56 protein-coding genes (1 of these 56 running past the window's edge) are annotated in these 57,671 nt (G+C 32.0%); 6 read left to right on the plus strand and 50 right to left on the minus strand.

The genetic code is table 11. The annotated features are described in order from the left end of the window. Positions 1-432: 432 nt before the first annotated feature. The 8 genes from DW006_RS08345 to DW006_RS08380 form a co-directional block, all read right to left on the minus strand. Entirely contained in the window at positions 433-849 is a 417-nt protein-coding gene (locus DW006_RS08345) for a hypothetical protein (protein WP_117999863.1), read from the minus strand. Between the two features lie 84 nt (positions 850-933). Then, positions 934-1,545, minus strand: coding sequence for a hypothetical protein (locus DW006_RS08350; RefSeq protein WP_117999864.1), 612 nt, complete (start codon positions 1,543-1,545; stop codon positions 934-936). A 100-nt stretch (positions 1,546-1,645) separates the two neighbouring features. Beyond that, on the minus strand, positions 1,646-2,008 hold the full coding sequence (locus DW006_RS08355) for a leucine-rich repeat domain-containing protein (protein WP_117999865.1): 363 nt from the start codon (positions 2,006-2,008) through the stop codon (positions 1,646-1,648). Positions 2,009-2,024: 16 nt separating this feature from the next. Then, positions 2,025-2,681, minus strand: coding sequence for a hypothetical protein (locus DW006_RS08360; protein ID WP_117999866.1), 657 nt, complete (start codon positions 2,679-2,681; stop codon positions 2,025-2,027). 53 nt (positions 2,682-2,734) lie between these two features. Continuing rightward, a complete protein-coding gene (locus DW006_RS08365) occupies positions 2,735-3,778 on the minus strand; it encodes a WYL domain-containing protein (protein WP_117999867.1) in 1,044 nt (347 codons plus the stop codon). A 126-nt stretch (positions 3,779-3,904) separates the two neighbouring features. Further along, complete coding sequence (locus DW006_RS08370) at positions 3,905-4,363, minus strand: dual specificity protein phosphatase family protein (protein ID WP_117999868.1); 459 nt, start codon at positions 4,361-4,363, stop codon at positions 3,905-3,907. Positions 4,364-4,412: 49 nt separating this feature from the next. Beyond that, on the minus strand, positions 4,413-5,132 hold the full coding sequence (locus tag DW006_RS08375; RefSeq protein WP_117999869.1) for a metallophosphoesterase: 720 nt from the start codon (positions 5,130-5,132) through the stop codon (positions 4,413-4,415). A 502-nt stretch (positions 5,133-5,634) separates the two neighbouring features. Next, on the minus strand, positions 5,635-5,958 hold the full coding sequence (locus DW006_RS08380) for a helix-turn-helix transcriptional regulator (protein WP_117999870.1): 324 nt from the start codon (positions 5,956-5,958) through the stop codon (positions 5,635-5,637). A 1,189-nt stretch (positions 5,959-7,147) separates the two neighbouring features. Here DW006_RS08380 and DW006_RS08390 point away from each other — a divergent pair. Together DW006_RS08390 and DW006_RS08395 are read left to right on the plus strand one after the other, a co-directional pair. Beyond that, complete coding sequence (locus DW006_RS08390) at positions 7,148-7,531, plus strand: hypothetical protein (RefSeq protein WP_117999872.1); 384 nt, start codon at positions 7,148-7,150, stop codon at positions 7,529-7,531. Further along, positions 7,518-7,784, plus strand: coding sequence for a hypothetical protein (locus tag DW006_RS08395; RefSeq protein ID WP_117999873.1), 267 nt, complete (start codon positions 7,518-7,520; stop codon positions 7,782-7,784). The genes DW006_RS08390 and DW006_RS08395 overlap by 14 nt, the downstream gene beginning before the upstream one ends. Positions 7,785-7,870: 86 nt before the next feature. Here the strand turns inward: DW006_RS08395 and DW006_RS08400 are convergent, their stop codons facing one another. The 19 genes from DW006_RS08400 to DW006_RS08490 form a co-directional block, all read right to left on the minus strand. After that, on the minus strand, positions 7,871-8,140 hold the full coding sequence (locus DW006_RS08400; RefSeq protein ID WP_117999874.1) for a hypothetical protein: 270 nt from the start codon (positions 8,138-8,140) through the stop codon (positions 7,871-7,873). A gap of 122 nt (positions 8,141-8,262) precedes the next feature. Continuing rightward, positions 8,263-9,348 (minus strand): hypothetical protein, encoded by a 1,086-nt coding sequence (locus DW006_RS08405; RefSeq protein ID WP_117999875.1) that lies wholly within the window; start codon positions 9,346-9,348, stop codon positions 8,263-8,265. Between the two features lie 299 nt (positions 9,349-9,647). Beyond that, positions 9,648-9,821, minus strand: a complete 174-nt coding sequence (locus tag DW006_RS12050; protein ID WP_158561098.1) for a hypothetical protein — start codon at positions 9,819-9,821, stop codon at positions 9,648-9,650. A 518-nt stretch (positions 9,822-10,339) separates the two neighbouring features. Continuing rightward, entirely contained in the window at positions 10,340-11,359 is a 1,020-nt protein-coding gene (locus tag DW006_RS08415; RefSeq protein WP_117999876.1) for a retron St85 family RNA-directed DNA polymerase, read from the minus strand. A 261-nt stretch (positions 11,360-11,620) separates the two neighbouring features. Next, a complete protein-coding gene (locus DW006_RS08420; protein WP_117999877.1) occupies positions 11,621-11,905 on the minus strand; it encodes a hypothetical protein in 285 nt (94 codons plus the stop codon). A gap of 2 nt (positions 11,906-11,907) precedes the next feature. Next, on the minus strand, positions 11,908-12,801 hold the full coding sequence (locus DW006_RS08425; protein WP_117999878.1) for a hypothetical protein: 894 nt from the start codon (positions 12,799-12,801) through the stop codon (positions 11,908-11,910). Positions 12,802-12,863: 62 nt separating this feature from the next. Beyond that, positions 12,864-13,544: a hypothetical protein gene (locus DW006_RS08430; RefSeq protein WP_117999879.1), complete on the minus strand. Its 681-nt coding sequence runs from the start codon at positions 13,542-13,544 to the stop codon at positions 12,864-12,866. Between the two features lies 1 nt (position 13,545). Next, positions 13,546-13,947, minus strand: a complete 402-nt coding sequence (locus DW006_RS08435; protein ID WP_117999880.1) for an ATPase — start codon at positions 13,945-13,947, stop codon at positions 13,546-13,548. Further along, on the minus strand, positions 13,937-14,389 hold the full coding sequence (locus DW006_RS08440) for a DUF4869 domain-containing protein (protein ID WP_117999881.1): 453 nt from the start codon (positions 14,387-14,389) through the stop codon (positions 13,937-13,939). The genes DW006_RS08435 and DW006_RS08440 overlap by 11 nt, the downstream gene beginning before the upstream one ends. A gap of 48 nt (positions 14,390-14,437) precedes the next feature. Further along, positions 14,438-17,467, minus strand: a complete 3,030-nt coding sequence (locus DW006_RS08445; RefSeq protein ID WP_117999882.1) for an SIR2 family protein — start codon at positions 17,465-17,467, stop codon at positions 14,438-14,440. A 79-nt stretch (positions 17,468-17,546) separates the two neighbouring features. Then, positions 17,547-18,140 (minus strand): hypothetical protein, encoded by a 594-nt coding sequence (locus DW006_RS08450; RefSeq protein ID WP_243002605.1) that lies wholly within the window; start codon positions 18,138-18,140, stop codon positions 17,547-17,549. A 100-nt stretch (positions 18,141-18,240) separates the two neighbouring features. Then, a complete protein-coding gene (locus DW006_RS08455; protein WP_117999884.1) occupies positions 18,241-19,737 on the minus strand; it encodes a DUF3800 domain-containing protein in 1,497 nt (498 codons plus the stop codon). A 13-nt stretch (positions 19,738-19,750) separates the two neighbouring features. Next, positions 19,751-23,197, minus strand: coding sequence for an HsdR family type I site-specific deoxyribonuclease (locus tag DW006_RS08460; protein ID WP_117999885.1), 3,447 nt, complete (start codon positions 23,195-23,197; stop codon positions 19,751-19,753). A 3-nt stretch (positions 23,198-23,200) separates the two neighbouring features. Beyond that, a complete protein-coding gene (locus DW006_RS08465) occupies positions 23,201-24,328 on the minus strand; it encodes a restriction endonuclease subunit S (protein WP_117999886.1) in 1,128 nt (375 codons plus the stop codon). Next, on the minus strand, positions 24,315-25,922 hold the full coding sequence (locus DW006_RS08470; RefSeq protein WP_117999887.1) for an N-6 DNA methylase: 1,608 nt from the start codon (positions 25,920-25,922) through the stop codon (positions 24,315-24,317). The genes DW006_RS08465 and DW006_RS08470 overlap by 14 nt, the downstream gene beginning before the upstream one ends. Before the next feature lies 1 nt (position 25,923). Continuing rightward, positions 25,924-26,145 (minus strand): helix-turn-helix transcriptional regulator, encoded by a 222-nt coding sequence (locus tag DW006_RS08475; RefSeq protein WP_117999888.1) that lies wholly within the window; start codon positions 26,143-26,145, stop codon positions 25,924-25,926. A gap of 66 nt (positions 26,146-26,211) precedes the next feature. Next, positions 26,212-26,403 carry a hypothetical protein gene (locus tag DW006_RS08480; RefSeq protein WP_117999889.1) on the minus strand — a complete coding sequence of 64 codons (192 nt, stop codon included), beginning with the start codon at positions 26,401-26,403 and terminating at the stop codon, positions 26,212-26,214. Positions 26,404-26,701: 298 nt separating this feature from the next. Further along, positions 26,702-28,012: a reverse transcriptase domain-containing protein gene (locus DW006_RS08485; protein WP_117999890.1), complete on the minus strand. Its 1,311-nt coding sequence runs from the start codon at positions 28,010-28,012 to the stop codon at positions 26,702-26,704. Further along, positions 28,013-28,573 carry an SLATT domain-containing protein gene (locus DW006_RS08490; protein ID WP_029066840.1) on the minus strand — a complete coding sequence of 187 codons (561 nt, stop codon included), beginning with the start codon at positions 28,571-28,573 and terminating at the stop codon, positions 28,013-28,015. 368 nt (positions 28,574-28,941) lie between these two features. Between DW006_RS08490 and DW006_RS08495 the strand changes: the two genes are divergently transcribed. Then, the gene (locus DW006_RS08495; protein ID WP_117999892.1) at positions 28,942-29,235 is read left to right on the plus strand and encodes a helix-turn-helix domain-containing protein; all 294 of its coding nucleotides are present in this window, start codon (positions 28,942-28,944) and stop codon (positions 29,233-29,235) included. 144 nt (positions 29,236-29,379) lie between these two features. Here the strand turns inward: DW006_RS08495 and DW006_RS08500 are convergent, their stop codons facing one another. From DW006_RS08500 to DW006_RS08525, 6 genes are all read right to left on the minus strand, one after another. Beyond that, complete coding sequence (locus tag DW006_RS08500) at positions 29,380-30,045, minus strand: hypothetical protein (protein ID WP_117999893.1); 666 nt, start codon at positions 30,043-30,045, stop codon at positions 29,380-29,382. A 55-nt stretch (positions 30,046-30,100) separates the two neighbouring features. Next, positions 30,101-30,988, minus strand: coding sequence for an ABC transporter ATP-binding protein (locus DW006_RS08505; protein ID WP_117999894.1), 888 nt, complete (start codon positions 30,986-30,988; stop codon positions 30,101-30,103). A 14-nt stretch (positions 30,989-31,002) separates the two neighbouring features. Further along, on the minus strand, positions 31,003-32,961 hold the full coding sequence (locus DW006_RS08510) for a hypothetical protein (RefSeq protein ID WP_117999895.1): 1,959 nt from the start codon (positions 32,959-32,961) through the stop codon (positions 31,003-31,005). 83 nt (positions 32,962-33,044) lie between these two features. Then, the gene (locus DW006_RS08515) at positions 33,045-34,343 is read right to left on the minus strand and encodes a hypothetical protein (RefSeq protein WP_117999896.1); all 1,299 of its coding nucleotides are present in this window, start codon (positions 34,341-34,343) and stop codon (positions 33,045-33,047) included. 16 nt (positions 34,344-34,359) lie between these two features. Beyond that, entirely contained in the window at positions 34,360-36,066 is a 1,707-nt protein-coding gene (locus tag DW006_RS08520; protein ID WP_117999897.1) for a hypothetical protein, read from the minus strand. Positions 36,067-36,133: 67 nt separating this feature from the next. Beyond that, positions 36,134-36,535, minus strand: a complete 402-nt coding sequence (locus DW006_RS08525) for a hypothetical protein (protein WP_117999898.1) — start codon at positions 36,533-36,535, stop codon at positions 36,134-36,136. Positions 36,536-36,690: 155 nt separating this feature from the next. Between DW006_RS08525 and DW006_RS08530 the strand changes: the two genes are divergently transcribed. Then, positions 36,691-37,050: a PadR family transcriptional regulator gene (locus DW006_RS08530; protein WP_117999899.1), complete on the plus strand. Its 360-nt coding sequence runs from the start codon at positions 36,691-36,693 to the stop codon at positions 37,048-37,050. Continuing rightward, on the plus strand, positions 37,043-37,417 hold the full coding sequence (locus DW006_RS08535) for a DUF6120 family protein (protein WP_117999900.1): 375 nt from the start codon (positions 37,043-37,045) through the stop codon (positions 37,415-37,417). The genes DW006_RS08530 and DW006_RS08535 overlap by 8 nt, the downstream gene beginning before the upstream one ends. Before the next feature lie 463 nt (positions 37,418-37,880). Here DW006_RS08535 and DW006_RS12055 read toward each other — a convergent pair whose 3' ends face one another. From DW006_RS12055 to DW006_RS08595, 13 genes are all read right to left on the minus strand, one after another. Next, positions 37,881-38,054 (minus strand): hypothetical protein, encoded by a 174-nt coding sequence (locus tag DW006_RS12055; RefSeq protein WP_158561099.1) that lies wholly within the window; start codon positions 38,052-38,054, stop codon positions 37,881-37,883. Positions 38,055-38,063: 9 nt separating this feature from the next. After that, entirely contained in the window at positions 38,064-38,663 is a 600-nt protein-coding gene (locus tag DW006_RS08540; protein WP_117999901.1) for a DUF6338 family protein, read from the minus strand. Between the two features lie 360 nt (positions 38,664-39,023). Next, positions 39,024-39,401, minus strand: a complete 378-nt coding sequence (locus DW006_RS08545; protein ID WP_147337644.1) for a hypothetical protein — start codon at positions 39,399-39,401, stop codon at positions 39,024-39,026. Between the two features lie 8 nt (positions 39,402-39,409). Continuing rightward, positions 39,410-39,607, minus strand: a complete 198-nt coding sequence (locus tag DW006_RS08550) for a GIY-YIG nuclease family protein (protein ID WP_117999903.1) — start codon at positions 39,605-39,607, stop codon at positions 39,410-39,412. Between the two features lie 15 nt (positions 39,608-39,622). Then, complete coding sequence (locus tag DW006_RS08555; protein ID WP_117999904.1) at positions 39,623-40,348, minus strand: DNA methyltransferase; 726 nt, start codon at positions 40,346-40,348, stop codon at positions 39,623-39,625. 11 nt (positions 40,349-40,359) lie between these two features. Then, positions 40,360-41,664 (minus strand): type II restriction endonuclease, encoded by a 1,305-nt coding sequence (locus tag DW006_RS08560; RefSeq protein ID WP_117999905.1) that lies wholly within the window; start codon positions 41,662-41,664, stop codon positions 40,360-40,362. Continuing rightward, positions 41,657-42,490, minus strand: a complete 834-nt coding sequence (locus tag DW006_RS08565) for a DNA adenine methylase (protein ID WP_117999906.1) — start codon at positions 42,488-42,490, stop codon at positions 41,657-41,659. The genes DW006_RS08560 and DW006_RS08565 overlap by 8 nt, the downstream gene beginning before the upstream one ends. A gap of 90 nt (positions 42,491-42,580) precedes the next feature. Further along, positions 42,581-43,855, minus strand: a complete 1,275-nt coding sequence (locus tag DW006_RS08570) for a plasmid recombination protein (protein WP_117999907.1) — start codon at positions 43,853-43,855, stop codon at positions 42,581-42,583. Positions 43,856-44,173: 318 nt separating this feature from the next. Further along, positions 44,174-44,419 (minus strand): complexin-2, encoded by a 246-nt coding sequence (locus DW006_RS08575; RefSeq protein WP_117999908.1) that lies wholly within the window; start codon positions 44,417-44,419, stop codon positions 44,174-44,176. Positions 44,420-44,786: 367 nt separating this feature from the next. Continuing rightward, the gene (locus DW006_RS08580; protein WP_117999909.1) at positions 44,787-46,136 is read right to left on the minus strand and encodes a virulence-associated E family protein; all 1,350 of its coding nucleotides are present in this window, start codon (positions 46,134-46,136) and stop codon (positions 44,787-44,789) included. A 142-nt stretch (positions 46,137-46,278) separates the two neighbouring features. Beyond that, positions 46,279-46,611 carry a hypothetical protein gene (locus tag DW006_RS08585; protein WP_117999910.1) on the minus strand — a complete coding sequence of 111 codons (333 nt, stop codon included), beginning with the start codon at positions 46,609-46,611 and terminating at the stop codon, positions 46,279-46,281. Then, on the minus strand, positions 46,595-47,686 hold the full coding sequence (locus tag DW006_RS08590; protein WP_117999911.1) for a site-specific integrase: 1,092 nt from the start codon (positions 47,684-47,686) through the stop codon (positions 46,595-46,597). The genes DW006_RS08585 and DW006_RS08590 overlap by 17 nt, the downstream gene beginning before the upstream one ends. Then, a complete protein-coding gene (locus tag DW006_RS08595) occupies positions 47,687-47,884 on the minus strand; it encodes a LysR family transcriptional regulator (protein WP_117999912.1) in 198 nt (65 codons plus the stop codon). A gap of 214 nt (positions 47,885-48,098) precedes the next feature. Here DW006_RS08595 and DW006_RS08600 point away from each other — a divergent pair, with 214 nt between their 5' ends. Next, entirely contained in the window at positions 48,099-48,710 is a 612-nt protein-coding gene (locus DW006_RS08600) for a helix-turn-helix transcriptional regulator (RefSeq protein ID WP_158561100.1), read from the plus strand. 249 nt (positions 48,711-48,959) lie between these two features. Here DW006_RS08600 and DW006_RS08605 read toward each other — a convergent pair whose 3' ends face one another. The 4 genes from DW006_RS08605 to uvrB form a co-directional block, all read right to left on the minus strand. Beyond that, positions 48,960-51,230: a hypothetical protein gene (locus DW006_RS08605; protein WP_117999914.1), complete on the minus strand. Its 2,271-nt coding sequence runs from the start codon at positions 51,228-51,230 to the stop codon at positions 48,960-48,962. 315 nt (positions 51,231-51,545) lie between these two features. Next, complete coding sequence (guaA, locus tag DW006_RS08610; RefSeq protein ID WP_117999915.1) at positions 51,546-53,090, minus strand: glutamine-hydrolyzing GMP synthase; 1,545 nt, start codon at positions 53,088-53,090, stop codon at positions 51,546-51,548. Positions 53,091-53,953: 863 nt separating this feature from the next. Then, a complete protein-coding gene (uvrA, locus tag DW006_RS08615) occupies positions 53,954-56,794 on the minus strand; it encodes an excinuclease ABC subunit UvrA (protein WP_199521899.1) in 2,841 nt (946 codons plus the stop codon). Between the two features lie 25 nt (positions 56,795-56,819). Further along, positions 56,820-57,671: the final stretch of an excinuclease ABC subunit UvrB gene (gene uvrB, locus DW006_RS08620; protein WP_117999917.1), read on the minus strand. 1,128 nt of this gene lie beyond the right edge of the window; the window shows 852 of its 1,980 coding nt (coding positions 1,129-1,980); its start codon lies beyond the right edge, outside the window; it ends in the stop codon at positions 56,820-56,822.

A 57,671-nucleotide genomic window follows, 5' to 3' on the forward strand; every position in this document is an offset into this window, starting at 1 on the left:
GACATATTTAGTGAATGTCTTTCGGCATACATAGTAAGTCTTTTGTGCTCATCATCAGTAAGCCTTACAGCAACAATTTTATCTTTGTTATTGTCTGATTTTGGTCTTCCCATCTTTGACATATGCATACCTCCTATGTTGCTATTATATTTTTTGTTTAACAAAAAGTCAAGCTTATATTTGTTTTCTTCTTACCTGTTTTGTTTCTCATCCTGAACTGGATAATGGTTTAAAAACTCATAAAGTATTTGTTAATTTAGTAAAGGACAAAATTAAATTATATTTCAATGTTTATTATGGAAAATTTTTTTATAGAATATTATTATAAATTCTTTTTTACAGTAAAAAACCACAGGCGAATCAATTTTAAAACGCCTGTGTTTTTTCTAATTCTAACAGCAACTAGGATTTACTACATCCAAATAAATCATTCTACCTTTTAACATTTTTTCCTCTCAATTCGTCAATTAAACTAATCAATGCATTACATTCCTCAATAAATTCTGTTTCGTTTTGAATAATTTCTTTGGATTTTCTTTTTTCTCTTCTGATAAATTTTATAACTGCTTCATATTGTTGTTTAAGTGCATGCTTTGATGAATTACCTTTTAATATTTTTCGTAATATTCTATTAAAGTAAATCTTTGACTCTGCATTGTCATATAGTACATGATCATATTTATCATTAAATACAAGATCATCGATATTTAGTAACTCATTTACATCATTTAAATCTTCACATTCATCTAGCAAAAAGTCATTATTAAATTCAATTGCTTGAATCAATTCATTTCTTGCAATATCAAGATTTTCTTCTGATATTTTAACAATATCTTCCTTTGTGTGCATAAAAACTTCCTCTCTTTCTTTATGTGTGTACACTTTATTCCTGTGAATAAGCTATATTCTTTTCCGATAAAACTATTTCTAATTCTAATTTTTACACTTCCAAAATTCTTCATTAATTTCTTCATTAATTTCTTCATTTATTCCTTCGTTTTCAAATAATTCATAACCTACTAATTGGCAAGATCTATTATACCAAAATATACACTCATCCTTTTTTGACCACTCTTTTTTCTTATGTATTTCGTAACAAGTATACATAAGTGGATTCTCCTTTGCATGTTCTAATGCCTTATACATTTGATTATATATTTGCCCATCTTCAGTTACATACATTCCATCATACTCACCTTCCAAACTGATTACTTTTTTTATCCTGTTCAATTCTTCCTTTAAAATTTCTTTGTCCCAATCAAACAGACTATCATCATCATCTAAAAAAACTAGTAATTTGATATATCTCTCTAAAATTGGTGTTTCCAATCTGCAAAAATCTTTCAAAATACATATAGCAAAACTTTCGTTTTTATATTGCCTTTCCTCTTTAGGTGTAAAACTTACGTAATATAACTGTTCCATTTCATCATAAGCTTCTTTTGAGCACCCCAACATTTCTAGTTTTAATGGTAACTCCGAAAGCAACATATCTAAATTGAAATAGTCTGTGCGCCTCGTATTTGTGTCAATTTTTAGTCCCATCTTTTCCCTCCTATAGTAAGTTCGATTTTATAAATAGTTCATACAAAATCTTTATAAGAAGAATAGCAAAACTGATGAGACAAATTTGTCCTATGAAATTTTATTTTATCTTTAACATCAAATCATTCATAACATTATCAAGCTTACGACATCCCTCAAATGCATAGTCCTCGATTTCTTTTATAGTTCCAGGTATTCTAATTTTATTTATGTTACCACATCCATCAAACGCTCCCTCACCTATTTGTTCTATTCCATGGTTAAAAATTATTGTTTTCAAATTATCACAATCAGCAAAAGCCTCTCTTCCAATTTTTCTCATAGTTTTTGGCATAACTACTTTTTCTACGTTTGAATTTTCAGCAAATACATATTCATCTATATGTGTAAAACCTTCCGGAATATAAATCACCTTTTCTTTACCTACAACTGATGTAAGAATTTTTTCTGACTTAAATTTCATATCACAATTTTATTCTCTATTTATTTTCTTTCGCCTGCTCTAACCATGCATGATATTCCCAATCAATCTTTGTTTCGTAATTTTTCTCTTCTGTTTTCTTTCTTATCTTGTCTTGGAAAATAGTATATTCCGTAATGTCATTCCATGTACTCCATTTAACTGACTTACAATAATTTAAATCCAAGCCCAGTTTATTTTTTTCTTCAGAAGCATTTGCTACTTTGATAATATAACTATCCACCGGAACATCTAATTTTTCCTTACTGATAGGGCATTCATCAAACATCAATAAATATTTCAACGTCATATTTACCCATTTTTGAGAAAGACCATATGTAAATCCTTTTTCATTTGTCCATATATCTTGTTCATCAGCTTTTTGTTTAATTAACTCAATCAATTCTATAGGTTCTGTGATTGAATTTATATTTTCTTTAAATAGTTCATATACACTATTTTTAAACTCTTCCTTTTTATTATTAAAAATCTTTGCATCTTCTTTTTTCATATTCTTTATCATCGAAAGTGAGTATTTATAAGGTATTCTTCTTGACAAATCCCTATACGCTCTATTAATACATTTTTTTAAAATATCTTCCTTTTCATTATCAATGTCAATTTCAAAATTTGTATAAGTCAAAAATCTTTGCATGTCATGATTTAAAATTCTCATATGTTTTCTCCTTTGCTTTTTTAATTTAACATTTTTTTAAAGTAACTTACTCATTAATTTTCTTCATAGTTCAACAATGCTGCTTTTAAGTCGTCTTTAACTGCATCAACTAACGTTTGTGGACTTAATACCTTTACATGCAACGCATACTGTAACGCCCATTTTCTCATTGACATTTCATTCACATACACCGAACATGTTACTTCATCGTCTGTTTCGTCCATAAACTGAACCTCTTTCCCAAACCAGTCAAAGATTTCGCTCAATATGTATTTTTTAGCTTTAAACTTCACACGTATGCTTTCGCCGCTAAACATATATATGTGTTCCATAACATGTTTTGGAAGATCAATTCCGTTTTCCAAGCCTTTAACCTGTTTTTGCGGTTTAACCTTTTCTTGAAGCATCTTTATATCTGTCATTCGGTCAACTCTAAAATGTGCCACATTATCGTATTTATCCACATTGCAAATCAAGTAGTATTTGTCATTAACAGCCACCATTTGATATGGATTAATTACATAAGGTTCACTTTTTCTTGGATGAAGTTTCTTGTCCGTTCCATATTCATTGTATGTAAAAGCAACTTTCCTGTGTTTTGTTATTGCTTCATCCAATATGTCCAGTGTAAAAAATAGCTGATTATTGCGTGGCATATTGTCCGGCAAATTCTGAATATGTTTAACACGTGATTTAAAGAATTCATTAGATAAACCTTCAATCTTAGCAATCATATCTTTGCATTGTCTGGCTGGTAAATATCTGTTAAACAATAAACTGTCAATTAAAAGTCGTAGCTCACTGTCCGTAAATTCTCTTTTTAAATAAAAATCAGATAATATCGAGCTTTCTTCCTTAACCCCCTCTCTGTTTTTTACATAACGAACCGTCTCTGTGTATTCAATTTCATATCCGAAATCAATGAGGTTCATAATGTTTCTTTTGATAGTTTTGCGTTCAACAGTAGTGTTATATTCATTCTTTAATATTTCAGCTATCTGTTTCTGACTTAATTTGTGATTTTCATCAGTATAACGTTTTAGAATGTCTAAAATATTTATTATAATCATTTTCTTTGGTGGTATAGTGTAATTCATATTTCGTCCCTTTCTTACACATTATCTTAATGACCTTATATATCCAATTTTTCCGCTCTCATAATTACTTTAATTATAACACATACAAGGTGTAATGTAAGTATAATATTTTAATATATAATACTTTTATTTTATCTTGTTATATTTCTTTAAAGCATCTAAAACTTTATTAAATATCATCTGATTCGGATAATATCTATAATCAGCAAATATGCTTATACCATTCTTGTTGTAGTATTCCAATATAGCTGCTGCACATGCTGCACTTCTACTTTGACCATATTCACATTGACATATAATATCCATATTCTTATTATATGCCTCATCTATAAATTCTGCCAGTTCATCTACTTCTGTAAAATATGTTTCAAAAGTCAAATCATATTCCGGCAATACTTCTATATCAATATCATTTACTGCTACTTGAAATAGCATATCTGCTTTTCCTGAATAATCAACGGGAGTAGCCCTCTCTCCTTTTGCATTTGGTGGATCATAAAAACTAATAACCGCTGTATTCTTCAATTTTTTTACTTTTTTTAATAACTCCTCAATTGCTTTCTTTGAATAAATTTCTATATTCATTTGCACCTCTTTAATAACTTAATTTTTTTACAAACAAACTAATAGTCTGCTACATTATTCTTCTAAAATTTCCAACCACTTCATCGGTATGCATATTCCTGATATTATTAAATATAGCTATATCACTTTCACTAATTTTCTTATCCATATGCCAATGTCCAAAATAATGCTTCTTATATTCTACATTGTCCACTATCCATTGAATGTAATTTTGTAACTTAATTTCCTCTATTGCTTTGTGTCTTTGACCAAGTTTCTTAACAAGCCTCCTTTGACAAGTGTGGGTAATAATATAATCAACTTTAAAATCTGCATTAATTAAATTATTTAGTCCACTATCGTACTCATTTTCATTAGGAAGTTCTTCTTCAAAATATGTTTTATTTTTCTCGCGCCAAAAGCGGTCAACACTATAAGCTCCGCCAAAACAAAAAATTTTGATTCCATCTATATTGACTATTTCACCTCTCATTATGTGAATGACTCTAGGCAATAACTTATGGCATTTTGCACCACAGAACTCACTTATTTCTGTTCTATTAATAAAATTGTGATTTTCATGATTTCCATCTACAAAGACAATGTATGCATTCTTGCTCTCAAGCATATTGTTAAGTATAGTATATTTATCACTATTTGAATTTATATCAAACCAAAATAATCCAAAATCCCCCGTTACAAACAACATTTCATCATTCTCAATACTCCTTACCATTTCCAATAGTAGCAAAATATCACCATGTACATCACCGGTCACTAAAACGTGCATTAATTACCCCTTTCCTAGTAAATCGTCACTTTTGTTCAAATAAAACCTATCATACTATAAATTTTAACCCTCTTTTATAAAATATAAAAAAATAGATGTGACATTTTTACCGCATCCATTTCTAGTTACTCTCGCCATTAAAAATTAAATTGTCTTTTTTCCTATATATCATTATACCACTACAATTTCTACTTTTTTTCTCAAGCTGACTTTTTTACAATAGCACGACGCATAATATTTAATCACTTTGTCTTGCATTCTTTTTTTCTATATAAAATCCCTTTTGTTCATTTGTTTTTCTAGTACCTAACACACAATTTTACATCTTATGTTATGACCTAAATTTATAAAATAATTATATTATTAGTTATTACAAACAAAAAACCTTCAGGTTTTGCATTCCTGAAGGTTCTCCAAAAAATTATAGGAAGAAACTATATTCAAATATGATATGAACTTCTAATCACGAGGAAAGAAAAAATAGTTCATATCGTCTGTTTATCTAATTAATTACATCCTGTTCTTTTATCTGATTAATCATTGCTCCGAATAGTACTGAGAGTTTTGATTTCATTTCTAATGGAAGCTCATTTAATGCTTCATCCACAGATGCTATGTTGTTCTTAACTCCTAATATTGTATTTGGATCAGTTTCCAAGGTGTCTGCTATCTTGAATAATAATTCTATACTCATATTCTGAGAACCACCCTCAATCTGATAAATATGTGACTGGCTTGTTTTTGTTCTATATGCCAATTCAAAAACTGATATATTTTTCTTAATTCTGATTTCTCTTATTCTATTTCCAATTTCAATGTTATCCATTTTAATCTCCTTCTCTAATAAAGGAATGTGTTACCACGTCTGGTATGTTGGGATGTTAAAAGCAACATCAGACAACGCCAAAAGTCCTTTCCAACAAGTCTCTTTCAATCTGACCGTCATCAGTATATGAAAATATCACGGCTACCAAATATGGGTCACGGCTCATTCATATTTTCAAACTATTTACATATAGTAGAAACTCATTACACATTCTAATGCTAATCCTCGATTCTAAGGATTCTGGTTCTTTCCTGAACCTCTTTTATCTTACTATTGTTATAACTAAATTACGTGGGAGCACCACTACTACTTTTTTAGTGTTCCTCATCCTCAACTACAATGCATTTCCTACCTGTAACAATGTAATCAATAGTAGTATCAAAATTCATTTTTCGTAGCCCTGTTCTTTGTCGCTGCTTCTCCAATAGTCTTATATAGTCTTGACTCTCTTAATTTAATTGAGCCTTTTATATCCGTAAAGCAGATCTGATAGAAACCATTGGCTATATTAACTATTATCACTTCTTTTATGTGCATCCCATTTTCTATGATATACACGTGCTCTACAATGCCATACTTGTAAATCAATTTTACACCTCACACAAATAGTTTTCCGTTAATCATTCTGCTACATATTTCTCATCTCCTTTTTTTTATAAACTGTTATTTTATTTTCATTGACCACAGTTTTAATATAAATGTATTTCTTCCCAAAGTCGTGGTAGCACCGCTACTACTTTACTTACTTATAAAACGAAAAAAAGACTCCAATGTGACTAATTAATCACATTGGAGCCTTATTTCTCCTATATTTGCCGAAATGGTATCATATTGGTATCACTTCGGTAATATTATATACAATTATGTGGTTCAAAGCCCTTTATTTAAAGGCTTTTTAAAAATTTGAATTCAAAAAAACGGCTACTCAAACTCTTCCCAAAGGAAGTATCATCAAATCAAAAATGTTGATTTGATGCGGCATTCCACCGCATCTGTTTCATCTTATGTTACTCTTTTCATATCGTTTTCAAAAACTTTAGTAGCAAATCAGTTGCAATTATTCCATGTTGCTTCTACGAAATCCATGGCAGATATAATCTACTTTTACTACTAAAAACGAATAATCAAATTTGGCTTGCGAGTGCTTAACTGTGCCTGCTGCTACGCCAACTATAAAAGGAGCTTTTCTATGAGCAATCAACACAAACACCCAACTATAAGTTTTAGAATTAGCGATGCTGAACGCAAACAAATCGAAGCTCGTATCCTTGCCAGCGGCATGATGAAGAAAGATTACTTTGTCCGTTCCTGCATCTATAATCGCATCTGCGTTGTCGGCAAGAAAGAAACTATATATCCTCTTGTGCAGACTGTTAATGCTCTGTATCTGCAATTACTTGAAATGCAAAAATCATTTATTGAATGCTGTGAACATCAAGCTTTAAACAGTCTTCCTACAAGCGATGAAATCAAAGAACTACAGACCGATTATAACAATCTGCTTACAGCCATCATTGACCTGCTTGATGGTGCTAAGTATCTGTGGGAAGGAGAACATCATGAAGCAAAATAATCCTTGTTACCTGTTTGGTATGTATGAACCTGACACATATTCCGTTATTGTTAATGCCATCAATGATACATATACCGGCACACCTCTTACTATCAGTTGTGAAAAATGCAATTCAGCTGTCTTGCTCAACACACCTGATGACATTGCGTATCTATATCGGCTTGCCCAAGAAAATCCTCTGCTGTATGCTGAATTGGCTTGCAAACCTAATGGATTACAGGCATATGTGGATGCTATGAATGAATTTAACTAAACTTACATAGCACTGCTATATCTTAAACTGCTCTCTGAGTATTCTTTCGAGTTTTTTAGAAAAAACTTGAAAGAATACTCAAGTCATTAATATATTTTTATAATACATGATAGACATCTTATAAATTCAACCCTAAAAAACTGTGGTGATGCATAAAATATATATCCATCTAATGCTATTGCTCTCCATTTATCTATTACTTCTCCAATACTGCTTGCATCTTCTCTTGATAAATTAGGCGCAAACATTAAGATGTCTGTACCTTTTTCATCATCTGCCAATTTTACTGCATATTCTTTTGATAATGGATAATATTTATACAATTTTCTAGGATTATCATATAAATTAATTAACAAATTTCTTCCACTCCTGTTTTTTATTTATATATACTTCATCTACAATATAGTACATTTTTTGCATTAACACCGCATTACAATTCTTTTAATAAAAAATATTCGCCCGTCCGAACATTTCATAACTAATCATTTAATTTTTCTTTATTTTCCCCATTGATATCTATCTTATATTTATCATTTCCTTTTTGATAAAAAATATATTCGCCTTCAATTTTATCAATTTGATACCAAAAGTCATCAGCCTCATCTAAAACTATTTGCTCAGTCCCATCTGGCTTAGCTTTTATTAACCTATTTGAAGTATAATATATCCAATCATCATCTGTATTTTCTAATAACACCACTTTTTCTAATCCATTTGCTTCATTTTCAATCTGTATTTTATAATTTGAATATATTGCCCACCCATTTTCTATTCTAACATTATAATGACTACCTTTTAAAATTGGACTAGATATTTCGTAAGCCATTCTAGTCATATGATTACCATTTAAATCGATTCTATATAAAGCATGTCCTTCCAGCCCAGCACCAATTGTATCAAAGCAATATGTAAAATAAATATATTCATCATCTACTGAGAAATCATATAGTTCTTCTTCCATAACTCTTTTGTTCATTCCATCAGGTCTTGCAACATACAATTCTCCATGTGATAGATCTGCCAATGTTGAATTCAAATATATAACACTATTTTTTATCACTTCAAAATGTGGACAAGCATCTTTACTTATTTTCTCGGCAATTTTTCCTTTTTGCCATTTATACAATACTGGGTATGTAATAATTTTATCACCAATCATTTGAGATGTATTATATGTAAAAAATGTATATTCTCCAATTATTTTCTCATTGAGAATGTCTACACCAATAGGATAAATAATCTCATTCTCATCATTCAATATAGCGATTTCTTGATATGGACTCGGCTTCTTAACCAAATAGCAAAATACAAATACAAGCACACAAAGAATCACTACTACAATACATAAAATGATTCTTTTCCAAACTTTTAAATTTATCAAATCTCGACAAAACTCTTTTACATTTTCTTTTATAGTCCTTTTCCCTTTTTTATATTTACTCAAAATCCATTTTATGACACAAAAAAAAATAAGCAACAATATTATTATTGCCATTCCAATCCAACTTATTTTAACATTATTTAAAATAGATTTAATTAACTCACCTGTTTCTTTTAAAGACATCTCTTCTCTTCCTTTTTATTATTCTCAATTTCATTTTTCAATTGTTTTACTTTTGATATATTAGAAAAGAAATTTTTTCTTATTATTTTCAAAAATATGTAATCAACATCATACTTATTGATATAATTGAAAGTATTAACACTTTTTACTTATCTTAGTTTTAGCTCGGCTTTTAACTTGGCGTCTAATTCAATATGACAAGTTAAAATGCCATGATAAAGCTACACATTTACTAATTTTTGTCTTTACACTCATTTTAACTCGTTCTCTAACTCGGCATTGCCAAGTTGAATAACAAATTAAATTTCTTTTAAAATATATTTCGCATACCTTCCACCATTACTCATTTCAATAATATTTTCTTCTTTCATTTTTTCAATTGTACGTCTTGCCTGCTGATCCGTAAATCCACACAACTCTTGTACTGTACTACGATTAATATATCCTTGCAATTTAATGTATTTTGTAATCATATCTTTTGCTTTAATATACTGTACTGTTTTATCTCTGGTATACTCAATATCTTACTTTACTGCCTCATAAACCCGTGCTGTCAACATGTATTCCTTTCCAATAATCTCTATTAACCCAAATTTCATTAATTCGGAACAACATTTTCTCGCTATTTCTTTTTCAATGCTCTAGCTACTGTTGTTTTTCCACTTCCAGAGTTACCCCTTAATATAATTATCTTTTTCATAATTTCTCCTTAAACTTGCTACTACTCTCTCCACAAATAGAGCCAAACTAGAGCCATCCGATAAAACAAATGCCGGAAGTCCGCATAAATACAGGCTTTCGGCATTTCTGTCCGTTATTCAAACTCATTATGTCCCAGGTTAAACTTAACTTATTTTGATTAAGCATTAGTTGAATATGGGGCATATTTCTATATCAATTACATTATTTATTCTGACCTTATGAATGGACGTTGCCAAACTGTTGCCATAAGGACATTATACATTAACATCGAAAATGGTACAAGTATTTATCAGTCCTTTATATTATTTAAATAACTTAAATACTCTTTAAGCTCATAATCATACGGATTAACAAATAATCCATATTCTATCTTCCCCTTTAAATGTGAAAGATAATTTGCTTTTTCTATTTTACAATATTCAAGATGAGATTCTATGCCATATTTTATTATATAATGCATTTCTTGTCTTATCTTTTTTCTTTCAGGTCTAGGTAATTGCATTTTTTCATTAACAACAATTCCAGTAACTTCTTGTCTTTGTCCTCGTCCTCTAGTTCTTGTTTTTTCATCGTTAAGCTTCAATCCTAAATCATTTAACTGTCTTTTTACCTTTGAGATAATTTTTCCAGGATGAAAGTCTCCAGAGAAAGTCATATCGTCTGCATATCTTGTATATCTAATCTTTTGTTCCATTGTATATAGACCAATTTCATTATCAAAATCCTCTAATACAATATTAGAAAGCATAGGACTGGTTGGTGCTCCTTGAGGTAATGAACCGTTTAAGCAACATAAATTTGTCAACATCACAACAACATCCTCTTTATATCCCAAATTCCAAAACAAATCAAATATTTTATCTGAACTTATTGAATCAAAAAAATTTTTGATATCCAATGAAAGAAGCACTTTTTGTTTTCTATGAAATCGCGCATTGTCCTTTATTGATTTCTTTTTTATATATGCTTTTGCATATACACTCGTATCTACATTTACCAAAATATTATCAAGAATCCATTTTTGTATCTCTTTCAAACTGGGCAGTGGCTCAGATATTTGTCTAAAATTCCCATTCTTTTTAGGAATTTTATAATATCTATAAAAATCAGCAGGGGAATTACTTACACTATAAACATACTGTTTTTTATAGCCTAATAACAAGCATAAGTGTTCTTGATTAAAAATTATTGGCAAACGCTTATCATACAATTTTTTTGCATACTTCAACCATTTGTCACAATAATCTTCATTTTTCTCATTTTTTTTCGCAACTCTAATAAACTCGTTTTTATAATCTTCCCAGTCCACAATATCCTCCAAAAAATCTTGGAACAGCTACTAAATAGTATCTGTCATATAACTACGGCAAATGAGCTTACTCATTTGATGCAGTTATATGATGAGAGAATTCTCCGAATTCTCGAATACGTAAGAACAATCTTGATTTTGCTCCTGCAAAATAAAGATTGCTCTTACACAGGCTTGAAAATAAGTTCTTCTTAGGTTGACAGACTCGACAACCCTGCACAAAGTGCATAAGTCTAGCAGTTCCAAGATTACTATATTATATCAAGGTAAATATATATCTTCAAGTGACATTTTTTCTACTTTATATTGTTCCAATTTTGCAATCTCCTTGTATCGATATTTTTCCTCTAGTTCTAACAGCTTATTCTTTCCCCGCTGTGTAATTCCTTGTTTAATTTCATCATCAGTATATACATATCCCATATTTTCCAACTCATTAAACATCTTTAAAGCTTCTGAATATGAATATCCCAACTTGAGGATTGTTCCTATCGACGCACTCTTATTAATAATATCTAAAATTAAAAAGATTAAATATTCACTCATATTTATGTATCCACTCCTACGTTATTTCGCCTTGAAAAAGGTGCCAGCATAATGTTCCCATCCTTTTTTCCCTCATACCAATAAAATGGCAAAGTATTATTTGGTGTTTTAATCATTGTAACTAGAGCTTCTGATTCCTTATATCCCAAATACAAATTATGATCTTTCACCCTTATTTGTTTACTAATTTTTTTCATCTGTTCAACTTTCTTCTCAGCTTCTTCATGTTCATAATTATCGGAAATAGCTTTATTCTTAATCACAGATGCATATATAGGTACTCCATATCCTTCAACAGCATTTTTTCCACATTCTTGTAATACCAAAGCTAATACATTAATTTTATCTTTTGAAATTCCTTTTTCCTCTACTGTATTAATACACCCTAATACAGTATCTCCCGATCCAACATAATCATCTACTAGCATTAAAATTTCAATTTCATCCTTGTGTTTTTCTAAGCCGTTAAATGTTTCAATAATTCTCACTCTTTTATCACGGAATACAGAGAGCTTTCGAAATACAATACCCTGTAAAAAATAACAAATTATATTTCCGCTCTTTGTTTTATCAATATAATCTTTATCTTGCACTGGAAAAACGTGAATTGTATCTAAATTATCTAACAAATACTTTTTTTCTTCAAAAAAAATCTTAAGAGTTTTCGATAGATAATTACAATATTCATCCACATCTACAACTAAATAGTTCTTAGTCAATTCTATTATCAAATCTCTATCTGAATCTGATTCTAAAGACTGAAGTCGATCACAAAAAAGATCAAATATTGAATATTCATCGTCCGTGCTTTGTTCGATCGTCCATCCTTTTTCTTTAAAAATAGAAGCAAGTTCAAAAATATATTTGTCATCTAAAATATGTTTATTTATAAGCATTTATTCCTTTATGTTCCTCCGTATTAATTACATTTTATCTGTCAACCTCATATCGCATATTTTCATTCATGGAGTAATATATTTAATAGTTTTTGAACCGCTTTAGTCTTTATCAATAATTTCATCTTTTCACTTCCACCTTCAACCTCTGGTTTTCCACACCTAAGACTATCCGGATGTTCAGATACGCAACAATCTTTATACCAGCATTCACCCATAAGCAGACCTTTAACAGACCACTTCTCATTTTGTGTAAATTCGCCTACCAATGATTTCATCACTCGCTCTGTAGAATATCTTTTAAACCCTGCTAAATACTGTAACGACTTCTCGTCATTAATCTTTGACAAGTTGATTCTATGATCCTCAATTGCCGACAAAACATCTTCTCGAATCTTGATTTTGTCTGCCTTACCGGTGCCCGTCCAAGTAACCAGCTTGTCAAATGCAAGAATTAAGTGTTCAAAACAAATCATATCTAGAAGTATAATCTTTCCTTTTGATTTTTCTGCTATTGATTTCAACAAGCGATACTTATTACGAATATCCTGATTGTCAACTACATAATCAAATGCAATATAATACTCGTCATCATTTTCTAGTTTCAAAACTGTAAGGGCATCCAAGATTCCCTGATTGCTTTCTTTACTTTCAACTACAAATGCATTTTCAAAGAAAAGTTGATTAATCAGTTTCCAGAAGTGAAGTCCTGCACCTATATCTTCTGTCCATAAATATTTCATATCACAACTCCTCTTCTAGTGTTATCCTGTTATCTTCAAGTTTCAACACTTTAAAGCTCTTATCCGATACATTGAGCCCATCACAATTTCTCAAAAAAAGCATATATTGATTGGAAAATTCGAAATTAATGAATCTTCTAATTTCATCATTAATCAAAATATCCGCATTATCAATCACGATAAAATTGTCCTTACACTGTTTAACTGCCTCTAAAAGATTATCTGATTTGTAATTGAACAGTTTAATTGCTTTATATTGGTCGGTAAGTCTTAAATCTTCTAACATTTCATACAGAACAGTTTTACCTGTGCCACTATCTCCACCAACGAGAGTTATTCTGTCATCAAACATCAAATCGTATGAAAATGGATCCGCTTTAAATGTAATATTCTTATAGATCATCCGCTTCTCTCCTTTCATACTCTTTACTCCACCAAGCATTGTACCCTGAATTACCGGTTACTATATCTTTATCATTAAACCTGATTTCTACATTATCCGGAATCTCTGCAAGTGTAGGGCGTGACATATATATCTTTATATCATCCATCGCAAATATAAATTTTAATACATTTGGACCACATTCCTCTACGCACACCACCTTATCAGGATGCTTTACTATATTGAGTAATGTCTTACATCCAGATGACAAATTACGTATTGTGCCCAATCCATATTTTGTTTCAATGTGCTTATCTGGTGTCAGTTTTGCCTCATCCACTTGCCGAATGAGGTTTATTTCATTTTCAGACATTTCTTCATTACATGTATTCAAATTGAAATACAAGTCATTTTGAAGAATCCAATCTTTTGACTCTTTTTTTTCTGTATATATATTAATCATTCGATGCCACTCCTTTAAACAGATTTCATTCTTGATTATTGATAATCCTTACATAAAATATCTAAAATTATACGGTCTATCATAGACCACTAAGTCTTGCTTAGCAACACGGGACAATGCCTTAGCAAAATCCAGCGTTACAGGCAATATTTTATATAATCCGTCCCCACTATTCCAATTCATTTTAGTAAGCATTAGAATTTCATTGACCAATTCCAGAGCCGATGATTTTCCCATAAATCTTTTTACCAATAATGGTGCAGGTATTCCTCTACCATTTTTGTAATAATTCAAATTTTTTCCAGCCAATTCATCATGCTGAACACTTCCATGTGTCCAGATTAAAAATGTATCTTTATCAAGTGGAATAACCGTTCCTCTTTGAATCGGAAATAGTGTTGCAACATCATTCTGAAATCTTATAGCCCGCCACGCAGAAAATTCTTGAATTTGCAGTAGTTCAATATTATCCACACCTGCAAGTCCTTTTGTTATTCCTTCCATTTCTTCCTTTGTGAAATGTGTTGTCTTATGTATTACAATTCGATTTAGTTTATGCAAAGGAACCGACTCGTCATAAATTCTTTTCAAATTGTTCATAAGGCGGCAAGCATCTCCACTTCTCATATACGGATTTTTCTGTATAATCTGTGGATCTTTTAACGGACGTAAGTACAATTCCATCCCATTTCCTTCTGAGTCAAACAACTGACTACAACCAATTGATATTTTTTCATTATTCTTTATTGATTGTACATAACTTAATCCAATATACGCCGTGTCATATCTTGTCATCTTTGGTTTCCACAATTTTCCAACAGCCTTTGTATATATAGCCGTGGAAAGCCCCCACATAATCTTTGCCATATCACTATTAGTATGGACTGATCTTTCTTCTATTATCTGTGTAACAATACCTTTTCCTGCACAATATATTTTTAGTGAGTCATGCAAATCAAAATAAACATTTTCATTTTTCAGTTCTCGCATTTTACTTAACCGATTTGGAATATAGATTACCAAAACATCAAATTCATGCTTTTCTCTTTCCATCACATCAATATATCGACAAATTCCATTAAAAAACTCTTCAGCAGATGCCTTTAAAGCATCGCTTAAAGAATAACCCTTAAATCTTTTGGTATCATTTCCATTTGGAATATTCAATCCACATCTAAAAACATCTTGAAATCCTATATATTCTGGTAAAAATGCCTTATCCTGCTTTAAAGTTGTTGCATGGTGCTTATTTAGTTCATTTAAGTGCCTCCATATATCTGCTGCGCATTCTCTAGGCGACAGCACTGCTAATCGTACACTTCGATTAGCATATGATTCTAATGGTCCATAATTAATTAAACCTTTTAATTGATTGACTGCAATGCAACTATCATTTTCATAGTCAAAAGCAAGTTCAGTTTCCTTTGCTTGATAACATTTATCAATGCTGCCTGTTCCTGCAAATCGAATTCGTTGTGTACTAAACTCCAATATAGCATTTCCTAATTCAAAGATTAATTTCCTGTTCGTTGATAATTTCTGTACCCATATTTCTACCTTTTCATTCATCTGCTTATTATATAGTGTTGACATTTCATTGTTTACAATATTCTGATACGCAAATCTATCTAATTGAGATCCGTCACTTTTTAATACATATACTGTAGGCAATAAATTCATAACTACATTATCTTTAACAAATGTCATCGCTATTTTAATTGCATCATAAACAAAATAACCGTTTCTTAATCGCCTGCTATTTCTATCAAAGTACTTATTTTTTCCAAATGAAGACAAGCCTTTGCTTAACAAATTATTTTCTATAATCTCATAAAACATACCAATAACATCCGAATGTTCCAATTTCATCATATATATTGGAATATCCATTTCCTCAATATCACTAATGTTTTTATCTGCAAAAGCCTCTAAAATTCCGTTTTTGCTACCTAATGCCCATACTTTTCCTTTATGTAAAATAGCAACACAAGAATTATTTGTTATTGCCCGTAATTCTTTCCAAGTGGTAATGTTTGAACTAAATACATAACATTTTCTTGGAAACTGTATTGCTGGTAATGCATTAGTAATTGCTGATGCTGTATGCCTTCCTATCGCATCATATAAAATCTCTTGTTTTTTATCATGCCCCTTCCATAATTCATCAATATTGGTATTTTCCAAATTCATAGCCAAATATAGACTATACATGAGATCATCAAAACCATCAATTTCAACCACAGCTGACTGTTCATTAACATTACATGCGTTCTCCATAAATTTGCATGCTCTTATACTAAGTTTACTGCCTCTTGGTTTACACCAATATACCCCTTTCTTTATACCGCCTTCATTGATTAATTCTTCCAATACAGACATAACAGAATTATCATTGCCAGCATATCCTATAACTATTAATCCATTTTGTTTTATAGAGGTCTTCCAGATATCTGCAATTTTATCCTCTAGCTTTTGCAATTCTGACTCTGTGTTTTTTAGTTTATCAAATAAATAATCTCCATGTAACTTTATTATATTAGGAAATCCCTCATTCAACGCAAATCCGACACTATTGCTAACCGCAGATGATATTGTTTTAATTGAAAACCCTGGATTAATTGAATGAACACCAGCTTGTACTAAATCATCAAAATTAGTCGTTGAAACTAAATCTATTTTTCCATTGACTATCAATTCCCCCATACATAAATATCCCAATGACGGTTTTATATCTCGTACTTTATTTCGAATATAATACTCTCGATCACTTCTTGACGGATAACACTTTTCAAAATAAAATGAATATTCTTCTGGCGACCATAATTCCGGGTATCCCCCTCGCCCGTCAAAGTATGATTGTATCTCCTTCTGTACATTCTCCTTAGACAAATCACCATACAAACTTGTCCGAATGTTATTGTCTGTACAATACAACGTTCTTTTAAAATCCCATACCATTTGCCCACCTGATGGAATATTAGATGATACAGATGCTCCCGCTCCCAAGAGGAAAGACATACTTTTATCCGGCTTAATTTTAAAACTATTTACAAATGTGTTAGCGTCTATTACTTTCATGCTTTCCTCCTATCCTTACTTCACATAGTGAACACTCTTTTATACAGATATGTACCCTAACTTATTACCATGCTTTCTCTCAATCATAATCAGGAACAAATGTTGCCATTTCTTCATAATATCCAGCAATACAATTTAAGTTATCACCTATCTTTTTGAATATCTCCACAAACATCTCTAAATCAACAACTTCATTCCCATAATTTTCGATATAAAAATGATATTCGTCATCGGCATTAAACGGGTAACGTGAAAAATCCATATTTTTCATCTTTGCATTAGCATTATGATCTTTATCGATTTTATCATATAATTCTGAAATATAATCGTCCAGCTCTTTGGTCATTTCCTTAAATTGTTTTCGTTGTTCTTTATCGGTTTCAAAATCTATCATACGTTTCTTTACTGTATTCCATATCTGCCTGATATCGTGCCCTCCACAAAAGGACTCTTTCGCATTAAGCAACATATTCAAAGACCAGTTTATAGATTTTAGATACAACTCTATTGCATGGTTTGCCGAAAACAACATTGGGAAAACCACACTATCAGCCTTCCTATCCATATTGTCCTGCAAACAGTCCTGTGCGAGCATTATCGCTGCCTTCATGTATCCATCAGCAATAATCATCATATCATGAATGGGTTGATGCTGTCTGGTTCTCCAATTCATATATGCTGTTTTGTCTATATCTACATTATACGAAAAAATCTTTTCCATCATTCACCTACTTTTCAAAACTATATATTTAAATTTCTAAAATGCCTAAAATCTATAAAATATCAACCAAATACCTTCCACCAATTAATGAAAATAACACTTTTGATGGAAATAATCTTTCACCCATACTGGAAACCCCAGCAACAGTCATAGTCCAATCACTGTACTCATTTGGCAACCTATAACATATAGGCTTATCATTTTCAGAGATTGTTACTAATGGAGTTCCATTCTGTGAAAATCCAACAGAAAGAACATAAAACTCATTTTGTCCACTATGTAATGGCAACATGGGTTGCTTGTTAATATCCTTATAAACCTTTGCACCTCTTTGATTATAAAAATAATCTTTGCCATCTTCTACTATAGGATCAATCGGTAATTTGTTTCTCATTATTTTATAACGTTCGTTCAAGTTCTCGCAGACAAAAGCATTGTAATATTCTGGTTGCATTTCTATCTTACTATTACGAATCTCATCTGCATCTGAAAAATGATTCATAAATTGAAGAAGTGCTACAAAAGCCACTAAATCATCCGAATAAATTCCAGAAAAAGATTTGTACCAATAGTCATTAACCTCACAAATTACCCGATATAATTTTTTATACAAATCAAGCTTTCTTTGATTCAATGCAAACCAGCCCGAATCTAAAAGTGTCTTCTTCATTTTCCCATCTTTATAATCTCCAGTTAACGATATCTTCAATGATTGCATCAATCGAGATATCAATCCAGCAAGCATATCAGCCATTCTGATTCCAACATAATCCTTAGAATCTTCTTCGATGACATTTTTAAGTCCTACATTCTTTGCAGAATTCAATGTATGCGATTCTTTTCCTTCTCGGTCAATCATCAACTGATATTCATTAACATTCATCTCTGTCAACAATTTCTTAAATCCATCAAAAGGTGCAAAATAGGTCCAATCTAATGTTTCGGGTACCTCTGTGTCCTCAAGCAGTAAAAGTATTTCCTGAAATGCTTGATTCTCATGCTCTTTCAAAGCAGTATTCGCTTGATTTTTAATAATCCTATCTTCTAAAAAAGACCGTAGTTCTTTAACAAATATTTGTGGTTCTTTATAGATTGCTTCTATCACCTTTTGTGGTCGATATATATTGATAGCCTTAATTATTGAGTATTTCATATAATCAACATTAATAAACATAGAACTGTGATAATTTACAAATAATTGGTTAATAACATATTCTATTTTGCTGAACGCAGAGAAATAAATAACTATTTTATCATCAAGCAATGATACAAGGTCTTCATAAAACTCAATAGTATGATTATTAAGAGACGCAAACCCCAGCCTAAAATCTTTTGCTTTCATAGTCTGGCTTTTTAGTTCTCCGTCTTTTTTTCTATAAGTATACTTCGATTCGAAAGCAAGATATCTGTCAGAAATACATTCATTTTCTTCTGCTTTCCACCCTACAATTCCAGTTATAAAATTATCACAGTAATTATTCGCAGTAACAGTCTCATAATTAATTTTTCTACTATGCTCTGTTTCATCATAGAAAAACATGTATTTCATATTCAGCACCTCCCTACTGATTATTTTTTGAATCACCATACTTCGACGAATCTTCCGCAACCATCATCACCTTATACTCTGGCTTATACTCATAAATTTTCCCAGAAGTAGATGCTTCATTTCCTATACCTTCTGTTCCAGAATACTCCTCAAAATTCTCCACCTGTTCCATAACTTTGTTAAATACTTCCGGACTATACTGTGGCGGATAACCATTCTTCACCAAGCATATTTTGATTTCCAATTTCAATCCATTTCTTACATTTTGGTTATTGAGCCAGTCGGCAAACGAAGACTTTGTATCAATAATATCTTTTATTTTCTTTGCTAAAGCTTTACATTTATCATTGACTATAACACCATCCACTTCTTTATCTGTTCCATATTCAAAGTTATATTGGTCACGCAAAGAAATCAAAATATCATAGAATGCTTTTTCCTCAAATGTTAAGCCAATTTTTCGAAAACTCTCTCTGTTTTCGTTCATCTGACGAAGAATAGCTAAAGCCTGTTCCGTTGCAATCTTAATTATATCTTCAGATGCCTTTTCCTGTGCCTCACCGGCTTCTTCAGCAGTAAGATGTTTACGTCTTTCATGATATTCTGCAATCGTCTTTTCCAACATTTCCTGATATGATTTTGCAGCTAACCGATTGACTTTTCCATATTCCTTAATTTCCTTTCGAAGCATCTTAACAAGCAATTCCAATTTAGTTGCCGGCATTTTGACATCAGATAATTTTTCAAAATATTCCGGAGAAAAAATATCTTCTTCCTCTCCGCTTTCAAGAACACTTTCCACCTGATTATATTTTAAAGCTTCTTCAACCATCTTTGAAACTGCACGATTCATAGTATCAGTGTCTACTTCACTTGTTCCGCTCATCTTACGAACAAAACCTGCTATAGCCATAAAGCATTGTGCAAGGGCAGATTCTTCTTCTCCAAGATAACCGGAAGGCTGACAAATATCAAAAGCCCCCCTCATTCGTTTTACTGTCTTTAAAAAATAGGTTTTGAAGGAAACTTTCTGAACACCGTTATTTCCTTCCGACTGTAATTCTTCTGTTGACGCAAATACATATTCCGCTGCTTTTGCAAGGAGTCTGTATCGTTCTATCGGATCACATTCCGGATTTGAAAATGGTGATAAATCATAACCTGTGAACATATTTTTCAATACTTCAAGTTCTTCTCTAAACACTGATGTAGCCTGCTCTACATCATCGGCTGTCGGTGCAACAGACGTATCGCCTCCATATACCTTCATAGCTTCACGCATGTTGTCGCGAATACCAATATAGTCGATAACCATACCATATTCTTTACCCGGATATTTTCTGTTTACACGGCTTATTGTCTGTATCAGCAAATGCTTCTTTAAAGGCTTGTCATTATATAAGTATGTAAGACAAGGAACATCAAAGCCCGTAATCCACATATCTACAACAATGACAATACGGAAATTTGATTTTTCCTGTTTAAAAGCAGCATCCAATTCTTCTGAACGCTTATCATTTTTAACTCCACCAAGATAATCATACATATCTTTTTCATCGTTACTGCCAACACTAGATACCATTGCCATAAATGGCATCGGTTTCACTTCTTTCAGTTCCTCTTCTGTTACAGAAACCCCATCCGGTGTTTTCTTTTCCTCAAACCATTCCGGATATTTATCCTTAAACTTCTGTAATAATGCATAGGCAATCTTTCTATTAGAACATACAACCATTGCTTTTTGTATTCTGTCTGGATCACCTGCACAAGATGAAACATAATGGTCATGAATATCTGTAGCAAGACGCTCAAGTCTGGAAGGCTCGCCAAGAATTACTTCCATAGAGCTCATTGCTTTCTTACTTGCTTCGATATCCTCATAGGTAGCGCCATCATCAGCACATTTTTTATAATAATCCTCAATTTCTTTTACTTTTTTATTATCAAGCAATACCTTTGCAATACGCGGATGATACTTAATGGAAACCGTAAGTCCATCTGCAACTGCCTGATCCATTGTATATCGATCAATTTCTTCACCAAAGGTCTGATAAGTTTCCGCAATAGGCGTTCCGGTAAAACCTACGAAAGTAGCATGAGGAAATGCTTCCTTCAATACTTTTGCATATGGTTTTGAAACCATAGCTTTCATATTTTCATCGGTATCCTTACTAAACTGAATTTTCTTAGAATGTTCAAGCTGAGTTCTGTGAGCCTCATCTGAAAAACATATAATATTCTGCCTATCATTGATAAGCCCGATTTTGTCATCTTTCCTGTCGCAGAATTTCTGAATGGTACAAATATAAAAACCGCCACTTTGTCTTGCACCAAGTTCCTGCCTCAACTGTGCTCTGTTTTTTACAACAGATACTTCACCCAGATTAAGAAACTCTTTACTCTTTGTAAAAAGTTTTGAACCTTGCTTTTGCAGTTCATCTCTATCAACAATTAATATAATTGTTGGTGAACCGATTTCCGGAATATCCGTACAACGAAGTGCAAGCTGACGTGCAAGAAAAGCCATCGTATATGTTTTTCCACATCCGGTTGCTCCAAAGTATGTACCACCTTTACCACTTTTTTCAACTACCGATTTAATAATACTTTGTTTAAGTAATCTTGTAGCAAAAAATTGTGGATAACGACATACAATTTCTTGCTCATCGCTATCATAAATACTATCCTGAAAATAAATATAATCTCTGAAAATCTCCAAGAATCGCTCTGGTGAATAAACACCCTTTATCATAGTTTCTGTTTCTGCAAAAGGTAAGGTGGATACAGCGTCTCCTTCATTTACTCTGCGCCAAGAATAAAAATGCTCGTAAGGTGTACGCACTGTACCTAATCTTGTTTTCACACCATCTGAAATGCAAGCCAAAGGGCAATAGTGTAAAAGATGCGGAATATCCCTCCAGTAGCGAATATTAATTTGCTCCCAAGCATCATAAATAGTCGCATTGGCATCAGCGGGATTTTTAAGTTCAACAACACACAAGGGCATACCATTTACAAACAAGAGCACATCTGGTCTACGATTTTCTTTTTGACCATTGTTTGTATATTCTACTGTAAACTGGTTCACTACACGGAAGATATTCTTATCCCAATTTTCAAAATCAATAAGTGGTATCATTCCTGGTAGCTCATTCTGCGGTGTAAACTGAACACCATTTACCATCCATCCATATACTTTGTGCAAAGTGGCAAAATCACTTTCCGCACCTACAAGACGGACATTATCGAAAATCTGTGTCACTTCCTCTTCGGTCAAATCCGGATTGGTGTCTACCATAAACTTCTTAAAATCATCAACAATTAGTACATCTCTTTTTGTGACACGACGGATATTATTACCAGAAGAATACTTCCAACCTTCCGCTTCTAAAAAGCCAATAAAGGCATATTCATATTCTGATTCACAATAATGACCATTGTATTCTTTTAATCTTGCCATAGACTATGCCTCCTTTGCTTTTCTTGCCTTTTCTATAGAACCTTTAATAAGAATTGGACAAATGTCTTTTATCTTTACTTTAAGTTTGTCATTGATTGCTTTTCGTTCTTTATATGCTTTGTAAATATCTGCTATTGATTTTTGAGTTTTCATATCTGCTATAGGAATTTCTACTTTAACTAAATCATCCCATGTAAATGTTTCTCTTGCCGATCCCCATGAATGAAACCTTGCATATCTATCGAACTCCGTTCTGTTAAAAAACATACAAAGGTATTCTGGCAAAAGCTTATCCTCATCAACCGAAAACACTTCATTTACTGATGTGACAACAATATCATCCTCGGTGTTATTGAAAGCATATGCAAATACTTTTTCATTGTGTGTTGTTTGCACAAAACTAATCTGACGAGGTCTTACTATCTTATAATTTGATAATTCATTTCTATTTACTTTTGAAGTAGGTTCTCTAAACTCCTTAGACGTACTTACACCCATAACATTTTTAATTTCGTTTGTTCTATTTCTTACGTCATGTCTTTCAACATATGGGCCAATTGCCTTGCAATGTATACCATGTTTTAAATCCTCAATATACGCATCACAAGCAAGCTTTAAGTCCTCCAATCCATACTCATAACTTTTCTGATTTTCAAGCATGGCATTATAAATATCTACATATTTTTTCTGTATTTCAATATCTGGTAGTGGAATAACTATGTCACTCATATCATTAAAATTGAATTCTGGTCTTTGACTTCCAAAATTTCTAAATTTTACTTCTCTGCAAAATTCTGAACGCCTAAAATAAATATATAACCACATTGGATCAATGATTTTCTTTCCCTCATCCGTCAGATAAAAAACCATATATAGATGAGATACTATACATAATCCCTCAGTACGGTAGGCAATTGAACCTAATTCAAGTCGGGTTGGGTTGTACACAAAAGCTCCATTTTCGACAATTTTATAAGGTTTTAAATCTACTCCATCTATATTACCTTTAGGAGCTGCAAAAACACCTTGACTATTTACACCAACTATCAAATCAACCCCATACTTCAATTCTTTGTTGTTTATCGTGGAGCGTTCAATGTAATCTCCCAATCTAATATTAGTCAATTCCATATCCAATCCCCCTAAATGCTTCCTCCAGCATCTGCTTGGATTTCTTTTCTTGTTTCATAACCTCTTTCATTTCAGATTGAATACGAGCCATTTCTTTTTCATAATCAATTTCTAAATCATGGTCAATGAACTCAATGTATTTGCTTGGTGTGAGAGCCCAACCTTTACTTTCTATTTCATCAATACCTACACTTCGATAAAGTTCCGGTATTTCATAATTTGTTCCCTCAGTACCTTCGGATTGCCATGTATGATATATATCAGCAGCTTTCTCAATCTGCGCTGTAACCAGACGAACTTTCTTTTTGCTCTCTCCCTTAACGGCATTTTCTGTCCATTGGCGTAAATCCATAAAGAATATCTCATGCTCGCGGTTTCGGAGATTTCTTCCATGGTATTTTCCGCCTTTTTTATTCTGATTCAGAATCCACAGAGTAACACTGATATCTGTAGTAATAAACAATTCTCTTGGTAGAACAACGATAGCCTCAATTTTATCATTCTGAATCAGTTCCTTACGTATTTCCAATGTATCACTATCATTCAATGCCCCATTCGCAAGCAAGAATCCTGCAACTCCATCGTTTTTCTTCAAATGCGAAAGTATATGCAAAATCCAGGCATAATTTGCGTTGCTTTCAGGTGGTGTTTGATAGTCAGACCAACGAGGGTCATTTTTCAAATTGTCATTATACCAGCCTTTCAGATTAAAAGGTGGATTTGCCATAATGTAGTTAAAATGCAACCCCTTGTGTAGATCATGCGTAAATGATGAATCTGCTTCTTCTCCAAGATTATGGCTAATCCCACGCAATGCTAAATTCATTTTTGCAAGGCGATATGTAGCCGGTTCTTTTTCCTGACCATATACATTGATGCCATTTAAGTTTCCCTGCTTTGACTTTACAAGTTCGGCACTCTGAATAAACATTCCTCCCGAACCACAGCAAGGATCATATAAGGTTCCATCATAAGGCTCAATCATCGTTGCAATAAGTTGAACTACGTCATGAGGGGTATAAAATTCGCCTTCCTCCTTTGTTGCATTTACAGCAAACTCCTTAAGGAAGTATTCGTATACACGACCAATAAGGTCTTTTTCCTCTCCAAACGTCTTATGACTGATTTTGTTCACTTCATCAACAATTTTCTTTATATCATTAGCTGCTAAATTACGTGCTGTAAATGTTCCTTTAACAAAGCAGCCCTTCAACTGTGGATCTTCCTCCTCAAGTCTTTGTAAAGCTGTATCAAGTGCAACATTAAGCTGTGGTGCCGGCGTACTGATAATAGTCGACCATCTTGCTTCTAGTGGTAAATTATATGTACCATCTGCAAAAGTAGCATCATCAAAAAATGCTGCTCTAATGTTCTCATCTTCCGGATCTAATCCCTGCTCTTTAAGTGTCCGTTTTAGATTTTCAATTCCATCCTCATACTTTTCGCCGATAAACCTCAAGAACACTAGCGTAAGCATCATATCTCTTTTTTCAAAGAATGAGCCGGAGTTACGTGCCGCACGCAAATAATCTCTACAATTAAATAAAATATTATCTATGTTCAATGCCTTTTCAGTTGTTTTCTTCTTAGCCATATTACTGTTCTTCCCTTTCCTCGTCTGGAACAAATTCCATAATGTCCTGTATCTCACAATGCAATACTTTACATACTTTTTCCAAAACTTGCGTACTTACATGTTCATTCTTTCCTAGTTTTGCCAGTGCATTTGTTGTAATTCCTGCCTGATCTCTAAGGTCAACTTTCATCATATTTTCATCTATTAATTTCTTCCATAATTTGTTGTATCTGATTGCCATTACTAATCCCTTTCGTATCATTACAACGATTTATTATTTCTTTTTCATTATATCATCAAATCCACTTTATTTCAATCTTAAATTGATTTTTTCAATCCATCCAAAATTCAAATTTTGAATTCCACTCTCCCACGTCACGGTGAAATTTACTTTTACATTTGGAGGTATTAATCTTAATTCTTTTTTGTCAAAAACAAATGTAAACTCAATATCTTTAAATTTTAATTTTCCTGTATATAATTCAAATTCTAATGCCATACAACTCCTTCATTTAACCGTTTAACTATTTGATTAATTTTCTCAAAATAGAATCACATTAATATAAAAACATCCCACAGTGCCTATAAATAAAGGCATTGTGGGATTGTAGTGTCTATTCAAACTCTTGGGCTGAGAGATTTATCTGGCTGTTTTCAGGTACACATTTGTGTGTTTTATTCTTCATATTCATCCTATTGTGCATTTTTGTGTACCTCGTCTAAAATTTTTAGAGCCAAAATGGAGCCACTTCAAATTCATTGCATAATCATACAGTAATATTTGCATATTCCGAACATTAAGATATATTTTCAATATCCTTTTCAATGTCTCTTATTTCACGCTTCATTATTTTATGAAACTGTATTTCAACAAAGCGTTCATCTTTGTCAGTCAAATCCATCTGATATATGTCCGATAAAATAGCTTTCTTATCTTCTAATTTCAAATCATCTAAATTCGGAATATACTTAGTCTCATGCAATGCCATATGAATTTCCGCATATGTCCGAACAAATCTCTTTATTTTAATCTTACCTTCTAATTTATAACGCTTAATCAATTTTTGCACAACATCATCTAAGTGGAAAAGTAAACTCAAATCAGTTATTTGAGAATAGAAAAATAACCAACCGTACTTATGGCTTTCAAGAATAAAACCTGTAATTTTTAAATTTAATTTCCATTGCAAATATCCAATATTATCTTTCTTTATCGTTCTAAATAATTCCTCGATAGATTGCTCGATTTTTAAAACACTGCTTTTTCTTACTGTTACTTCACTATCATTTAAAACATAACCTAAATATTCAAATGATTCTGTTACAAGTCCCTCATCTTTCTTGTCATTTAATTCCAATCCAAGCTTTTTTATGTCATCACATATATTTTTCTTTACATCAAAAAATTTATCTTCATTAACCAATATCAATATGTCATCAACATATCTGTAATATGATATGTAGTCAAGTTCTCTATATTTTATGTCAATATCCTGCATATATATGTTAGCTAAAGTGTTTGAAATAGGTAATCCCTCTGGAACTCCCAATATTCTTTCCTTTTTTACAGTCTTTTCCTTTATCGGATAAAGAAGTGCCTCTGTTCTAATTGCATTCCATATAATTGATATAATTTCTGGTTTGTGTATCTTTCTTTTTATTATTTTAATCAACTTGTCTTGATTTATTGAACCATAAAATGATTTCACATCCAATTTTATAAAATGTGTGTACATTGGAATTTTTTTTGTAATATCATCTATAACAAGTTGTGGTATTATGGTCTTACATTTATCCCCATATACCCCAACCAACAACTCATTCAACGCTGACGCTGTTAACTTATCTCTTAGCGTCGGCACACAAATCGCTCTAGGCGGTTTTGTAGGTCCTTTTGTAAATAGTAGTTGCTTATATCTTGTAAAATGATAAGAGCCATTCATAGATTTTCGAATAATAATTTCAATATTCTCATCCAAATTTTGTTCAAATTTTCGAGGCGACACTTTATCCAATCCAACGGACGGCTTATCTTTTACTTTTTCTTCATAATGTTCAATAAGATGTTTTTTTGTGAACAACTTTTTCCATAAATACGATGCCTGCATCTATAAAACCCCACATATCCAATATAAAACCACTGGCAATAATATAACACATATTTTTAAAAGCACACGCCAAATAACATTATAATAATATTTGCACCTTACATTTTTCCATTTCCTATTTCTATATTCACCTGAGCTACCATGAACTGTCTCATAATAATCAAATGATATATGATTACTACTTGAATCTAGTAAATCACAATATCTATTATATATGTTCTTAAACAACTCTACATCATCACTCTCAATATTCTTTAATTCAAATTCAAGTTTTTGCAACTCTGTATAATTCTTTCTATATTCTCTTGCATGCTCCAGATATTTTTGTCCATTCAAATATAAAATAACAATAAGCAATGATATTGTCATAAACACTGTCATCAAACTTAATTTTTCATTTTTATTAAGTAATGTAAGTATCGAAAATATAATCGTAACACATGAATAATAAATGTTAATTCCCTGAAAAAAAGCTTCTTTGTTTATCAATCTTTTTTCAGCATTAACTCTTGAAATTCTTGTTGTCCATATTTGATCTGATAAATCTTTATATTTTTCCAAGTTGTACCCTCCTAAAAAATGTATTAGGGTCTCTATATACTAAATGCGATACCTTCATGCGAAAGCCTATAAAATCTTTACAGATTGTTAATTACGTTATCTCCTAAGTGGAAATCATAACTTACGTTATAGACCCTAATACAATAGATATTTTACCATATTCTACTATTATTCTCAATCCATCCTTTCCTTTATCTCGTCCCCCAAAATTTAAATTTTAAATTCCACTCTCCCATCTCACAGTGGAATTTACTTTTACATAAGTGGAATTTAACCTTTCACACCATTTTCTCCTATTCATTTGCATATTTATCTTTCCTTTTATCCGCTTGTTACATACTCTCTGATAACGGTAGAAGGAGATACACATGTCTAACCTTATACCAGGAAACCAGAAACACTTAACTTTAGATGACTGTGAATTTATTGAAGACTCTCTAAATGAAGATCTTTCCTTCAAGGAGATTGCCAAATATCTTTGTAAGGATCCGACTACCATTTCAAAAGCGAGTCGTCTTCACCAGGTTAATGGCATCCAACCCAACCGGATATTTAATAATTTGCACAACATTTGCACTGATATATTTAGATGTAAACACACAAAAGTATGTCAGAAAATTATTCTCTGTGCCATTAAGTGCTCATCATGTAATAAAATATAATCAGGTTGGCAAGTCTTTCGCAAAGGAATCCTGTTCTCGAGTGGACCGAGCTCTTGATACATATAATTTTCTATTTGTTTTCACCCATCTTACACAATAGAATATAGATTTTATACAGAATTAATTTTTTATTGTTCTTTTAATCTAATATAATACTAATTGTCCTGATGAAAGTTTATCAATTTCTTTTAATAACTTTTTATACGAATTCATCATTTCTAAATATCCCTTGTCATTATTTGTGTTTTCTAATATATCTAACTTTGTTTTAAGCACTGGTTTTAGTACTTTATCAGTGTTATTTAAATTTATTTTTGTATAAATCAAGTCCAAATGTTCCGAACCGTCCCCTGATTTTATATACACAAAGAAATAATCATAAAATATGTTATCCCCATAATCCTTAGTAATGTTTTGTTCTACAGTTAATTGTAATCCTTTTTTACTTAATCTATATTTATCCATTAATTCTTCCTTAGGTTGACCTAATATTTTAAACTCTTTCCCATTATACTTTATCACTTTTAAAACATCTATAATTCCACGTTTAACCTTTATCACTGGTTTATAGCTTTTTATCTGATTCTGTACTCTACCATCTATTGCGTATTCTATTCCTTTCGTTCCATTAGTAACACTATACATTATTGACTCACTCCTTTGACCGATCAATTCTTGATTTTTCGAAATTTCACAAGTTTTCCACCCTATTATAATTGCTACAACTATTCCAACAATCGCCACAAATATTCCAATAATATCCACAATATTTGTTTTTAAAAAATCTCTTGTTTTTTTACATTTTGTCATGCCTATACCTCTTCTTATACTATAAATTTTATTTTCTCTAACATTCAATAACTATTTAATTACCCATAACCTTTTTAGCCTTAATTTTTTCTATCCACAAATAATAGTCCTCTAAATTAGGCTCAACTGTATATTCATTATCGTCATTCATTTCTCTGTTAATATACCTAATCTTCACTCCGCCTGAAGCAGACATTAATCCACTTACCAGATACTTTGAATCATACTCCTCTACTTCATCCTTTGTAATTATCTTTTCAAAGACCTGATTTTCCAGTTCTTTTAATAATTCTTTCGGACTTCCTTTTCTTATTAGTTCTCCACTATAAAGAAACACAATATTCCCGGCAATAAATTCAATGTCTGACACTATGTGGGTAGATATAATTACAATCTTGTCCATACTGATTCTGGCAATTAAATTTCTTATTCGAATTCTTTCCTTTGGATCCAACCCTGCCGTAGGCTCATCAAGAATAAGTATTCGTGGATTGTTTAATAAAGCCTGTGCTATAAGAATTCTCTGCTTCATTCCACCTGAAAATGAACCTAGCTTTTCCTTTCTCACTTCACTTAGTCCTACAAATTCCAATACTGCCTTTATTTTATCAGGAATTTCTTTTTTCTTTATTCCTTTAAGATTTGCCATATAATTCAAAAAATCTTCTGCTGAAAAGTTTGTATAAATCCCTTGTTGCTGCGGTACATATCCTATAATATTACGGTATTCTTTTCCAAGCTTTTCAATTTCTTTTCCGTTATACAATACTTGTCCCTTTGTTCTTTCACTCCCATCAACCAGAATATTCATTAATGTTGATTTACCGGCACCATTAGGACCAATTAAACCATAGACTCCATTTTCAAATGAATATGTAAAATTTTTAAGAGCTGTTTTGTTTCCGTACTTCTTTGTTAAATTTGTTATTTCCAATTTATTCATGTTAGAACCTCATTTTATACTATTGTCATAATTATGAGTGGCACTACCAATATTGTAATTGATACAGCCATTTTCTTTACCATTCCTGTTAACTTATTTGAAATCAAAATAACTATCATAGTAGCTACAAACATTATTAATGCTTTAATAATATAAACTCCACTCAGTACAAATAGTATTGGCATCTGAACCCAATTCTGATAACCAATCAAACTGTTTATTGGAGCCATTACTCCTCCAAAATGATAAGAATGAATTGCCAATAACAAAAATGGAATATTTGAAATGATGAATATTAATAATGAAATGCTATGGCTTACTGCAATTTTCTTCCTTAACAGCTTTCCTTCTCCAAACATTGTGGTGTCTGATAGCTTGTCCATTCCTGTCTGTTCCTCATAAGCCATACATATTACAACCATTACGCTCATTATAAGCATCATGAATATCCAAGCAATTTTTTCATTGTAAATGCTACCCGGATGTATAAGATAATGTATGCCTATGTCATTTACATACCAGCCTTTTATGTTTTTATCCTTTTTAAGTTTCTTTAAATGTTTTTGTCTTTTAAGCACTTTTTTAAATGCTGTCTTTGGCAATATCTTTGTGGTGTATTGATTTTCAGCAATTGATAACTCGGAACCACTGATTTTTCCCTGCAGATATTGTGTCTGCTTTTCTTTATATTTTTCTTCAATATTCTTAAAGTAATTCTTCTCTTTCTGTATATACAAATCATTGTCCAAAGATTCCGGTCCTTCCAAGTCGTCCATGTAATTACTGTAATACTTTTGGTCGCCATCAATAGTTGTATTAACTTCACTTAATATTGCTCCCTGAATCAGGCACAATACAAGTAACAGCAATATTCCCTTGTTTGTAATCAAAAGTTTCTTATATTCCATAGCCAGCATGCCAATTGGTTTCTTAGGTTTAAGATTGTGTTTTCTTTTCAGTCTTTTTATTTCAATGTGAAATACTCTTTTTTTGCCAAATAACCATATAGCCAAAGCCGTAAATATTAAGATATACCCTATTACAATTAGTATTCCAACAGACATAACATTAAATGGAGTTCCTGCCACATTCAAATTATAATATTTCTCTGATATGGACTTTACATTTATTAATGTTACGGGACTGATTATTTTTATAAAAGCAATGGCGTAATCCCATACGATTTTTATGTTTGCCACTGCAGATAAACCGATTGTAATTCCCGTAACTGCATATATAATTCCGCTGTTGTCACATAAAATGGCAATCACAAAAATAAAAAGTGTGTATGAAAATACAACTGCTATTTTCAGCATTACAAAAATAACCAAATACATAATTATGCTTATTGGTAGTGCCGACTCATAAAAGTCCGGTACTGATTGTATAGGCACTGTTAAATCTCCACAACCAAATGTCCCTACTAATGTTAGAAAATGTATCAAAAAAGTAACAAGTTCCACCATTATGGTAGTTATAAGCAAACCGCCTATTTTTCCTAGTGCAAGCCTTGTCCTACCTTGTTTACAGGATTTAAGTAATGTTAGCATGCCATGTTTTCTGTCAATGTTCATAATAATAATTACACACTGCAGCATAACAATAAAAGCAATAACATCACTAAATCCTATCTCCGTTGCCTTTTCGATTACTGTGTAATTTCCTGATTGTGGCTTTACATTCTTTACATTTTCATACGCCTTTACAATCTTCTTTGCACTTTTACTCTGATAATTACTATTATCTTCAAACAGAGAAAATCCTGATATGACACTGGCATTACTGCTGATATTATCAATGTACTTATCATAATTTTGAATTCTTTCTATATGCTCTTCCTGTTTCCTGTCTGCTGTCTTTATTTCACTTTCCACATTTCTTGTATCTAAAAATATATTTACAAAATACAATACAAACAAAATATAAATAATCCACTTCTGAGATAATATTTTTCTAAATTCTTTTATGACCATATCATTTCTCTTTCTGACTTTTTAGAGATTTTATTCCTGACATCTCTGTTTTTAACTTTCGGAATATGTTATCCCCTATCTTCCTACTCTTTGATTTTGCTGCTTTCTATCTGTTTTATTGAATGTTCATCAATCGAGTCATAAGCTTCATTAAACGAAACATCATAAACAAGAAGCCCTTTAGGATTTACATCAATTGCATAAAATATCTTCCCTTTTTCCCCATAATTCTGTTCTATGAGTTTGTTCTTTGAAACATCATATACATAATATTTAGGTTCCTTATTAAAATCCACAGATGGCACTAACTCTTTCTTTGTTTTTTCATTCATGTCCATTGAGGTTATGTATATCTTTCCGTCGCAGTACATATCCACATTTTTAAAAGAACTAAAAACTTCCTTACGATTTTTTGTTTTCACATTGTAAGAATATATATTGTACTTTCCAACTACGGCATCCAAATAATATGCTGTATCATTGGAATAGCAAAGCAGCCAATATGCTCCGTCCATGTTTTTTATGCCTTTATATGGTTCAAAGTTGCTTTCAAAATCAATGTCAAATTTCTCTGTTTTCTTAGTTTCAAAGTCGTATGTATAATATTCTTTCTTTTCGTCTAATCGTTCAATTTGCTCTGCATAGGAAAACTTGTCTGACTCCATCCATACCATAAAATGATCCACATCCTTAAAACCTGCTTCTTTATATGTTTTGCCTCTGCTTTCATAACGGACAAATAATTTATTGTCAAAAAACTGAACAGTACTACAATATGCATCTGCCTTATTGCCAAATTCAGTCAGTTTATCAGTTTTACCATCTGAGAGATTAATCTGATAAACTTCTGCGTCTGCACCTGTTTGCTCCTGCTTATTAGTTCCCTGCTCTGTAATGACGGCTTTATAAGAAGCAACAAATACGCTATCATCATGTAAAACATATTCTGCACTTTCATAAATTGGAAACTCTAATTCGCTTACTTCTTTCTTGTCAGTTCCATCCGTTTTACTACTCCAAAGAACACTTGTATCCCCTGTTATTACAAAATAATACAAACGCTTATTGTATATAAAAGGATACTTAGCCTGTCCCTTTACGATGGCATTGCAATTAATTTTATCACTTTTAAAATCCGCTATGTCATGGTTACAGTTTGCCTGACTACATGCAAAAATCTCCTTGCCTGACTCATAGTCATAATAATACAATCTACTGTATTCCCCCTGCACTTCACTTTCCACTAAAATATCATTACATACTGATTTATTTTCCTTCAGCACTATGGTTTCATCTCTTTTGGATTCTTTATTTTGATTACATCCTGCAAGCAAAAATACTCCCATTAATACTGCTATTCCTAAAACTAACTTTCTTTTCAAAATTTGTTCCTCCCGGTTACTGCTTGTTTAAATAAGCCAATACTTTATCTATTCCTGCCTCGTCTAATTCTTTTAAGAAATTGTTATATTCTGTTTCAAAATCTCCTGTAAATATTTTTCCTTTATAGTCACTTCCCTCATAGTTAAAGCTCTCTCCTAAATATTCCTTTTCCAAACTCATTATTTTTTCAACTTCCTTTTTAACTGGTGTGAAATCATAAAATTTATCAATATATTTTTCATTAAATTTAAGATTTTCTATATTTTTCTTCATCTCTTCAGTTGAGTTTCGATCCTTAAACGGATTTGCAACTAAAGGATTAACAAACTTACATCCTCTTGCATCAAATTTTCCTTCATTTTCTTCCCGACTAAAATATTCATCATACTCATCTGATGTTATGCTATATTCTTTCCCGGTTCCATCATATTCCGGAAATTTAATAATATTGGAAGCTTCAACATCCGAATTAATAAAATCATATGCTTTCAATGCAATTTTCTTATTATTAGATTGTTTGTATATTCCATTTACAGCATTAAATTCAAGTAAATCCTGTGGCTTTACACTGTTATTTCCCCACTTATATAGTTTTACCTCTTTTACTTTTGGAAATGCATCTCTGTCAATTTCTTCTTTATGTCCATTTACATCATCATAAAATAAATTACATATAAATATATTTGCATTTAAAGTATTATTTGTTTCATTTTCATTTAAATATTCAAAGTATCCCCTATTTTGATACTCCCTCACTTCTTTTAATGATTTTTTTATATCCTTTAACTTGAAATAATTTTCTATACTTTTACCATTCAAAGAAATACTAAATGCACTTACATCGGTATTTCCCTTTTCGTCCAATTTATCCATGTATCCTGCAACACTGCTTTCGTATATTGGTTTTAATGTTCCTCCATAACACACCACAAAATCTATACTTCCTTTTTTCTTTTCTCCCGCATATACCTTGTTACATGCCTCAAGCCATTCCTCATATCCGCCAATCTTATATTTGTCTAAATCAATGCCGTATTCTTTTGCCAAATCAACGTTTACATACCATTTATGTTTTGTTTCCAATTCACCAATGGCTTCATTGTATCCGTAAAATTTTCCATTAACGGAAGACAATTTAATGGCATTTTCAGGCAATGTAGAAAAATATTTTTTCAAATCACCGTTTTTATATTGCGAAAGTTCCTCAAACATATCTTTTCCTATTAACTCATATGTTAAATACGAAGTATAATTTTTGCTCTTTTCATCTAAATACCGCTCTGAAAATATGAAATCCGGTGCCTCCCCTTTTTGAGTTAATTTCTCTATGTTTCTGGCATAGTTCTTTCCTGTTCCTATCTTTTTAAAGCAAATAACATATTCTTTCCCTTTTGACACCAGATAATCATTTAACTTTATAACCTGATTATTTGTTATATACTTCATTCCTAATGGCTCATTATATTTTTTTCTTTCTTTTTTACTCATATTCTCTATTTCAGTATATACCCAAGTTAAAACTGTTTTCCCCGGATATTTCTTTTCCAAGTATTCTTTGTCTATTTTTATGTCTTCCGAAACTTTAGTATTTTCTGTTTTATTTGTTGTCTCCTGCACATTGTTTGCACTTGGAAGTATCGATTCCTCTTTCTTTTTACATCCCCCAAAAAGTACCATAAATACAAACATAGTCAATATAATACGTCTTGTTATACATTTCATTTAATAACTCCTCATAAATCTATAAAGCAATTTCTATCTGCAATAAGCATTGCAGATAGAAATCAATTCATAAAACATATTTACTATAATTTTTTTCTAAAGTCATCGTAAAATTCGTTAACTCTGATCCCATATAGTATTCTTTGTGTACACTTTTTGCTTTAGTGAATTTAGCTTTTATTTCCTTATAACTCACAGTTGATGTTGTTTTGCTTGCGGCAGACATTACTGTGTTTGTTGCTTTCTTTCCGCTAGAAGAATATGCTGTTATTTTAGCATATCCCGCAAAACCGTTGGCTGGTGCTGATGCTGATGAAATAGTTGTTATAGCCTTTGCAGTTGTTGATGATAACGCTATCTTTCCGATTCCCGTGTTACCTTTTGCTGAAACACTACTTAAACTTCCTCCCAAAACTAACACTCCTGCCATTAATAATGGCATAATCTTTTTTGTAAATTTCTTTCTCATTTTACTCCCCCAAAATCATTAAATTTTACAAAGCTTTTTAAGCATATTATATGTTTATTTAAAAATATTGTCAATAAATGTTTTGTTCATTTGAATATTGACCTAATGTATTTTTAAGTTATACTATCATTATCAATTAATTGAGGTACGTATATATGGCAAGCAAAAACTATTTTCTTAATGGGGTTGCAGAGTTATTAATTTTATCAATATTGAAAAACCAAGATACTTACATCTATGATATAAAAAAAACCATTAGTGAACTAACCAATGATATTCTTCCTATGTCCCAAAATACTATATATGCTGCTGCATATAAATTGGAAAATGAAGAAAAAATCTCAGAATATTCCAAGCTGGTTGGTAGAAAGCGAACAAGAATTTACTATCATATAGAAGAACCGGGATTGGCTTATTTAGAGAAACTTACATCAGATTATCAAATGGTAACTACTAATGTTTGTAAGATTTTAGATTATTTATCATCTAATAGGGAGGAGAATGCCGATGAATAAATTGTGTAGAACATACATTAGAAAAGTTAAACTACTTTTTCCCGTTATGGGCAAATATGAACGTAAATATATTAAAGCAATAACAATCAATGTTAACGATTATTTAGCTGATGTACCGGAAAGTACTATTGACGATTTGTACAAAGAATTTGGTACTCCTAAAGATATAATTGATTCGTATTATTCTACTGTTAATACTGATGATGTTATAAAGAAGATTAGGATTTCAAAATATATTAAACTACTGTTAATTTTATTAACTATATGCCTATTATCCTTGACAATTATGAAAATTTATATCCAGTATGAAGGTCATAAAGTCTTTATGGAAGAACAAATACATTCTGAAGAAACCATTATAGAATAACAATTTAGGAGGAAACGAGACTTTATTTCACAGTCTCATAAAAAACGGAGCAGTATGAATGCTCCGTTTTAATTTTTCATCATAAACAAGATATTTTTCGCTATCCATCAGTTTGTTTATCCTTTCGATATTTCACTTTTTATTAGAAATAGAATCAAAATAGAATCACAGTTATTAAAAAAAATCCCACAATGCCCAAAAATAAAGGCATTGTGGGATTTTTGTGTCTATTCAAACTCCTATCGAGATTTTTGGATAGGGTTTAAATGATGTATTTCTATTGCATTTAACAGTTCGTTTATGTACTGTTTTTGATGTATCTCATGTAGTTTTGAAGAAAAATATTGTCATTTTATTGTCAGCGGCTCTTACAAAATCTAATTATATATAAGCTTTCCTTTTGACATTTACTGTTCTTCAATTAATGAAAAATATTATCCCTTTTATTGGGAAATAATATTAACTATTTTTCTTGTACCGATGTTCCTCCGGATGGTGGTACTGGATTATGGTTCCCAGAACCATTGTTCGTTGGCTGATATCCTTGTCCAGGTGTACTTGGTTGATATCCTCTATTATTATTTCCTCCTGGTTGATATCCAAATTGTCCATTTGGTTTTTCTCTTTTTTCTGCCATTTTTTCCTCCTAATTTTTAAATTCAATTAAACTAATTTCCTTAGGGCTAACCCATATGCCATCACTTCTATCAACTTTCTCCCACATACCTTCACTTTTTTGCATGTAAACTTCTTGCAAATATATATCTCTAAATTGTTCATCTGATGATGAAAATGAACTTGTTCCATATAATCCTCTTACAATTTTACCACTTGATAATGTAATTATCACCCATTTAGGCTCGTTTGTATTACTAAACTTATATTCCCACGCTGTTGGTATTGGATGTTTTGTTTGAATTCCAAATTTTATAAATATATTTTTTATAATTTCTTTTTTTTTGATTATTCCTATTCCTATACCAGTGACGACACTTGTTAGTATGACTGTTAAAGATATCAATAACCAATACATAACTCCACATTCGTCTTTAATACCGTTTATCAAAAGAAATAGCCAACTCCATAAAGTCAAATTAATTATGCTATATTTTATATATTGTAAAATAGCTGTTTGGGCTGATAAACGTTTTTGCGGCATAATTGTTCTTATTATTTCATCTATCAAAAAACCTGGAACAACAAATAATGCTGTATATAATATTGTATCATATGTATTTATTGTCATTAACTATTCTTAAACCTCCTTTAGTACTTTTCTAAGTATATCAGATATCGTCTTAATAAAAGGAATATGTTTCTTGCAAAATTCTGCTAATTTACTGTGTATTTTAAAAAACAAAACCTTTTTATTAAAAATACTGAAGCAAATAAAACAGTATCACACATAATACCTACATTAATGCTTTTAGCATATATCCATTCCTTGTATATCCTAACTGAATTAATCACTTCAACAATAATTGGAATAATCATTTTATAAAAAATATCAATCAAATTTAAAACAATAGTTTGAACTACATCTTTTTCTATTTTAGAACTTTTCTACCGTTATTTATTAAGCTTTCCACTGCGTTCTTTCTGCTATTTAAACAATTGCTTTACCTTTATATGTAAAATATGAAGGTCCAGAAATATTAGAACAACCTTTCAGTTTTTTCATTATTGCTGTCAATGAAGTGAGCTCATTATTATATAAAACTTTATGTTCAGCTGCTACTACCGCAACAATTGATGGGTCCTCTATACAAACGAGTTCATCACCGTCTCTTAAACCACATTTATAGAAATTAATAGGTGGACGTCTAATAGATTGTGTTGCTTTTAGGGTATATTGTTTTTTTACTCTCTTTAATTTATCTTGAGAACCACTAATTACAGCTACGGCCTCTAACAATTCATAAGCATCTTCCGCCGACATAACAAAGAATTCTCTGTTTTTAGATACTCTTAAATCTGGATTCAAATTATCAATCATCCTATGTAGTTTTTATCTTCAAGATTTCCAGATGTCTCGTATGTGGCATACACTTCATATTCGTATAGTAATGCCGTTGTGCTTAATTGCTGTCTTCTTGTCTCAACATCAGTTGCATAACCTATTTTAACCATGTCATGTAATGCTGGATTTGTCATTATGTAAATATAGCCCATTTCTTCCCCTATCACCATATTTCAGTTGTTTTTCTATTTTTTCAGAGCAAAAATATATTCATGCGCTAATAAAAGAAAGTTCTTCCCAACACTTATTTTTTCCCACTTATCGGTCATTTTACAATTATGCTGTTCCTTAATAATTATCTCTTTCAATTTAAAACCTGCTCTTTCAAATCTCTGCATAGTATCAAAGCCTAGTGGTCTCACACAGCCTTTTTGCCTTATATCTCCAATTATAAAAGAGCATATTTTTCCTTTTTTTAATATACGGTATGCTTCTATTGCCACTTGCTCGATTTCATTTAAAAAATCTTCATATCCAAGTAACGATATATCTCCATCGATATTTTCACTATATTGTATTATGTCTGCATAAGGTGGATGTGTACATATAAAATCAATACTATCATCTTTTATAAAATCTAAATTTCTAGCATCAGCTTTTCTAATTACAACTTTACCTTCTCCATTATCGAAAGCAATCTTATTTTTGCAACGTTCTAATGCCCTTGGATTAATATCAATTCCTATAATGTTTCTATTTAATAATTTTGCTTCAACAAGAGAAGTTCCTCCTCCTACAAACTGATCCAATACCCAATCTCCCTCTTTTGAATATCTTAACAAAAGATTTCTAATAACATATGGAGAACAATTTCCCCTATACTTTGAATCATGCGTAGCCCAGTTTCCTCTCTCTGGAAATGACCAAACTGATGACTTTTCTAGTTGAAAATTATCTGGCTCCCACTTCATATAATTTCTCCCTATAAATTCCTAAGATTGAAAATCCATTTCAACCATCCTTGAACCGAACTTGCTCTTCTTACAATTTGTCCTTCATTACACACATTATATTCTCGCATCAAATTCTCTATAATAACTTTATCCGGCATTTCTCCACCATTAGTTATAACCATATCAAAACATTCTGCAAATATCTTATGTTTCAATATCAACTCAACAAATTTAAGCTGTCGTTTTTTATAATTCAGAGAAAAAACTTCCTCCCCTAATTTTGTTAGAAATACTTTTCTTTGCCCGTCTTCAGTCTTTTTCTCGAACAGACCTATATACGCTCCTGCATTATAGTAATAATCAGATTGTCTCTCATCAAACTCCATCAAAGAAGCTATTTGTTCTGTTGTCATAGGATTATCTTTCATGTTTTCCAATAAAGAAATAACTCTTTCAAAAGAATTTGCTTGAATAAATGGAACTTTAAGATCTTCATCTTGATTATCATTATAAACAACCTTTGTGCTTTCTCTAACCTCTACTAAATCATCTATTTCTATTGTTGTGTCTTGTAATGAATAATTTTTTGTCTTTACAAGCTCTATCGATGAATAGTCATTTTCATCAACAAATCTGTATTCAAACAATCTGAAAATCATATTAGTATAAATTGAAAAAATCAATCTAATTGGCTTGGTAACTTTATTTTTCCATAACCTATATGGATAATACAATTGTCTTACATGAAAATCTTCATTCAGTACGTTCTTGGCTTCCATTATGATAACTTCATTTTCATTCTCAAATCCACCATCTATCTCACATTGAGCATTCTTAACAGATATTTTTTGTTTTGTTCCCCTAACTGTGTCAACAACAAAATCAAATTCTCCAGTACCCATTCTGCCGTTGAAAGTTTCAACAGTTTCTTCATCTTCTAAAAAATCATCTAATATACCTGATAATATTAAAACATTTATTGCATTTGCTTCTGATGAAATATTATTAACATCAATTGTTTCATATTCTGGCAATTCAACATAATCCATTTTATTTACTGCTTCTGTCAATTCGGGTATTTCTTTGTATAAAAGAAAATCCCCCAAAACGTAGGAATTTCTACTGTCTGGTAGGATATTCAAATTATTACTTTTGAAAACAGATGGCAGTGCTGCAGTACAATCCCACTTTGCCATTAATCTAGGTTCCTTGAACTCTTTTATTTCACTTGCTTTAATGTAAAATACTCCATCAGTATTAACTTTATTAACTATATCATATTTATCTATAAGTTTTTGCCATGCTTCATTTGCTGAAATTGTACCTCTACTCATTGTAAATTAACACCTCGTTTATTTCACCTCGTTTGTTCCCAACACTGTTTATACTTCTCTTAGCTTTTACTGTTTTTATTTTGTAATCTTTATATAATTCTCGTATTATCTCACAATCAGAATTTGATTGTACAAATCGAATTCCTTTTTCATTCAATTTGTCACATTCTTTTTTTAATTCAACTTGACTATTATATCCAAATCCACCTTCTGTATATCCAGTAAAAGATGATGATGAAATTGGCATATACGGTGGATCCAAGTATACGAATGCTTCTTTCTCTAAATCTTTTAAAACCTCTTTGTAATCTCCATTAAGTATCGTAATTTCGTTGGTATTAAAATAATTGGAAATTGCTCTTAATACAGCCTCATTTACAATATTAGGATTTTTATATTTGCCATATGGTGAGTTAAATTGTCCCGCCATATTAACTCTGTACAGACCGTTATAACATGTTTTATTTAAGTAAATAATTCGAGCCGCCTTCTCTACATTTGACATTTGTGCAAATTCTTCCGCTCTATCTAATGCCCTTATCTCATAATAATAATCTGATGAATTATTTTCTTCATGAATCCTTAGTTCATCCAATAATTCTTCTAAGTTATCACGTACTGTTATATATACATTAATCAACTCTTGATTATAATCATTTATTATAGCTTTCTTTGGCTGCATATTAAACAATACAGCACCTCCACCAATAAAAGGCTCAACATATAATGGAGCCTTTTTATTTATCATCGGCACTATATCTGGCAATAATTGTCTTTTTCCTCCAACCCACTTTAACATTGGACTTAATAATAAATTTTTAGCCATACTTTACTCCTATTATCAACTCTGCATATATTATTCTAACAAATTTTCTTTCTTTAGTAAACGAGAACTAGGCATATTAAATTTTTCTAATTACCTGCTCCTACTCCCTCTAGTGCGCAGCTTATCTCTTTCCTCTTCCCCTAATTCTATTACCTTGTCATAATCTGACTTTTTCAGAAATCTTTTAAAGAATCCCAGTTTCTCGGAATCCTCTTCCAGCTCATCAATCTTGCGTTGCTTATCCACAATAATGTTCTCTTTATATCTTAATCTTTGATTAAGTTCTTTGTTCATTATATAGACTGCATCGCTTTCCTTTTTAACCTTATCAAGTTCCTTCTCTAGCTCATGCGCTCTTGCCACACTACTCTTTGCATATGCAATTAAATCCTTAACTAGATTACGTACTTTTCTAAGAAATGGCTGCACAACCTTTTCTCTATATGATTTAGCACTCACTAGACCCTTAGGTTCTTCAGGACCTTTATCAATCATCTTTTCTAGCTTAATTATATCCTTAAGTCCCCATGCCTCTTCACTTTCTACTTCAGCTAACTTTTTATAAGTATTTTCTAGCTTCTGCTCTGCCATCTGATTTTCAAAGCTCTTCTGACCAATTTCTCTATCTATCTTCCTTTTATTTTCAACAAACTCATCATATTTCTTTTGTTCCTGCCGACGTTTGTATTCCATAACAGATAAGTCTTTATTTCTGCCTTCTTGCTTTTCATTGAGCCCATACTCATCTAACCACATAACCATATTATCATCTACAAAGTCCCTTAAACGACCCTGCAACACATTTTCCAAAAATTCTTTTGTACAAACCTTTCGTTTTGATACTTGCTTTTCCAATCCTTTTTTGAATCCTGTTGCTACCGGAACCGCCACCACGTGCATGTGGGGGCTTGCTTCATCGTAATGAATTACTGCATTTGCTACTACAAGCTCTGGTGCCTCTTCTTGAAGTTTTTCAAGAATCTTATCATACACTATATCCATATCTCTTCGTTTTTCAGAATGATGGTCCCAGTAATCCTTGTCTCCTAATTGAAAGATAAGTTCAACTGCCATATCTTTCTTTTTATCATTTGCAACCTTCTCATAATAGTTTGCTATTTTTCTATCGTCTCTTGTTTGATTTGCATTGTACTTTTGTACTGCTTCATCAAACTGTTCCTTATATATTTTTTTAACATCCTGCACTAATTTATCCGTACCACATAATATTACTATGTTCTCCTTATCATATTCTTCGGAGCGGTACTTACGTAAATTATGCTTTGCCACGCCTGAGAGTTTTGACTTGCTATTGATTGCATGATCTCCATTGCTTAGGTGTGCTGTATAAGATAATCTTTCCATAATCTTGTCACTCCTGTGTTTATCTTTTCTTTTAGTAATGCCCTCAAATAGTGGCAGAGTGTGGTTTCTTATCAATTAGGCTCTGCCTTAATTGATAACCCCCTAGCACTTTTGACAGGCAAAAGTGCGGGTGCTCTGCCGAGAGCTTTAATTGCTGCCTTTACGGCATCAATTCTGCTCACCACTATTTAGATAGAAACCTATGTGTATGAGCAAGCGTAACATCTAATCCTGTTTCCATTTTCAATTTCATTATGAACGGCTTGATGTTACTTTTACCTGTGGGTGTCACCCACAGGTCTTAATCATCAAAGAAAACTACCAACGAAAATCCTCTGGTATTCCTTTTCGATTAAGATAGGCTAATCTATTCGTCTCTTTTTCTTCATCAGTATCAGCTGTTAGGCTTTTTGTATATAAATTTCTATCAATAAGCTTGTCCATCTTTGCCACTAAGCCTTCACAGATTGCCTCATGCAAATCTTCTCTATTACAAAGAAAATACTGATACATCATTCTAAATAAATCTTGATCTATCATTAATCTTTTATTTTTCTTTTCCATTTTTCCTCCAAGTAAACAAAAATTGTAAACACAGCTTAAAACAAATTATTTTTTTAGTTTTTTCACCACTGTTTACAGTTTATCGTTTACACCAAATTCATATTTCCCATAAATAAAGGGATTGCTAACCATTTTCATGTAAACAGTCCGATTTTTTAGTCACTGTTACTGTTTACAAATTGCCTGACATTACTCAATTCATAGACTGTTTACATTCACTGTTTACAAACATTGACCTTACCACTTCATGTCGTAAGCTTGTGTCATCTCACCTCGGGACTTCAAGTCCCGAGGTTCATACTCTAAACTTTACTGACATCATGTCACTTTCTTTCACTTCCCGACATCATGTCGACAAGTTACAAACTTATACATCAAAGGGCAGTTGAACATTATCATCTACTTCCATAAATTCATCAATATGTTTTCTCTTCCATCCTCTTTGAGTTCCATATTTTTCAAATCTATGGCTTGATATCTGTTCCCAATCATTTGAAAATTCATTCCTCATAATTGAGCCAATTTCTTTTGATTCATAAGGTTTAGGCTCTTCATTTTCGTGATGAAATGCCAATTCATAAATCATAGAAGAACATACATAATCCTCATCTGTCGTTTCAAGAAAGTTTCCAATAATGCCAACCTTAGTATCTTCCGGCATACAGTTCTTCTGCATTTCAATCAATTTTTCTGTAAGTTCCTTGTTAAATACAAGTTTTGTATTAACACCTCTATGGTACATATCCATAATTTCTGCCCAACACTGTTCTATATAATTTCTTGTCTCATCCTCATCTTCAAGTGGATGATGCTCTGCCTTATCCTTATCAACAAATATCGGAATGAATCTTCTATTACCTGATCTGTCAAAAGGTAAGAAATCAGCATTATTTGAGGAACCAACGAAGATACACTGTCGAGGCCTATCCTCTGGATGAGTTTCATATGGCACCTTATAAGTCTCACTTTGACGACTTAAGAATGATTTGATTTCTTCAACACTTCTCGCATTGCAAGTAGCAAGCATTTCTGCCATTTCGATAATCCAATGTCCCTGAATCTTTCTAAATACATTCTCATCATCAAGCTTTCTTAAATCATCTGAGAACCATTCATTATCCATTGTTAAAAATCTTAAGAAGCTTGATTTACCTGCACCCTGTCCACCAACTAACCAAACCATATATTCAAATTTGCAGCCTGGATTAAATACTCTTTCAACAGCTCCCATCATCATAATTCTTGTTGCTTCATAGACATAATCGCTTTCCTCTGTTCCAAGATATCTTGGAAGAAGATGTCTAACTCTGGCAACGCCATCCCATTTAAGACTTTCAAGTTTTTCCACAATAGGATGATAGTGATTGTTATTACTAACAATATCAATGGCTCTTTTTACATTCTTATCTCTTGTTATTCCATATCTCTTTTCCATACGGAGAAGAATGTTATTAAAGTCTGTATCTGTAAATGATTTAGAACGTCTACGCCAGTCCATTTCCATAACAATGTCTGTCTGACATGAGAGTTCATTTCTCTTAATTGAATCTTTAAATTCAGGATCATTTTCTAATACAGTAATTGCATTACTTATAGTCTGTCTTGGCGTCCCATCTTTTCTCTTTTCGAGACTTTCGTAAATAAACTCAATTTCATTATTAAATTTTTCGTTCTTTTCCTCTGTATTAGAGGAAATAATATTCTTGTTGTAATTCATTGCGAATTTCCTCCTTTATTTCATATTTTTTAAATTTCTAGTGATAAACCACTTGTTGTAGGAAGAAACCCTTGCTATAATTTAGGTGTGTGATAAACGTAGCAAGGATAACTTCCTTGGTACATAGAGTCCTAAGATTTGCTTAGGGCTTTTTTCTTTCTTCAAATCCATCTAATATATCTAACATTGTTCTAATCGGAACAAATATTTCTTCGTCGATTTCTCCACCAGCTTCAATTCTTTTCAACTGTGCGATTATCTCTTGAAGATATTTTCTAAAGCTAAGCATCATCAACGGATTTCCTACAGTTCTTATCTTTGTATAAAGTAGTGATTGAACAATAAATTCTTGTTTCGTCTGAAAGCCACTTAATTTGGCTCTCATATTAATTTCTTCATTTTCTTCTGGAGAAACTCTAAATGCAACCATTACATTTCTCCATCTTCCTTTGGCATCATTACTCTTCGCAGTCATCTAACAAAGCCTCTCTTTCTTCATCCATTGTTTTTGCCATATCTGTCTGAACAGTTGGGAATAAATGTGCATACTTATAAGTAATATCCACCGCCTCGTGTCCAAGTCTATCTGCAATCGCAAGTGCTGAATAACCTTTATCAATTAGATAAGATACATGCGAGTGCCTCAAATCATGAATTCTTATTCTCTTAACCCCTGCAGCCTTTGAACCTCTATCCATTTCGTGTCCAAGAAAGCTTTTTGAATTTTGAAAGATTCTGTCATATTTTCCAAAACCATATAAGCTATCCAAATAATCTTTCACTTCCTCCACCAAAAAATCTGGCAATATAACTTCTCTTATACTTTTCACTGTCTTCGGGTCAGTAACAATATCCTTTCCACCAACTTTTTTGTACGACTTTGTAATCTTCAAAATATTATTTTCAAAATCAAAATCATTTGGTGTTAATGCAAGAAACTCTCCAACTCTAATTCCCGTCCAATAAAGAATTTCAAATGCATAGAATGATTGTGGCTTATCACATATCTTCTCAACAAACTTCTGATATTCCTTTTGAGTCCAGAAATCAACTTTTCTGTTTCTTTTGCTAGCCATATTTCCTGCTTTGTTTGCTACATTCCATTTAAGACCATAGAATTTAACAGCATGATTCAACATTGCACTTAACTGTCCATGAATAGTATTTAAATAAGAATCTGAAAGAAGCTTTCCCTCTTTAGTTTTTAACTTTCTCATCTCATTCTGCCATTCAAAAATATCAGCAACTTTCAATTCATCAATTTTTCTTTTCCCCAAATAGGGAATAATTTTCGTTTCAATAACAACAGTTTTTTGTTCCCAGGTATTTGGCCTAACCTTGTTACTAACATCTCGCTTATATAACTCATAAAAGTCTTCAAGCGTCATATTCATATCTTGATGATCCTGCAATTTAAAATGTCTTTCCCAATCTTGAGCTTCTCTTTTTGTTTTAAAACCTCTTTTTGTCTTCTGCTTACGTTCACCTTTATAATTTTTATAATAGGTGCGTACTTCCCATTTACCAGTTTTCTCGTTTTTACAAATCATTTATTTATCCTCCTCTTTTGCCTTAGTACCATAAATACGTTCTTCGAAGTACTGTCTGCTAAGTCTTCCCTGAACAGTTACGAATCCCTGTTCTTTTAGTTCGTTATTAAGTTGTCTGATAAGTTTGTAACCATAAGCTTCTGATACTCCCATTTCCTCAGCTATATCTTTTGCTCTTATAAAAAGTGTTTCGGACATACAATCACCTCCTTCCGTATAAAATACAAAACTATAATCTATTGTTTTCGCAGTACATTTGTGAACTGTATTGTACTCATTTTATCAGTTCATTTATGTACTGTCAACAAAAACATTTCACTTTTGAACTGTTTGATAATATTTATGTTTCACAAATGAACTGTTTATGATACAATACAAATAGTTATGAATAGATATGGGAAGGAATGTTTCTATGAAAAAAAATAAAAGAGAGTTCTCTCTAAACGCCAAAAACCTAGCTTCAGCTAATTTAGGACAGAAGATTAGATTCTACAGACAAATTGCAGGCATGACTCAAAAAGACCTTGGAATTGCTGTAGGCGTAAATGAATCTACCATAAGAAATTACGAACTTGGAAATCGTTATCCAGACACGGATACAATATTTGATATTGCTAATGCCTTAGAAATTACGCCATATGAACTATCTGCTCCAAATCCTACTTCTGCAGCTAGCTCACTTCAATATTTATTTGATATTGAGAAAACATTGGATTTAACTCCAATTGTTATTGATGGAAAAGTTTATTTGGAAGTATCTTCTGATATAGAAGTTGACGATCCAACTGTTGCTCCACTTGCTAACCTAAAAAGAATGATTACTCATTGGGCAACAATGTACGAAAGATTTATCAATGAAGAGATTGACGAAGAAACATATCTCTTATGGCAGGCTAAATATATGAGTTTTGGAACAAATGAAGCTGACATTATATATAATGCTAAAAGTGAGAAGGAAATTGAAGTCGATACAAACCTTTCCAATGCAAAGAAAAGATTAAGGAAAGTTAATTTAAAAGATTAATAAATGAGATTTTTATTACAGAAAGCATAAATCAGTAAACTATGCATATAAGTTTCTTACAATCTCTTTCGCAGAAAAACCTAATTTATCATATTAACCCTGTGGTGGCACCACAGGGTATTTTAATTCAAAGTAAAATTTTTCTCCATTCATAAATGTAAATTACATTTAATTTTTCAAAGCTATATCAATTGAAATGCTATAAATCTAAGACTCACTGTCCATCTTACAATAGATTGGATTTATTTCTTAATCCGTCTCAACATTTTCATAAACTTCCTTTTCATTTGCTTCAATAATTTCAAGTCTTTGATAAAGCATATTTATTATTATCATAGTTATTCGAAATCCAAACCTCAAACTTCTACCTGATAAATAATTGCGTCCATGTATACACTCATTTCTTATATTTAGTGAATTACCATTATACATAAAATTATATGCCATAAATAGATCAGGAACATTTTCAAACGATTTACTAACCGAAAATATATCAGATATAATTTCTCTTAATATTGAACTAGAATCTTTATACTTCATAAATTCAGACTTATTTTCTTTGAAAGGTACATATCCTATGGTGATAGCCAATTTTCTAATTACTTTTTCTAATATAGGAAATAACTGAGTAATATGTGCAAGTTTAAGATTTTCATCGTACATAATGAGTGTATATTCAGATTTTTCAGCAATTCGATTATACATTTTTTCTTCCTGCATCAATGTTGCAGCGAGCATTTCCGCATATAGTTTCTGTCGTGTATGTATTGCCCTAATATGTGCATCTGTTTCCATATTGTTCAAAAACTTATATGCTTTTTCTGACTTAATATTTTCTACAAGCTGCTTGAGAAGATTATCTATTTCGTGCCTATGGTAGTTTATCGGAATTTCTTCTATAGGAAAAACTTTATGAATCTCCATGTGGGAACACATATAAGTAAAAGGATTTTCTGCAGTGTTTTGCATTATCTTAATAATCTCTTTTTCCTTAGCAATTGGGCTAGAATATGCAAATACCAAAGGATTTTCAATCAGCGATTTGCAACTCTCTTCAATTTCAATTTTAGAAACTTCAGTTGTATTACTAAATGTGTGTAATTGCCCAACAACTGCTGTGTAATATTCGTTCTCCCATAGTTGTTGTACTTGAATCATAAATTGATGAATTATTTTTTTGTCAATATTTAGTCCCTTAGAATTTATTTCCATAAGAAAAATCATAAATTCATAAAATAAAGTAGGTATCATCCGATCCTCTTTATTTTCGGTATATAGATTAAAAGCTTCTACTACTTTCGAAAGATATTGCAAGTCAATTTTTTTAACGCTATCTTTATTTTGAAGATATCTAATAAACTCATTAACATTCGTTACACTATCAATTTCTTTATATAAATTATCATAATATTGGTTAACTTGCTTTTTTTGTTCTTTCGATATTGGAATTTTATCTTCCAAATATTGTTTAACAACTTTAATATTGTTCACAGATTGAATTTTCACAATAAAATCTATGTAATCTGTTTTTCTACTAAGATGTCCGATTTTTTTATCCTGAAATAAGTATGATAATACTGTATATGACGAAACATCTGTCTTATTATTATCTAACAGCGTATCAAACGCATCAGAATACAACTTACAATGAGTCAAAACAGTTCTGTCTGATGGCGTAACCCCGTACAATATATATCTAACAGTCTCTATTACAAAATCTGCTACTGAATCTGAAAAATATTCTGTCATCTTATTTAAAATGTATTCAGTCCATAATTCAGGATTAGGAGTTTTTCTCCCACCACCTTGAAACATTGGATTAAGCGTTCTATCTCCTATAGAAGTCATAAGCATTTCTATAAGATACGATTCCTCCCAAGTCCAGTCAGAATCTTTATTGATATGCTGATATGAAAAACTATTTACGGAAACTAGCTGATTCTTATGATTCTCAATAAATTTATCATGTACTGGATAAAATATTTGTTCAGCATTATCTATGAAACACTGCTTGAGTTCTTCAATACCCTCAATTTTTATATCATCAAAATATTTCAATAGATTGTCTTTCTCCAATAATATTGAAGTCATATCTATTAATTCATAATAGTTATGTTGAGTCATTAAATTAATATTATATATGTACTCTGATGCATTATCCGCATTTTCTAATCTAGTTATCCACACGATTAAAAGCATTATTTGTCCATATTTTGTTGTTAACGACTCTTTACAATGTTCAACATCTATTTGTCCTTGATAAAATTGAGCCAACATAATATTATCATGTATAATAGGATTGTTATCCTCTATAATAAATCCTTCTATAGATACAATTCTAATAAAATATGAGTATAAGTTTCTCAAATGATTATAATTTATAAAGTCATGCCAACTACCTATATCATCTAAATCAAAGGCTCTAATAATTTCATTGCTAAACCAATTCCAGTCCTTTCTTTTTTCAAGACAACCATCTGCATATTTTACAAGTATTTTATGTTCAAAAAAGTTGTTCATCTGCTTCCCTCCTGTATAATCTACTTACATAATAATATCTTTTTTTACAAAATATATGGTATTACTAATTAAATATTTTCTTTTAGCTTTGATTTTGTCCCAAGAATTAGATAATTTCTTATACATACTATTTTTAACTCTGTAAAGTTTTCTTATATGTCTATTTTTCTATTTTCAGTTCACAAGTGTACTATAGTAGACGATTTTAGAAAAAAATAGCACAAATTATTGTCATTTTATTGTCACTGAAAAAATCCAAAAACCCACAAAGCCTTTATTTATGGGCTTTGTGGGCATATTTAACTTGTTTTTGAACTATTCAAACTCTATAGTTCCAGGTGGCTTACTTGTCAAATCGTACATTACTCGATTGACTCCTTTCACCTCGTTTATTATTCTGTTCATTACCTTGTTCAATACTTCGTATGGTATTTCAGCAGATTCGGCTGTCATAAAGTCGATTGTCTTTACGGCTCTGAGGGCTACTGCGTAGTCGTATGTTCTCTCGTCTCCCATTACACCTACTGAACGCATATTTGTTAATGCTGCGAAATACTGGTTTATTTCTTTATCAAGACCTGCGTTTGCAATTTCTTCACGATAGATTGCATCTGCATCCTGAACAATTTTCACTTTTTCGGCTGTTACTTCACCGATGATTCTGATTCCAAGTCCCGGACCTGGGAATGGCTGACGGAATACTAAATATTCTGGAATGCCAAGTTCAAGTCCAGCCTTACGAACTTCGTCCTTGAACAAATCGCGAAGTGGCTCGATAATCTCCTTAAAATCAACATAATCAGGCAATCCACCTACATTGTGGTGAGATTTGATTACTGCTGATTCTCCGCCCAGACCGCTTTCTACAACGTCAGGGTAAATCGTTCCCTGAACCAAATAGTCAACTGCTCCGATTTTCTTTGCCTCTTCCTCAAATACGCGGATGAATTCTTCTCCGATTATTTTACGTTTTGCTTCAGGTTCTTCAACTCCTGCAAGTTTTTCGTAAAATCTATCCTGTGCATTTACACGAATAAAGTTTAAATCATAATCACCATTAGGGCCAAATACAGCTTCAACTTCGTCGCCTTCATTCTTTCTTAAAAGACCATGGTCTACAAATACGCATGTAAGCTGGTTTCCAATTGCCTTTGCCAAAAGTACAGCTGCCACTGATGAATCAACACCACCTGACAAAGCACAAAGCACCTTTCCATCGCCTACTTTTTCACGAATTGCTTTTATTGAATTTTCAACGAATGAGTCCATCTTCCAATCACCGGCACAACCACATACGTTATATACATAGTTGCTTAAAATTTCTTTTCCGCGAACTGTGTGTAACACTTCCGGATGGAACTGAATTGCATAAAGCTTCTTTTCTTCACATTCTGCAACGGCTACAGGGCAATCGCTTGTGTGACCTGTAATTTTGAATCCTGGTGCAGCCTGTGAAATGTAGTCAAAATGGCTCATCCAACAAACTGTATCTTCTTCAATACCTGTAAATAATTTTGAAGTTGTATCTACATGTACTTCTGTCTTTCCATATTCTCTTACAGGAGCTTTTTCAACTTTACCACCAAGAATGTGCTGCATTAATTGAGCTCCATAACATAATCCAAGTACAGGAATTCCAAGTTCAAATAACTCTTTAGTATAAGTTGGTGCGCCTTCTTCGTAACAACTGTTTGGTCCACCTGTTAAAATAATTCCTTTTGGATTCATTTCTTTTATCTTTTCGATATCTGTTTTATATGAATAAATTTCACAGTAAACATTACATTCACGAACTCGTCTGGCAACAAGCTGGTTGTACTGTCCTCCGAAATCTATTACGATAACTAACTCTCTATCCATGTTTCCTCCTGTATATCCGTATTGCAGGAACAATAAAAGACCTGCACTTCTGTTATTTTACTCTATTTTGCTTAAATGTACAAGGAAGTTATATGTAATCCTTCAACAAAGATTTCCACATAATTCTCTCTTCCAGAGCAAAGAACGGCTTACCACATTTTTTACTTCAAGTGCATGCCTATTCGCAACTGATTTTTTGCGCGAGTTTTCATTCATAGTAAACTATTTAAGACTAAATTAAAATTCTGGAAGATTTTTTATTACATATTAAAAGAAGCACCTGCTACATTTCATATAACAGATGCTTCACTATCTCAACACCTTAACTTTACAACTACATTCTCAACCGCAGGTACTTTTCTCCTTCATAAATCTTCTCTGAATCTACTACTATACTTATTGTAATCATTTACAATATTATGTGTATCATTCCTCTCATTTGTCCTGCTTTAACTTCCTTATCTACTCTAACCATAAGATGTTATTGCCCATTGATTCTTCGTTTTGAATACTTCCTATCCTTTCCGTTTCAATGTAACATCTTATCCAATAATTACTACTAAAACAATCTCCCGTTGATTGCCATGTCAGCAGATATCATTGGGTAAAATTTCTTTCACCTCTTATCTTAGATACTGTTGCTATTAGGTCGACATCTAATAACAAGGTGGTTGTTAAATGCACTGTATAAGTCGTTCCAGGTGCTTAATGCTTATTTATTTTGTAACTCTAATGTAGCATGTTTTTACACAAATTAAAAGCATTTTTCTTATACTTTTTTAAGTTTGTAAGTGTTGCATAAAAGTGTTTTTATTTAAACATTTTTATGAATCGTTTTCTTATTAAAAATGACCATTTTTCTTCTATTTTGCCTCTTCCAACTTCTGTTTTACAAACTTGGCTGTGTAACTTGTAGGATGTTCTGCCACCTGTTCCGGTGTTCCTGCAACTACTACCGTACCACCTCGGTCTCCGCCGTCAGGTCCCATATCAATAATATAATCTGCAGCCTTTATTACATCCAAATTGTGTTCAATAACTAAAACTGTATTTCCCTCGTCAGTTAATCTCTGAAGAATTTCCACAAGTTTGTGAACATCGGCAAAATGAAGCCCCGTTGTAGGTTCGTCTAAAACATAGATTGTCTTACCTGTACTTCTTTTACTTAGCTCGGTTGCCAGTTTAATTCGTTGAGCTTCACCACCTGACAACTGTGTACTTGGCTGACCTAATCTGATGTATCCTAAGCCCACATCATAAAGCGTCTTAACCTTATTATATATTCTTGGAACATTCTTAAAGAATTCCATAGCTTCTTCCACCGTCATCTCAAGAACGTCATAAATATTTTTACCCTTATATTTAACTTCTAAAGTCTCTCTGTTATATCGCTTTCCTCCACATACTTCGCAAGGCACATACACATCTGGCAGGAAATGCATTTCAACCTTAAGTATTCCATCACCTGAACATGCTTCGCAACGTCCACCTTTTACATTAAAGCTGAATCTTCCTTTCTTGTATCCACGCTCCTTTGCATCCATTGTGGCTGCAAATAAATCTCTAATAATATCAAACATACCTGTGTAGGTTGCAGGATTACTTCTAGGAGTTCTTCCTATTGGTGACTGATCAATGTTTATAACTTTATCTAACTGTTCAATTCCTTCGATTTCTTTAAATTTTCCGGGAATTGTTCTAGCTCTATTCAACTCTCTTGCTAGGCTTTTATAAATTATTTCATTAACTAAAGAACTCTTTCCTGAGCCTGAAACACCTGTTACACATGTAAATACACCAAGTGGAATTTTTACATTAATATTCTTTAAATTGTTTTCCTTTGCTCCTTTTACCTTAAGATAACCTGTTGGCTTTCTTCTTTTTTCAGGAACAGGGACTCTCAATTTGCCACTTAGATATTTTCCTGTAATAGAGTTTTTGTTCTTCATTATTTCCTTAGCAGTACCCTTTGCCACTACTTCTCCACCATGTTCACCTGCACCGGGACCAATGTCTACCACGTAATCTGCTGCAAGCATAGTGTCTTCGTCATGTTCAACAACTACTAAAGTATTACCTAAATCTCTAAGATGCTTCAATGTCTTTAATAACTTTTCATTATCATTCTGATGTAAACCGATACTAGGTTCATCCATTATATAGGCAACCCCAACAAGACCTGAACCTATTTGGGTAGCAAGCCTAATACGCTGAGCTTCACCACCTGACAAGGTACCTGTTGCTCGTGATAAGCTTAAATAATCCAAACCTACATCAATTAAAAACTGAAGACGACCTTTTATTTCTTTCAGAATTTCTTTACCTATAGCCATCTGTGTAGTTGTTAATTGAACTTCATCTAAAAACTTTCTCAAGTCTCTAACCGACATTTCTGTCATATCAATAATATTTTTATCGCCAATTGTTACAGCTAAAGATTCTTTCTTAAGTCTCTGACCATGACATGTGCTACAAGGTGTTATTCTCATATATGACTCATACTCTGCCTTGGTAGATTCGGCACTTGTTTCTCTGTAACGTCTTTCTACGTTACGAATCAAACCTTCAAAGGCAATATCATATATCCCTTGTCCACGCTGGCCTGTATAATGTACAGGCACACTTTCACCATTAGTTCCATAAATCAGAATATCTTTAATTTTCTTAGGATATTTTTCAAACGGAGTATCTAAATCAAACTTATATTTCTTACATAGTGCCTGTAAAATAGCATTGGTAAAGCTCTTTTTATCGTTAGCACTTTGCCAGCCTAAAACTACAATTGCCCCCTGATTTATGCTAAGACTTTGATTAGGAATCATTAAGTCAACGTCAAATTCCATCTTATATCCTAAACCGTAACAATCTGGACATGCACCAAAAGGATTATTAAACGAGAAGCTTCGTGGCTGAATTTCGTCTATACTAATTCCACAATCAGTACATGCAAAGTTCTGACTAAATGTTATTGTCTCTCCACCAATTACATCCAGATTCATCAAACCGTTACCTAACTTCAACGCATTCTCTATGGAATCTGTAAGACGTTTCTCAATTCCTTCTCTTATACTTAATCTGTCTACAACAATTTCTATATTATGTTTTATATTCTTATCAAGAGTTATTTCCTCTGTTAGCTGATACATGTTTCCATCAACAATTACACGTACATAACCACTTTTCTTTGCACTTTCAAAAACCTTCTCGTGACGACCTTTCTTGCCTCTTACAATAGGCGCAAGTATTTGGAACTTAGTGCGTTCCGGTAATTCTAAAATTCTGTCAACAATTTCATCTACTGACTGTTTCTTGATTTCTTTGCCACATTTTGGACAGTGAGGTACACCTGCTCTGGCATATAGTAATCTCATATAATCATATATTTCTGTAACTGTTCCAACTGTTGAACGTGGGTTTCTGTTTGTAGATTTCTGGTCTATTGAAATTGCCGGTGGTAAACCTTCAATACTTTCCACCTGGGGTTTCTCCATTTGTCCCAAGAATTGTCTGGCATAGGATGACAAAGATTCCATATACCTTCTCTGTCCTTCTGCATAAATTGTATCAAATGCCAAAGACGATTTTCCCGAGCCACTTAAACCTGTAACTACAGTAAATTCGTCTCTTGGAATTTCAATATCAATATTCTTCAAGTTATGCTCATTAGCCCCTTTTATTTTAATGTACTTTTTCTTGTCCGACATTATTTTCACTCTCCATTAATTATCATCATTCTCTATATTTTTTCTTAAGTTCTGCCAGTTTTTCACGCATTTCAATAGCAGTCTCAAAATCAAGTTCTGCTGCTGCTTTCTGCATTCTCTTTTCAACCTTGTCAATTAACTTCTTCAATTCTTTTGAATCCATTGACTCAGGATCTTTCTCAATATCATTAATTTTTCTGTCAACTTCTTTAGAAATACTAATAAGTTCTCTAACAGCCTTTTTAATTGTAGTTGGAGTAATTCCATGTTCCTTATTATATTCCTGCTGAAGTTTCCTACGTCTGTTAGTTTCAGTAATAGCCTTATCCATTGACTCAGTAATATTGTCAGCATACATTATTACGTGACCTTCTGAGTTTCTGGCCGCACGACCTATAGTCTGTATCAAAGATGTCTCTGAACGGAGGAATCCTTCCTTGTCTGCATCTAAAATTGCAACCAGACTGATTTCCGGTATATCAAGTCCCTCTCTTAAAAGATTAATACCTACTAAAACATCAAAAACATCCAAACGCATATCCCTGATAATTTCTGTTCTCTCTAATGTATCAATATCAGAGTGAAGGTACTTAACCCTAATTCCTACATCTCTCATATAATCCGTCAAATCTTCTGCCATTCTCTTTGTTAAAGTAGTAACCAGAACTTTATTTTTCTTCTCAACTTCTTTATTGATTTCAGTAATAAGGTCATCTATCTGACCTTCAATTGGTCTTACACTAATTTCAGGATCCAGCAAACCTGTTGGTCTGATAATTTGTTCAGCTCTAAGTAACTCATGTTCCTCTTCATAAGTATTAGGTGTAGCTGAAACAAAAAGCATCTGGTCAATCATCCCCTCAAATTCATCAAACCT

The sequence above is a fragment of the Eubacterium sp. AF36-5BH genome, assembly GCF_003460505.1.
Taxonomy (GTDB): Bacteria; Bacillota; Clostridia; order Lachnospirales; family Lachnospiraceae; genus Eubacterium_G.

Excerpts from the sequence above, each read along its gene's own strand:
- guaA (WP_117999915.1), bottom strand. The coding sequence starts at position 53,090 with ATGGATAGAGAGTTAGTTATCGTAATAGATTTCGGAGGACAGTACAAC.
- DW006_RS08595 (WP_117999912.1), bottom strand. The coding sequence starts at position 47,884 with ATGTCCGAAACACTTTTTATAAGAGCAAAAGATATAGCTGAGGAAATG.
- DW006_RS08375 (WP_117999869.1), bottom strand. The coding sequence starts at position 5,132 with ATGCACGTTTTAGTGACCGGTGATGTACATGGTGATATTTTGCTACTA.
- DW006_RS08580 (WP_117999909.1), bottom strand. The coding sequence starts at position 46,136 with ATGAATTACAACAAGAATATTATTTCCTCTAATACAGAGGAAAAGAAC.
- DW006_RS08470 (WP_117999887.1), bottom strand. The coding sequence starts at position 25,922 with ATGGCTAAGAAGAAAACAACTGAAAAGGCATTGAACATAGATAATATT.
- DW006_RS08520 (WP_117999897.1), bottom strand. The coding sequence starts at position 36,066 with ATGAAATGTATAACAAGACGTATTATATTGACTATGTTTGTATTTATG.
- DW006_RS08460 (WP_117999885.1), bottom strand. The coding sequence starts at position 23,197 with ATGGCAAGATTAAAAGAATACAATGGTCATTATTGTGAATCAGAATAT.
- DW006_RS08485 (WP_117999890.1), bottom strand. The coding sequence starts at position 28,012 with ATGCAGGCATCGTATTTATGGAAAAAGTTGTTCACAAAAAAACATCTT.
- DW006_RS08430 (WP_117999879.1), bottom strand. The coding sequence starts at position 13,544 with ATGAAATATTTATGGACAGAAGATATAGGTGCAGGACTTCACTTCTGG.
- DW006_RS08395 (WP_117999873.1), top strand. The coding sequence starts at position 7,518 with ATGAAGCAAAATAATCCTTGTTACCTGTTTGGTATGTATGAACCTGAC.
- DW006_RS08505 (WP_117999894.1), bottom strand. The coding sequence starts at position 30,988 with ATGAATAAATTGGAAATAACAAATTTAACAAAGAAGTACGGAAACAAA.
- uvrA (WP_199521899.1), bottom strand. The coding sequence starts at position 56,794 with ATGTCGGACAAGAAAAAGTACATTAAAATAAAAGGGGCTAATGAGCAT.
- DW006_RS08565 (WP_117999906.1), bottom strand. The coding sequence starts at position 42,490 with ATGGCTAAAAATTTATTATTAAGTCCAATGTTAAAGTGGGTTGGAGGA.
- DW006_RS08360 (WP_117999866.1), bottom strand. The coding sequence starts at position 2,681 with ATGAGAATTTTAAATCATGACATGCAAAGATTTTTGACTTATACAAAT.
- DW006_RS08555 (WP_117999904.1), bottom strand. The coding sequence starts at position 40,348 with ATGAAGTGGGAGCCAGATAATTTTCAACTAGAAAAGTCATCAGTTTGG.
- DW006_RS08450 (WP_243002605.1), bottom strand. The coding sequence starts at position 18,140 with ATGAATTGGAGAACCAGACAGCATCAACCCATTCATGATATGATGATT.
- DW006_RS08345 (WP_117999863.1), bottom strand. The coding sequence starts at position 849 with ATGCACACAAAGGAAGATATTGTTAAAATATCAGAAGAAAATCTTGAT.
- DW006_RS08370 (WP_117999868.1), bottom strand. The coding sequence starts at position 4,363 with ATGAATATAGAAATTTATTCAAAGAAAGCAATTGAGGAGTTATTAAAA.
- DW006_RS08585 (WP_117999910.1), bottom strand. The coding sequence starts at position 46,611 with ATGACTGCGAAGAGTAATGATGCCAAAGGAAGATGGAGAAATGTAATG.
- DW006_RS08405 (WP_117999875.1), bottom strand. The coding sequence starts at position 9,348 with ATGTCTTTAAAAGAAACAGGTGAGTTAATTAAATCTATTTTAAATAAT.
- DW006_RS08390 (WP_117999872.1), top strand. The coding sequence starts at position 7,148 with ATGAGCAATCAACACAAACACCCAACTATAAGTTTTAGAATTAGCGAT.
- DW006_RS08525 (WP_117999898.1), bottom strand. The coding sequence starts at position 36,535 with ATGAGAAAGAAATTTACAAAAAAGATTATGCCATTATTAATGGCAGGA.
- DW006_RS12055 (WP_158561099.1), bottom strand. The coding sequence starts at position 38,054 with ATGGCAGAAAAAAGAGAAAAACCAAATGGACAATTTGGATATCAACCA.
- DW006_RS08350 (WP_117999864.1), bottom strand. The coding sequence starts at position 1,545 with ATGGGACTAAAAATTGACACAAATACGAGGCGCACAGACTATTTCAAT.
- DW006_RS08500 (WP_117999893.1), bottom strand. The coding sequence starts at position 30,045 with ATGACAAAATGTAAAAAAACAAGAGATTTTTTAAAAACAAATATTGTG.
- DW006_RS08495 (WP_117999892.1), top strand. The coding sequence starts at position 28,942 with ATGTCTAACCTTATACCAGGAAACCAGAAACACTTAACTTTAGATGAC.
- DW006_RS08365 (WP_117999867.1), bottom strand. The coding sequence starts at position 3,778 with ATGAATTACACTATACCACCAAAGAAAATGATTATAATAAATATTTTA.
- DW006_RS08590 (WP_117999911.1), bottom strand. The coding sequence starts at position 47,686 with ATGATTTGTAAAAACGAGAAAACTGGTAAATGGGAAGTACGCACCTAT.
- DW006_RS08435 (WP_117999880.1), bottom strand. The coding sequence starts at position 13,947 with ATGATCTATAAGAATATTACATTTAAAGCGGATCCATTTTCATACGAT.
- DW006_RS08530 (WP_117999899.1), top strand. The coding sequence starts at position 36,691 with ATGGCAAGCAAAAACTATTTTCTTAATGGGGTTGCAGAGTTATTAATT.
- DW006_RS08425 (WP_117999878.1), bottom strand. The coding sequence starts at position 12,801 with ATGCTTATAAATAAACATATTTTAGATGACAAATATATTTTTGAACTT.
- DW006_RS08420 (WP_117999877.1), bottom strand. The coding sequence starts at position 11,905 with ATGAGTGAATATTTAATCTTTTTAATTTTAGATATTATTAATAAGAGT.
- DW006_RS08380 (WP_117999870.1), bottom strand. The coding sequence starts at position 5,958 with ATGGATAACATTGAAATTGGAAATAGAATAAGAGAAATCAGAATTAAG.
- DW006_RS08455 (WP_117999884.1), bottom strand. The coding sequence starts at position 19,737 with ATGAAATACATGTTTTTCTATGATGAAACAGAGCATAGTAGAAAAATT.
- DW006_RS08355 (WP_117999865.1), bottom strand. The coding sequence starts at position 2,008 with ATGAAATTTAAGTCAGAAAAAATTCTTACATCAGTTGTAGGTAAAGAA.
- DW006_RS08440 (WP_117999881.1), bottom strand. The coding sequence starts at position 14,389 with ATGATTAATATATATACAGAAAAAAAAGAGTCAAAAGATTGGATTCTT.
- DW006_RS08540 (WP_117999901.1), bottom strand. The coding sequence starts at position 38,663 with ATGACAATAAATACATATGATACAATATTATATACAGCATTATTTGTT.
- DW006_RS08550 (WP_117999903.1), bottom strand. The coding sequence starts at position 39,607 with ATGGTGATAGGGGAAGAAATGGGCTATATTTACATAATGACAAATCCA.
- DW006_RS08535 (WP_117999900.1), top strand. The coding sequence starts at position 37,043 with ATGAATAAATTGTGTAGAACATACATTAGAAAAGTTAAACTACTTTTT.
- DW006_RS08605 (WP_117999914.1), bottom strand. The coding sequence starts at position 51,230 with ATGAACAACTTTTTTGAACATAAAATACTTGTAAAATATGCAGATGGT.
- DW006_RS12050 (WP_158561098.1), bottom strand. The coding sequence starts at position 9,821 with ATGATTACAAAATACATTAAATTGCAAGGATATATTAATCGTAGTACA.
- DW006_RS08510 (WP_117999895.1), bottom strand. The coding sequence starts at position 32,961 with ATGGTCATAAAAGAATTTAGAAAAATATTATCTCAGAAGTGGATTATT.
- DW006_RS08480 (WP_117999889.1), bottom strand. The coding sequence starts at position 26,403 with ATGGCATTAGAATTTGAATTATATACAGGAAAATTAAAATTTAAAGAT.
- DW006_RS08465 (WP_117999886.1), bottom strand. The coding sequence starts at position 24,328 with ATGGAATTGACTAATATTAGATTGGGAGATTACATTGAACGCTCCACG.
- DW006_RS08575 (WP_117999908.1), bottom strand. The coding sequence starts at position 44,419 with ATGGAAAAGAAAAATAAAAGATTAATGATAGATCAAGATTTATTTAGA.
- DW006_RS08600 (WP_158561100.1), top strand. The coding sequence starts at position 48,099 with ATGAAAAAAAATAAAAGAGAGTTCTCTCTAAACGCCAAAAACCTAGCT.
- DW006_RS08570 (WP_117999907.1), bottom strand. The coding sequence starts at position 43,855 with ATGGAAAGATTATCTTATACAGCACACCTAAGCAATGGAGATCATGCA.
- DW006_RS08475 (WP_117999888.1), bottom strand. The coding sequence starts at position 26,145 with ATGGCAATCAGATACAACAAATTATGGAAGAAATTAATAGATGAAAAT.
- DW006_RS08445 (WP_117999882.1), bottom strand. The coding sequence starts at position 17,467 with ATGAAAGTAATAGACGCTAACACATTTGTAAATAGTTTTAAAATTAAG.
- DW006_RS08560 (WP_117999905.1), bottom strand. The coding sequence starts at position 41,664 with ATGAGTAGAGGTACAATTTCAGCAAATGAAGCATGGCAAAAACTTATA.